The 53,793-nt window shown below is 63.6% G+C and carries 62 protein-coding genes, 1 other RNA gene and 1 pseudogene (2 of these 64 cut by a window edge); 34 read left to right on the top strand and 30 right to left on the bottom strand.

Annotated features, from left to right (window positions below):
- Window positions 1-180 carry the 5' portion of a hypothetical protein gene (locus EN824_RS19780; protein ID WP_135863256.1) on the bottom strand. Its footprint begins 147 nt before the window's first position, so 180 of the gene's 327 nt are visible here — the first part of the coding sequence; its start codon is at window positions 178-180; its stop codon lies off the left edge, out of view.
- 176 nt (window positions 181-356) lie between these two features.
- Here EN824_RS19780 and EN824_RS19785 point away from each other — a divergent pair, with 176 nt between their 5' ends.
- Both EN824_RS19785 and alr read left to right on the top strand, forming a co-directional pair.
- Window positions 357-875, top strand: a complete 519-nt coding sequence (locus EN824_RS19785; protein WP_135863254.1) for an RNA pyrophosphohydrolase — start codon at window positions 357-359, stop codon at window positions 873-875.
- A 91-nt stretch (window positions 876-966) separates the two neighbouring features.
- Window positions 967-2,106: an alanine racemase gene (alr, locus tag EN824_RS19790; RefSeq protein ID WP_135863252.1), complete on the top strand. Its 1,140-nt coding sequence runs from the start codon at window positions 967-969 to the stop codon at window positions 2,104-2,106.
- A 64-nt stretch (window positions 2,107-2,170) separates the two neighbouring features.
- On the opposite strand, the gene EN824_RS35635 is transcribed toward alr, so the two are convergent.
- On the bottom strand, window positions 2,171-2,371 hold the full coding sequence (locus tag EN824_RS35635; RefSeq protein ID WP_135932619.1) for a hypothetical protein: 201 nt from the start codon (window positions 2,369-2,371) through the stop codon (window positions 2,171-2,173).
- A 10-nt stretch (window positions 2,372-2,381) separates the two neighbouring features.
- On the opposite strand from EN824_RS35635, the gene rnk reads away from it, so the two are divergent.
- The 3 genes from rnk to EN824_RS19810 all read left to right on the top strand — a co-directional run bounded on the left by rnk (window position 2,382) and on the right by EN824_RS19810 (window position 4,732).
- Window positions 2,382-2,801, top strand: coding sequence for a nucleoside diphosphate kinase regulator (gene rnk / locus EN824_RS19800; protein ID WP_135863249.1), 420 nt, complete (start codon window positions 2,382-2,384; stop codon window positions 2,799-2,801).
- A 14-nt stretch (window positions 2,802-2,815) separates the two neighbouring features.
- A complete protein-coding gene (locus tag EN824_RS19805) occupies window positions 2,816-3,361 on the top strand; it encodes a GreA/GreB family elongation factor (RefSeq protein WP_135932620.1) in 546 nt (181 codons plus the stop codon).
- A gap of 114 nt (window positions 3,362-3,475) precedes the next feature.
- Window positions 3,476-4,732 carry a D-amino acid dehydrogenase gene (locus tag EN824_RS19810; RefSeq protein WP_135932652.1) on the top strand — a complete coding sequence of 419 codons (1,257 nt, stop codon included), beginning with the start codon at window positions 3,476-3,478 and terminating at the stop codon, window positions 4,730-4,732.
- 142 nt (window positions 4,733-4,874) lie between these two features.
- On the opposite strand, the gene EN824_RS19815 is transcribed toward EN824_RS19810, so the two are convergent.
- The 3 genes from EN824_RS19815 to EN824_RS19825 all read right to left on the bottom strand — a co-directional run bounded on the left by EN824_RS19815 (window position 4,875) and on the right by EN824_RS19825 (window position 8,501).
- Window positions 4,875-7,028, bottom strand: a complete 2,154-nt coding sequence (locus EN824_RS19815; RefSeq protein WP_135932621.1) for a phosphatidylserine/phosphatidylglycerophosphate/cardiolipin synthase family protein — start codon at window positions 7,026-7,028, stop codon at window positions 4,875-4,877.
- Complete coding sequence (locus tag EN824_RS19820) at window positions 7,025-7,468, bottom strand: hypothetical protein (protein WP_135929562.1); 444 nt, start codon at window positions 7,466-7,468, stop codon at window positions 7,025-7,027. Before EN824_RS19820 ends, EN824_RS19815 begins: the two co-directional genes overlap by 4 nt.
- Before the next feature lie 151 nt (window positions 7,469-7,619).
- Complete coding sequence (locus tag EN824_RS19825) at window positions 7,620-8,501, bottom strand: LysR family transcriptional regulator (RefSeq protein WP_127872154.1); 882 nt, start codon at window positions 8,499-8,501, stop codon at window positions 7,620-7,622.
- Window positions 8,502-8,706: 205 nt separating this feature from the next.
- Here EN824_RS19825 and EN824_RS19830 point away from each other — a divergent pair, with 205 nt between their 5' ends.
- Both EN824_RS19830 and EN824_RS19835 read left to right on the top strand, forming a co-directional pair.
- Complete coding sequence (locus EN824_RS19830) at window positions 8,707-10,203, top strand: CoA-acylating methylmalonate-semialdehyde dehydrogenase (protein ID WP_135929561.1); 1,497 nt, start codon at window positions 8,707-8,709, stop codon at window positions 10,201-10,203.
- A 413-nt stretch (window positions 10,204-10,616) separates the two neighbouring features.
- Window positions 10,617-10,919, top strand: coding sequence for a hypothetical protein (locus tag EN824_RS19835; RefSeq protein WP_135932622.1), 303 nt, complete (start codon window positions 10,617-10,619; stop codon window positions 10,917-10,919).
- A gap of 38 nt (window positions 10,920-10,957) precedes the next feature.
- Here the strand turns inward: EN824_RS19835 and EN824_RS19840 are convergent, their stop codons facing one another.
- Window positions 10,958-11,758 (bottom strand): SDR family oxidoreductase, encoded by an 801-nt coding sequence (locus EN824_RS19840; RefSeq protein ID WP_127872152.1) that lies wholly within the window; start codon window positions 11,756-11,758, stop codon window positions 10,958-10,960.
- On the bottom strand, window positions 11,755-12,084 hold the full coding sequence (locus EN824_RS19845; protein WP_127276538.1) for a nuclear transport factor 2 family protein: 330 nt from the start codon (window positions 12,082-12,084) through the stop codon (window positions 11,755-11,757). Before EN824_RS19845 ends, EN824_RS19840 begins: the two co-directional genes overlap by 4 nt.
- Before the next feature lie 79 nt (window positions 12,085-12,163).
- Here EN824_RS19845 and EN824_RS19850 point away from each other — a divergent pair, with 79 nt between their 5' ends.
- On the top strand, window positions 12,164-12,541 hold the full coding sequence (locus EN824_RS19850) for a winged helix-turn-helix transcriptional regulator (RefSeq protein ID WP_127276536.1): 378 nt from the start codon (window positions 12,164-12,166) through the stop codon (window positions 12,539-12,541).
- Window positions 12,542-12,547: 6 nt separating this feature from the next.
- Here EN824_RS19850 and EN824_RS19855 read toward each other — a convergent pair whose 3' ends face one another.
- Window positions 12,548-13,240, bottom strand: coding sequence for a GntR family transcriptional regulator (locus EN824_RS19855; RefSeq protein ID WP_167531415.1), 693 nt, complete (start codon window positions 13,238-13,240; stop codon window positions 12,548-12,550).
- A 69-nt stretch (window positions 13,241-13,309) separates the two neighbouring features.
- Between EN824_RS19855 and EN824_RS19860 the strand changes: the two genes are divergently transcribed.
- The 13 genes from EN824_RS19860 to EN824_RS19925 all read left to right on the top strand — a co-directional run bounded on the left by EN824_RS19860 (window position 13,310) and on the right by EN824_RS19925 (window position 28,250).
- A complete protein-coding gene (locus tag EN824_RS19860) occupies window positions 13,310-14,203 on the top strand; it encodes a dihydrodipicolinate synthase family protein (protein WP_127276532.1) in 894 nt (297 codons plus the stop codon).
- Between the two features lie 182 nt (window positions 14,204-14,385).
- Complete coding sequence (locus tag EN824_RS19870; protein ID WP_189522201.1) at window positions 14,386-15,636, top strand: FAD-dependent oxidoreductase; 1,251 nt, start codon at window positions 14,386-14,388, stop codon at window positions 15,634-15,636.
- A 31-nt stretch (window positions 15,637-15,667) separates the two neighbouring features.
- Complete coding sequence (locus tag EN824_RS19875; RefSeq protein WP_127872150.1) at window positions 15,668-16,669, top strand: 4-hydroxyproline epimerase; 1,002 nt, start codon at window positions 15,668-15,670, stop codon at window positions 16,667-16,669.
- Window positions 16,670-17,005: 336 nt separating this feature from the next.
- Entirely contained in the window at window positions 17,006-17,908 is a 903-nt protein-coding gene (locus tag EN824_RS19880) for a branched-chain amino acid ABC transporter permease LivH (protein ID WP_127276526.1), read from the top strand.
- 4 nt (window positions 17,909-17,912) lie between these two features.
- Complete coding sequence (gene livM / locus EN824_RS19885) at window positions 17,913-19,508, top strand: high-affinity branched-chain amino acid ABC transporter permease LivM (RefSeq protein WP_127276524.1); 1,596 nt, start codon at window positions 17,913-17,915, stop codon at window positions 19,506-19,508.
- Complete coding sequence (locus tag EN824_RS19890) at window positions 19,508-20,986, top strand: ATP-binding cassette domain-containing protein (protein ID WP_127276522.1); 1,479 nt, start codon at window positions 19,508-19,510, stop codon at window positions 20,984-20,986. The genes livM and EN824_RS19890 overlap by 1 nt, the downstream gene beginning before the upstream one ends.
- Complete coding sequence (locus tag EN824_RS19895) at window positions 20,986-21,714, top strand: ABC transporter ATP-binding protein (protein ID WP_127276520.1); 729 nt, start codon at window positions 20,986-20,988, stop codon at window positions 21,712-21,714. The genes EN824_RS19890 and EN824_RS19895 overlap by 1 nt, the downstream gene beginning before the upstream one ends.
- 16 nt (window positions 21,715-21,730) lie before the next feature.
- Entirely contained in the window at window positions 21,731-22,078 is a 348-nt protein-coding gene (locus EN824_RS19900; RefSeq protein ID WP_127276518.1) for a DUF6867 family protein, read from the top strand.
- Window positions 22,079-22,215: 137 nt separating this feature from the next.
- The gene (locus EN824_RS19905; RefSeq protein WP_127276516.1) at window positions 22,216-23,334 is read left to right on the top strand and encodes a branched-chain amino acid ABC transporter substrate-binding protein; all 1,119 of its coding nucleotides are present in this window, start codon (window positions 22,216-22,218) and stop codon (window positions 23,332-23,334) included.
- A gap of 290 nt (window positions 23,335-23,624) precedes the next feature.
- Complete coding sequence (gene pyc / locus EN824_RS19910; RefSeq protein WP_127276514.1) at window positions 23,625-27,083, top strand: pyruvate carboxylase; 3,459 nt, start codon at window positions 23,625-23,627, stop codon at window positions 27,081-27,083.
- Between the two features lie 161 nt (window positions 27,084-27,244).
- The gene (locus tag EN824_RS19915) at window positions 27,245-27,505 is read left to right on the top strand and encodes a DUF2312 domain-containing protein (protein WP_027053014.1); all 261 of its coding nucleotides are present in this window, start codon (window positions 27,245-27,247) and stop codon (window positions 27,503-27,505) included.
- Between the two features lie 48 nt (window positions 27,506-27,553).
- Complete coding sequence (locus EN824_RS19920) at window positions 27,554-27,994, top strand: hypothetical protein (protein WP_127872149.1); 441 nt, start codon at window positions 27,554-27,556, stop codon at window positions 27,992-27,994.
- A 10-nt stretch (window positions 27,995-28,004) separates the two neighbouring features.
- A complete protein-coding gene (locus tag EN824_RS19925) occupies window positions 28,005-28,250 on the top strand; it encodes a hypothetical protein (RefSeq protein WP_335930840.1) in 246 nt (81 codons plus the stop codon).
- 129 nt (window positions 28,251-28,379) lie between these two features.
- On the opposite strand, the gene msrB is transcribed toward EN824_RS19925, so the two are convergent.
- From msrB to EN824_RS19950, 4 genes are all read right to left on the bottom strand, one after another.
- Window positions 28,380-28,784 carry a peptide-methionine (R)-S-oxide reductase MsrB gene (gene msrB / locus EN824_RS19930; protein ID WP_027141754.1) on the bottom strand — a complete coding sequence of 135 codons (405 nt, stop codon included), beginning with the start codon at window positions 28,782-28,784 and terminating at the stop codon, window positions 28,380-28,382.
- A 335-nt stretch (window positions 28,785-29,119) separates the two neighbouring features.
- On the bottom strand, window positions 29,120-30,310 hold the full coding sequence (locus EN824_RS19940) for a VWA domain-containing protein (RefSeq protein ID WP_127278132.1): 1,191 nt from the start codon (window positions 30,308-30,310) through the stop codon (window positions 29,120-29,122).
- Between the two features lie 2 nt (window positions 30,311-30,312).
- Complete coding sequence (locus EN824_RS19945) at window positions 30,313-30,759, bottom strand: GNAT family N-acetyltransferase (protein ID WP_127278131.1); 447 nt, start codon at window positions 30,757-30,759, stop codon at window positions 30,313-30,315.
- A 92-nt stretch (window positions 30,760-30,851) separates the two neighbouring features.
- Window positions 30,852-31,691: a MoxR family ATPase gene (locus tag EN824_RS19950; protein WP_127278130.1), complete on the bottom strand. Its 840-nt coding sequence runs from the start codon at window positions 31,689-31,691 to the stop codon at window positions 30,852-30,854.
- Window positions 31,692-31,835: 144 nt separating this feature from the next.
- On the opposite strand from EN824_RS19950, the gene ssrS reads away from it, so the two are divergent.
- The 6 genes and pseudogenes from ssrS to EN824_RS19980 all read left to right on the top strand — a co-directional run bounded on the left by ssrS (window position 31,836) and on the right by EN824_RS19980 (window position 34,960).
- Window positions 31,836-31,991: non-coding RNA, 6S RNA (gene ssrS, locus EN824_RS19955), on the top strand.
- A gap of 96 nt (window positions 31,992-32,087) precedes the next feature.
- The gene (locus EN824_RS19960) at window positions 32,088-32,675 is read left to right on the top strand and encodes a 5-formyltetrahydrofolate cyclo-ligase (RefSeq protein ID WP_127278129.1); all 588 of its coding nucleotides are present in this window, start codon (window positions 32,088-32,090) and stop codon (window positions 32,673-32,675) included.
- Window positions 32,676-32,745: 70 nt separating this feature from the next.
- Window positions 32,746-33,570 (top strand): YmdB family metallophosphoesterase, encoded by an 825-nt coding sequence (locus EN824_RS19965; RefSeq protein ID WP_127278128.1) that lies wholly within the window; start codon window positions 32,746-32,748, stop codon window positions 33,568-33,570.
- Between the two features lie 78 nt (window positions 33,571-33,648).
- The gene (locus tag EN824_RS19970) at window positions 33,649-34,416 is read left to right on the top strand and encodes a TerC family protein (RefSeq protein ID WP_127278127.1); all 768 of its coding nucleotides are present in this window, start codon (window positions 33,649-33,651) and stop codon (window positions 34,414-34,416) included.
- Window positions 34,417-34,449: 33 nt separating this feature from the next.
- Window positions 34,450-34,692 (top strand): annotated as a pseudogene (locus EN824_RS19975) (BrnT family toxin); the annotation flags it as partial.
- Window positions 34,673-34,960, top strand: a complete 288-nt coding sequence (locus EN824_RS19980; RefSeq protein ID WP_127278125.1) for a BrnA antitoxin family protein — start codon at window positions 34,673-34,675, stop codon at window positions 34,958-34,960. The pseudogene EN824_RS19975 and the gene EN824_RS19980, both read left to right, overlap by 20 nt.
- Window positions 34,961-34,965: 5 nt before the next feature.
- Here EN824_RS19980 and EN824_RS19985 read toward each other — a convergent pair whose 3' ends face one another.
- The 4 genes from EN824_RS19985 to EN824_RS20000 are packed head-to-tail and all read right to left on the bottom strand — an operon-like array spanning window position 34,966 to window position 36,773.
- Window positions 34,966-35,433 carry an SRPBCC family protein gene (locus tag EN824_RS19985; protein ID WP_127278124.1) on the bottom strand — a complete coding sequence of 156 codons (468 nt, stop codon included), beginning with the start codon at window positions 35,431-35,433 and terminating at the stop codon, window positions 34,966-34,968.
- A gap of 22 nt (window positions 35,434-35,455) precedes the next feature.
- Complete coding sequence (locus EN824_RS19990; RefSeq protein ID WP_127278123.1) at window positions 35,456-35,818, bottom strand: hypothetical protein; 363 nt, start codon at window positions 35,816-35,818, stop codon at window positions 35,456-35,458.
- A 50-nt stretch (window positions 35,819-35,868) separates the two neighbouring features.
- Window positions 35,869-36,261 (bottom strand): VOC family protein, encoded by a 393-nt coding sequence (locus EN824_RS19995; RefSeq protein ID WP_127278122.1) that lies wholly within the window; start codon window positions 36,259-36,261, stop codon window positions 35,869-35,871.
- 29 nt (window positions 36,262-36,290) lie between these two features.
- A complete protein-coding gene (locus EN824_RS20000; protein WP_127278121.1) occupies window positions 36,291-36,773 on the bottom strand; it encodes an SRPBCC domain-containing protein in 483 nt (160 codons plus the stop codon).
- Window positions 36,774-36,824: 51 nt separating this feature from the next.
- Here EN824_RS20000 and EN824_RS20005 point away from each other — a divergent pair, with 51 nt between their 5' ends.
- The 3 genes from EN824_RS20005 to EN824_RS20015 all read left to right on the top strand — a co-directional run bounded on the left by EN824_RS20005 (window position 36,825) and on the right by EN824_RS20015 (window position 38,412).
- Window positions 36,825-37,148, top strand: coding sequence for a helix-turn-helix domain-containing protein (locus EN824_RS20005; RefSeq protein ID WP_127278120.1), 324 nt, complete (start codon window positions 36,825-36,827; stop codon window positions 37,146-37,148).
- A 200-nt stretch (window positions 37,149-37,348) separates the two neighbouring features.
- A complete protein-coding gene (locus EN824_RS20010) occupies window positions 37,349-38,098 on the top strand; it encodes a YebC/PmpR family DNA-binding transcriptional regulator (RefSeq protein ID WP_127278119.1) in 750 nt (249 codons plus the stop codon).
- Between the two features lie 17 nt (window positions 38,099-38,115).
- Window positions 38,116-38,412 (top strand): SelT/SelW/SelH family protein, encoded by a 297-nt coding sequence (locus EN824_RS20015; protein WP_032934919.1) that lies wholly within the window; start codon window positions 38,116-38,118, stop codon window positions 38,410-38,412.
- Between the two features lie 24 nt (window positions 38,413-38,436).
- On the opposite strand, the gene EN824_RS35305 is transcribed toward EN824_RS20015, so the two are convergent.
- The 3 genes from EN824_RS35305 to EN824_RS20025 all read right to left on the bottom strand — a co-directional run bounded on the left by EN824_RS35305 (window position 38,437) and on the right by EN824_RS20025 (window position 39,969).
- Window positions 38,437-38,598, bottom strand: a complete 162-nt coding sequence (locus EN824_RS35305) for a hypothetical protein (RefSeq protein ID WP_167531406.1) — start codon at window positions 38,596-38,598, stop codon at window positions 38,437-38,439.
- A gap of 62 nt (window positions 38,599-38,660) precedes the next feature.
- A complete protein-coding gene (locus EN824_RS20020; RefSeq protein ID WP_189343584.1) occupies window positions 38,661-39,140 on the bottom strand; it encodes a DUF1772 domain-containing protein in 480 nt (159 codons plus the stop codon).
- A 1-nt stretch (window position 39,141) separates the two neighbouring features.
- Entirely contained in the window at window positions 39,142-39,969 is an 828-nt protein-coding gene (locus tag EN824_RS20025) for an NAD(P)H-binding protein (protein ID WP_127278118.1), read from the bottom strand.
- A gap of 118 nt (window positions 39,970-40,087) precedes the next feature.
- Between EN824_RS20025 and EN824_RS20030 the strand changes: the two genes are divergently transcribed.
- On the top strand, window positions 40,088-40,717 hold the full coding sequence (locus tag EN824_RS20030; RefSeq protein ID WP_127278117.1) for a TetR/AcrR family transcriptional regulator: 630 nt from the start codon (window positions 40,088-40,090) through the stop codon (window positions 40,715-40,717).
- Between the two features lie 225 nt (window positions 40,718-40,942).
- On the opposite strand, the gene rpmE is transcribed toward EN824_RS20030, so the two are convergent.
- On the bottom strand, window positions 40,943-41,164 hold the full coding sequence (rpmE, locus tag EN824_RS20035; protein ID WP_096451251.1) for a 50S ribosomal protein L31: 222 nt from the start codon (window positions 41,162-41,164) through the stop codon (window positions 40,943-40,945).
- Between the two features lie 207 nt (window positions 41,165-41,371).
- Between rpmE and EN824_RS20040 the strand changes: the two genes are divergently transcribed.
- Window positions 41,372-43,171, top strand: coding sequence for an ABC transporter transmembrane domain-containing protein (locus EN824_RS20040; protein ID WP_127872146.1), 1,800 nt, complete (start codon window positions 41,372-41,374; stop codon window positions 43,169-43,171).
- 34 nt (window positions 43,172-43,205) lie between these two features.
- Here the strand turns inward: EN824_RS20040 and EN824_RS20045 are convergent, their stop codons facing one another.
- A complete protein-coding gene (locus EN824_RS20045) occupies window positions 43,206-44,693 on the bottom strand; it encodes a carboxypeptidase M32 (protein WP_127277956.1) in 1,488 nt (495 codons plus the stop codon).
- A gap of 141 nt (window positions 44,694-44,834) precedes the next feature.
- On the opposite strand from EN824_RS20045, the gene EN824_RS20050 reads away from it, so the two are divergent.
- The gene (locus EN824_RS20050) at window positions 44,835-45,188 is read left to right on the top strand and encodes a DUF1304 domain-containing protein (RefSeq protein WP_127277955.1); all 354 of its coding nucleotides are present in this window, start codon (window positions 44,835-44,837) and stop codon (window positions 45,186-45,188) included.
- Window positions 45,189-45,280: 92 nt separating this feature from the next.
- Here the strand turns inward: EN824_RS20050 and EN824_RS20055 are convergent, their stop codons facing one another.
- The 7 genes from EN824_RS20055 to EN824_RS20085 all read right to left on the bottom strand — a co-directional run bounded on the left by EN824_RS20055 (window position 45,281) and on the right by EN824_RS20085 (window position 51,368).
- Complete coding sequence (locus EN824_RS20055; protein WP_127277954.1) at window positions 45,281-45,706, bottom strand: hypothetical protein; 426 nt, start codon at window positions 45,704-45,706, stop codon at window positions 45,281-45,283.
- A gap of 249 nt (window positions 45,707-45,955) precedes the next feature.
- The gene (locus tag EN824_RS20060) at window positions 45,956-46,987 is read right to left on the bottom strand and encodes a peptidoglycan -binding protein (RefSeq protein ID WP_127277953.1); all 1,032 of its coding nucleotides are present in this window, start codon (window positions 46,985-46,987) and stop codon (window positions 45,956-45,958) included.
- Window position 46,988: 1 nt separating this feature from the next.
- Window positions 46,989-48,014 carry a MotA/TolQ/ExbB proton channel family protein gene (locus EN824_RS20065; protein WP_127277952.1) on the bottom strand — a complete coding sequence of 342 codons (1,026 nt, stop codon included), beginning with the start codon at window positions 48,012-48,014 and terminating at the stop codon, window positions 46,989-46,991.
- A gap of 120 nt (window positions 48,015-48,134) precedes the next feature.
- On the bottom strand, window positions 48,135-48,821 hold the full coding sequence (locus EN824_RS20070; protein ID WP_127277951.1) for a hemolysin III family protein: 687 nt from the start codon (window positions 48,819-48,821) through the stop codon (window positions 48,135-48,137).
- A gap of 83 nt (window positions 48,822-48,904) precedes the next feature.
- On the bottom strand, window positions 48,905-49,705 hold the full coding sequence (locus tag EN824_RS20075; RefSeq protein WP_127277950.1) for an inositol monophosphatase family protein: 801 nt from the start codon (window positions 49,703-49,705) through the stop codon (window positions 48,905-48,907).
- A gap of 86 nt (window positions 49,706-49,791) precedes the next feature.
- Window positions 49,792-50,358, bottom strand: coding sequence for an elongation factor P (efp, locus tag EN824_RS20080; RefSeq protein ID WP_027141779.1), 567 nt, complete (start codon window positions 50,356-50,358; stop codon window positions 49,792-49,794).
- A 140-nt stretch (window positions 50,359-50,498) separates the two neighbouring features.
- The gene (locus EN824_RS20085; protein WP_135932623.1) at window positions 50,499-51,368 is read right to left on the bottom strand and encodes a LysR family transcriptional regulator; all 870 of its coding nucleotides are present in this window, start codon (window positions 51,366-51,368) and stop codon (window positions 50,499-50,501) included.
- Window positions 51,369-51,476: 108 nt separating this feature from the next.
- Between EN824_RS20085 and EN824_RS20090 the strand changes: the two genes are divergently transcribed.
- Window positions 51,477-52,493: an NAD(P)-dependent alcohol dehydrogenase gene (locus tag EN824_RS20090; protein WP_127277948.1), complete on the top strand. Its 1,017-nt coding sequence runs from the start codon at window positions 51,477-51,479 to the stop codon at window positions 52,491-52,493.
- Between the two features lie 13 nt (window positions 52,494-52,506).
- Here the strand turns inward: EN824_RS20090 and EN824_RS20095 are convergent, their stop codons facing one another.
- Both EN824_RS20095 and EN824_RS20100 read right to left on the bottom strand, forming a co-directional pair.
- Window positions 52,507-53,547 (bottom strand): tetratricopeptide repeat protein, encoded by a 1,041-nt coding sequence (locus tag EN824_RS20095; RefSeq protein ID WP_127277947.1) that lies wholly within the window; start codon window positions 53,545-53,547, stop codon window positions 52,507-52,509.
- A 1-nt stretch (window position 53,548) separates the two neighbouring features.
- Window positions 53,549-53,793: the 3' end of a thiamine phosphate synthase gene (locus EN824_RS20100; protein ID WP_127872139.1), read on the bottom strand. Its footprint extends 403 nt past the window's final position; only the last 245 of its 648 coding nucleotides appear in the window; its start codon lies off the right edge, out of view; it ends in the stop codon at window positions 53,549-53,551.

Raw genomic sequence — 53,793 nt, forward strand, 5'->3', positions numbered from 1 at the left:
GCGGCTCCAAAGCGGAGCTAGCACGCGGCCAGCCTCCTCTTCGCCTAGCCGTTCGAAGAGGTCTTCGGCCAATTCCATATCTCGCCCGTCGGGAAAGATGGCGGCGAACTCCTCCTCGGTTGCCTGGAATATGCTGAAGGTAGCGTTCAGAGCGCCGTCGATGATTTGGATATTTTTCATAAGATGTATTTTCGCATTCGACCGCAACAGCGGCAACTGGCCGGGTGACAGCCAACTCGAACGCGGCGCAGTTTCCGCGCTTCCGGTGTAAGCCCAGTTTGGGTACGCTCCGTTCTCGATCCGCCCAGTCGCACCGCGTCGTCGGAGCGATTCTCAAAACAGCTGGAAACTGACTAATGTCTAAAAAGACGATCGACCGCGAAACGCTGCCCTATCGGCCCTGTGTCGGGCTGATGATCCTCAATGGCGATGGCCTGGTCTGGGTCGGGCATCGCATTGCCGAACCCGACAGCGAATTCGCCGGCACGACGCAGCTCTGGCAGATGCCGCAGGGCGGCATCGACGAGGGCGAGGAGCCGCTGCGGGCGGCAGAGCGGGAGCTCTATGAGGAGACCGGCATGCGCAGCGTCTCGCTGCTGGCCGAGGCGCCGGACTGGATCAACTACGACCTGCCGGATCATCTCGTCGGCATTGCCTTCAAGGGCAGGTATCGCGGCCAGACCCAGAAATGGTTCGCGTTCCGCTTCCACGGCGATACCAGCGAAATCCAGATCAACCCGCCGCCGGGCGGCCACACCGCCGAATTCGACAAATGGTCGTGGCGGCCGATGCAGGATCTTCCCGACCTGATCGTGCCGTTCAAGCGCAAGGTCTATGAAGACGTGGTGGCGGCGTTCCGGCACCTGGTGCCGTAGCTGGACGAGTTGCGACCGGGTTCGAAGGACCTTGGTTGCCGTGCCGGCGCGTCGGTCCTATTGATGTTAATCCGCTACAAGGAGGGTCGCCATGAACGACGCCCCCGCAAGGTCGCTGCCCCATGACGTCGCCGCCGTAAGCCAAGCGGCTGCCGGGGCGATTTTGACCATCGATCTCGATGCGATCCGCGAAAACTACCGACGGCTGAAGGCAAGGCTGGGCGGCGTGCGCTGCGCCGGCGTGGTCAAAGCCAACGGCTACGGTCTTGGCGCGAGCCAAGTGGCATCGGCGCTGATGAAGGAAGGCTGCGGCATCTTCTTCGTCGCGCTGCTGGCCGAAGGCATCGCGCTGCGCAAGGCGATCGGGGCCGGACCTGAGATCTACGTGCTGAACGGATTGCCGCCAGGCTCCGAGCCGGAGGCGGTCGCGTCCGATCTGTGCGCGGTCGTCAACAGTGGCGCGCAGTTGGAAGCCTGGCGCGCGGCGGCGCATCGCGTTGGCCGAAAACTTCCAGCCGCCATCCAGGTCGACAGCGGCATGTCGCGGCTTGGCATGGCGCCGGCCGAAGTCGAGGCGATGGCCGGTGATGCCGCCGCGTTCGACGGCATCGCCGTCAGATATGTGATGAGCCATCTGGCATGCGCGGACGAGCCGCGCCATCCCGCCAATGAACAGCAGCGGCTGGCCTTCGAGCGGTTGCGCGCCAGGCTACCCGAGGCACCCGCTTCGCTCGCCAACTCCTCCGGCATCTTTCTGGGGCCGTCCTACCATTATGATCTCGCCCGCCCTGGCGCCGCGCTCTACGGCATCAATCCGACACCTGCCGAACCCAATCCGATGCAGCCCGTGGTGCGGCTGCAGGCCAAGGTGGCGCAGACGCGCAGCGTCGAACAGGGCACCGGCATCGGCTATGGCCACACCTATCACGCGGAAGCGCCGCTCAGCCTGGCGACGATCTCGTTCGGCTATGCGGATGGCTGGCTGCGCCGGTCCGCGTCGGCCGCCTGGTTCGAGGGGGTGCGCCTGCCCTTCCTCGGACGGGTGTCGATGGATTCGATCATTCTCGACATTTCCGCCCTGCCGCAAGGCAAGCTTCGCGAAGGGGATCTCGTCGAACTGCTCGGCCCTTCGCAAACCGTCGACGACGCCGCCGGCCATGCCGGCACCATCGGCTACGAAATCCTGGCCAGTCTCGGCACGCGCTTCCACCGGCGCTATGTCGGCGGTTGAGCGGTTTGGCCACGCTTGACAAGCGGACGCCTGTCGGCAAGGTTCGGCGCATGAGCAACCTCGCTTATAACAGAACCTTGTTCAGGGTCTGCCCGATCGCGGGATCGTAGCCCCGGCGCGGCCGCCTTTCGGCGTTCGTCCGTACCGGGGCATCCATACATCCACCCATCGCCATCAAGCCGCACCGCTCTCCGCGGCTGCCGGCTTTCATCAGGCCGCCGTCAACGCGGCGGCAAGCGCGCATCCGTTCGATGCGCCGATCCATGAGGTTTGCCATGCAACATGCAACGGGACTGCATCCATCCGTCCAAATTCTAATCAGCGACACCGACCATGACAGGTTGACCGGCCTGGCCCGGACCGTGCTCGACCGCGCGCCCGAGACGGCCGATGAGCTGCTCGCGGAATTGGACCGGGCGGTGATTACGGAAGCGGCGGCAATTCCGGCCGGCGTGGTGCGAATGGGGTCGACAGTCACGGTTCGCGGTGAAGGCGGTGATATCAGGCGCATCACGCTGGTCTATCCAGGCGACGCCGACATTGCCGAAAACCGGATCTCGGTGCTGACGCCGATGGGAACGGCGCTTGTCGGCGTCAGCACCGGACAGGTGGTGTTCTGGAGCGGCCGTGGCGGCCGCAAACTGTCGGCAACCGTGGAGGCGGTCGATACGCCCGCCGGCGGCGGCGAGCACTGATCGTGGAGGCGATAATGAAAAACGGAAGCTGCCGCCTGACGACGAAGGATTTCGCCGTCCTGGAAGTAATGCTCGAGCGCCGGCGGGCATTCGCGGATCCGATGGTCGCGATGATCGAAGAGAAGCTTTCCAATGCCGGCGTCGTGCCCATCGAGTCGGTCGAACCCGATATCGTGACGCTGAACAGCCGGGTGGTGTTTTGCGTCGATGCCGGTGCGGCCGAGACGCGCACCCTGGTGCAGAACGACGTGCGCGGACCGGTCGGCTCCAGCCTCTCGGTGGCAACCAGGCGCGGCCTGTGCATGCTTGGCATGGCGCAAGGCCAGACGGCATCGCTCGAACACCCCGACGGCAGGCGCGAATCGATCCGGATCAAGGCGATACTCTATCAGCCGGAAGCCGCGCGGCGGGCAGTCCGGGAAAGAGCTTCCGCTGGCGGATCGCGGCCACTCGGGCTGACCCTCGTCTACAGCGCCGACACCTCTATCCGGCCCCTTGGCGAGACGGCAGGAATGCGGCAGACAGGGAAAGACGACGATCCCGGTCCGTCGGCGGCGTGAAGAGCCACGGCGCATGGTTGCGAAGATCGGAATCGATTTTCGCCGGCGATCGTGCGCAAATCGCAGATGTGGCCGTGTCCTTCGGCACGAAGGACACGGCGTAAGGAGTGAATGATGAAGATCATGGTGCTGGGCAGTGGCGTCATCGGGGTGACCACGGCCTATTATCTCGCCGAGGCCGGCCATGAGGTGACGGTGATCGACCGCCAGAAAGGCCCGGCGCTGGAGACCAGCTTTGCCAATGCCGGCGAGATTTCGCCCGGCTATGCCTCGCCCTGGGCCGGCCCCGGCATTCCGCTCAAGGCGATCAAGTGGCTCCTGATGAAGCACGGCCCGCTGGTGGTGCGGCCGGCCTTCGACCCGCATATGTGGACATGGCTGGTCAAGATGCTGCGCAACTGCACCGCCGAGCGCTACGCCATCAACAAAGCGCGCATGGTGCCGCTGGCGGAATACAGCCGCGACACGCTGAAGGCGCTGCGCGAAGCGACCGGCATTGCCTATGACGAGCGGACCCAGGGCACGCTGCAGCTGTTTCGCACGCAAAAGCAACTCGACGGCACTGGAGGCGATGTCGAGGTGCTGAAGAAATATGGCGTGCCGTACGAAATCCTCGACAAGGATGGCTGCATCGCGGCGGAGCCGGGGCTGGCCGGCGTGCGCGAGAAGTTCGTCGGGGGGCTGAGACTGCCGCATGACGAGACCGGCGACTGCAAGATGTTCACCGACAGGCTGACCGAGCTCTGCGTGGCGCGCGGCGTCAAGTTCGAGTACGACGTGACCATCTGGCGCGTCATCCGCAGCCGCAATCGTGTCGCCAATCTGAGCACCAGTGCTGGCTGGAAGGCGGCAGACGCCTATGTCATGGCGCTGGGCAGCTATTCGGCGGGTTTCATGCGCCGGATGAAGCGGTCGATCCCGGTCTATCCGGTCAAAGGCTACTCGATCACGGTGCCGATCAAGGACGCCGCCGCCGCACCGGTGTCGACCGTAATGGACGAGACCTACAAGGTCGCGATCACCCGGCTTGGTGACCGCATCCGCGTCGGCGGCACGGCCGAGATTTCCGGCTTCGATCTCAGGCTGCACGAATCGCGGCGCCGCACCCTGGAACACTCGGTCGGCGATCTCTTTCCGGGCGCCGGCGCCATGCGCGAGGCGACGTTCTGGTGCGGGCTGCGGCCGATGACGCCGGATGGACCACCGCTGATCGGCCGCACCGAACTGTCCAACCTCTATCTCAATACCGGCCATGGAACGCTGGGCTGGACCATGGCCTGCGGCTCGGCCAAGGTGCTGGCCGACATCATCTCGAACCGGGTACCCGACATCGACGTGCGTGCCCTGGCGCAGGAGCGTTATCTTAAATAGCCCGCGCGCGTCTCGCCGGCGCGCTCTGTTCCTTGCTTTGATGCATGTCGTTGCCCCAAAACCGGGGCCACTTTTGGGCGACATCTCTTGGGTGGATGCAATTCCGGGCGGAAAACCGCTTCGCACTTTTCCTGGAATTGCATCAGAACGCCTGCCTGACCCAGGCCTCGTCGAACAGCAGCCGGTAGGCCCACGGGATCGTCAGTTTGGTGGAAACCGGGTTCGAGTGGGCGAGATAGTCGTCATAGACCGGCTTCATCCTGGCGTAGAAGGCGGGGTCGAGCACCATCATGCCGTTCTCGGAATCGTGGAAGAAGCTGCGGTTGTTGAGGTTGACCGAGGAGATGGCGACCAGCCTTTCATCGATCAGCATGATCTTGGAATGCAGCACCACGTCAGGTGCCTTGAATTCGCGGATGTCGATGCGGTCGCCATATTTCTCGACGAACAGCTTGTTGAGCGCGGTGAGGAACCTGCCGCCGATATCGCCCTTGAGGTCGATGCGGCCGACAATGTCGATCTTGACGCCGCGGGCGAGCGCCCGATCGAAGGCCCGGGCGAGGCTCGGCGTCAGATTGAGGTAAGGGTTGACGATCTGGATATGGTGCTGGGCGGCGTCGACCAGCTCGACGAAATAGGCCTCCAGCGCGTGGTCATCCTCATAGGGCACCGAAATGAAATGCCGGACATTGCCAGATGGCAGGCCATCTCCGTGGACCGGGACGGAGAAGGGACGCACCAGGTTTGTGTCGGCGTCGCGCAGCCATATTGTCGACAGATGCGCGGCGAGCGTCTCGACCGTCGCCGTGTCGGCGAACTCGATGTCGAAGTCGCTCCAGTTCGAATAGTAGTTCAGCGAAAGGCCATCGGTCTTGCCGTATTGCTCGAGGTCCGGATAGCGGGACAGATCGATCGGCCGGTGGAACAGGAAGCCATCATGGATGTTGCGGCCGCCGATGATGACGCGCGAACGCGCGGGGTCCTGCGCCAGCGTCGCCAGCATCTTGATATGATGGGTCTTGTGCAGCTGTGAAATCTGCTCGTCGATCGGCGCGCCATGATCCGCCCGCCAGCGATATTCCTGCAGCTCGACATTGGGGAACTCGGCCGCCAGGCGCTGCAGCATGGCGTCGTCCTTATCACGTTCAAGCACGTCGGTGACCATGATGCGCACCTTGGCGCCAAGCGCTGCATGATGGCGGATCAGCCGTTCGATGATGCGCCCGGAAAAGTCGGCCTTGAATTCGAGCGAGGACAGATAGATCAGCTTCAGCCTTGGCACCTTCGAGAAATCGAGCGGCAATTCCGGATCGCCCTTGTCTATTGCCGCATCGGACAGCGGCGCGCCCATCAGTGCCTCGACCTTGGCGTTGAAGCCGTCGCGCGATTTGCGCAGCAGCCTGGGCTGGCCGATCGGCATGGCGCAGGTCTGCGACAGCCACCGGCCGGCATAGAAGGCGCGCTCGAGGGCGTCGAGGCCGGCGCCGTCGGGGACCGGGCAGCGCTGGTAGCGGCTATCCAAACTGGCGAGCGCCGGATCGGGGGTCTCTTCGCGCTGGATGGTGAGCGGCGCGCCGGTGGGCGCGAGGCTGGAGCGGATCCTTGCCGTGCACCGGTTCAGGTCATCGGCCGGAAACAGGCTGACCGTGTCGTTCTCGCCCGACAGGCGAAGGCGGAATGCCGCGCCGGCGGCAATGGTGCGTGAGGCTCCGGCGGCGCGGATCGCCAATGCGCCGTCGCAACTGCCGTCGATATCGGCTGGCTGCTGGCCGGCCTGGCGCACGACGATCTCGGTGCTGCGTGCCTGCAAGCCGGAAAAATCGAAGGTCTTGGAAGCCGAGGCCCGCGCCGCCGCATCGATGTAGAGCGTCTGCCGCGACACCCGCCAGCGGCCGTCGAAATGGCCGTCGCCGCCGCCCCCACTGGCCGGCGGCAGATGTGCGTTGGCGACCGGTCCGGCCAGTTGCCGTAGTGTCGAATATGTTGCCTGGAAATCGCGGTTCTGGACATCGCGGCGGTTGCGCCCGAACGGGCCGGTGCCGTTGGCTCGGTCCATGGCGCCGAGCTGGTTGTTGGCAAGCAGCGCCAGGAACCGTCTTTCGTAGTCGCTGTCGATGGCATTGCCGAAGAACCACGCCGCCGCGACCTGTGGCCCGGGCGTGCCGGCCGACAGCGAGGGCCGCGCGCAAGCTTCCTGTCCCGCCAGGAAGTCGCAGGCATTGCTACCCGCACCGGCACAACCGGCAAGGGCAGCCAGCCCGAACAGGGCGAGGATGACGATCGTGCGGCTATTCACCCGTTGGCTCCGGCCTTCATGGCGCTCAACTGCGCCGGGTCGCGCGGCGGCATGAAACCTTGCGGAAAAACCTTGCAGACGGGTATGGCGAAGGTGGCGATCAGCAGTTCGGCCTCGCTGCGCGTCTTGCGCGGTGCCGTCTTGTCGTCGCGGATTGCCCGCGCCGAGGCGACAAGGGCGCCGTCGCAGTCGCAATGGTCGCGGCGGGCGATGTAGCAGGCGTCATGGGTTCGGCAAACGGCGTCGAGGCGGTCGACCGGCCGGGCCGACAGATCGCCGGTGCGGGTGCCGGGACCGCAGTAATTGCCGATGACGAAAGGCGAGGGGCGCGCCATGGCGTAGCGGATCGGCTTGGGCAATTCGGCTTCCGGTACCTTTGTCCATGGATTGGCGCATGCGGAGACAAGAAGCAGCGGCAGGATGGCAAGAACGGCTCGCATGTCTATCCGCGCCAGCTTTCTGAAAGATGTCCCCACCCGGCGCCCGCCTTGCGTGGCCGAGGGCCGCACGCCTGATGCCACACTGGCTGGTTTTGTGGCAAGGAAAAGGCGGCGTGTGGGGACCGGCCGTGTTTGTGCCGTGACGGCGCTTCTACAGGAAGAGGCCCCGCTCACGCTCAACCGCCTTGGTGATGAAGCTGGCGACGATCTGGACGCGGCGCAGCGGCCTCACCGATTCATGGTAGACCAGCCAGTAGGCGCGGCGGATGGGCGCGACCACGTCGACGGCCACCAGCTCCGGCATCGAGCGGGCGACGAAGGTGTGCAGGATGCCGATGCCGGCGCCCGAGCGCACGGCTTCGGCCTGGCCGAGCGCCGAGGAGATGGCGAAGCTGGTGCGCCAGTCCGCGCTGAATTCGGCCGCGTAGTCGAGCGAAGGGCTGACGATGAGGTCCGGCACATAGCCGATGAGGGTGTGCCGGCCGAGTTCGGCGGCGGTTCTGGGCAGTCCATTGGCTTCGGCGTAGGCGCGCGACGCGAACAGGCCGAGCGAATAGTCGACCAGCTTTCCGGCAACCAGCCGCCCTTCGGTCGGCCGCTCGACGGTAATCGCGATATCGGCCTCGCGCCGCGACAGCGAAAAGGAGCGCGGCACCGGCACGAGCTGGATGGTGAGTTCGCGGTGCAGGGCGGTGAGTTCGCCCAGCCGCTTGGCCAGGAAGGCGACGCCGAAGCCGTCGGGTGCACCGATGCGCACGGTTCCGGACACGTCGTCGCCTTCGCCCGATATGGTCGAGCGGGCGGCGATCATGTCGCCTTCCATGCGCTCGGCGATGTCGAGGAAGCGCTCGCCTGCCGGCGTCAGCTCGCTGCCGGTGGTCAGGCGGCGGAAGAGTTTTGTCCTCAGTGCTTCCTCCAGGGCCGCGATGCGGCGCGAGACGGTGGCATGGTTGAGCTCCAGCCGCCGCGCGGCGCCAAGGATCTGGCCGGCGCGCGCCACGGCGAGGAAGATGCGGACGTCATCCCAGTTCAAGGGCGTGGTCCGACAGGACGGAGGGGGGCGCGAGGGAGCTCAACTTAACGATTCCAGCGAGAGTGAGCATACCTATCATTTGCGGCAATTGATGCACAGACCTCGCTTGTTGTCTATTTTCCGCACAACGGTTGCGTTCTCCCTCGCGTTGCCATTCGCCGGCCAAAGGCGGACAATGCGCCATCACCAACAAGGGAGAGAAATCATGATCGACTACGGTCATTTCATTGGCGGCAAGCGTGTCGCCGGCACCAGCGGCCGCAAGCAGGACGTCATGCAGCCGATGGACGGCTCGGTGCGCGGCACCGTGGCGCTGGCCTCGCAGGCGGAACTGCGGGCCGCAGTCGAGGATGCCAAGGCCGCGCAGCCCAAATGGGCGGCCACCAATCCGCAGCGCCGGGTGCGCGTGCTGATGAAATTCCTCGAACTGGTCGCCCGCGACTATGACGAACTGGCCGACATCCTGGCGCGAGAACACGGCAAGACCATCGCCGACGCCAAGGGCGACATCCAGCGCGGCCTCGAAGTGGTCGAGGTCTGCATCGGCGCGCCGCATATGATGAAGGGCGAGTTCACCGACGGCGCCGGCCCCGGCATCGACGTCTATTCGATGCGCCAGCCGCTCGGCGTGGTCGCAGGCATCACGCCGTTCAATTTCCCCGCCATGATCCCGCTTTGGAAAATCGCGCCGGCGATCGCTTGCGGCAATGCCTTCATCCTGAAGCCTTCGGAGCGTGATCCGGGCGTGCCGATGCGCATTGCCGAACTGTTCATCGAGGCCGGGCTGCCTGCCGGCATCCTCAACGTCGTCAATGGCGACAAGGATGTCGTCGACGCCATCCTCGACGATCCCGACATCAAGGCCATCGGCTTTGTCGGCTCGACCCCGATCGCCCACTACATCTATTCGCGCGGCACGGCGGCGGGCAAGCGCGTGCAGTGCTTCGGCGGCGCCAAGAACCACATGATCATCATGCCCGATGCCGACATGGACCAGACCGTCGACGCGCTGATCGGCGCCGGCTACGGTTCGGCCGGCGAGCGCTGCATGGCAATCTCGGTCGCCGTGCCAGTCGGCAACGACACCGCCAACCGGCTGATGGAAAAGCTGATCCCTCGCGTCGAGAGCCTGAAGGTCGGTCCGTCGACGGATTCGGCCGCCGATTTCGGCCCGCTGGTCACCGCCCAGGCGCTGGAGCGCGTCAAGGGTTATGTCGACACCGGCGTCAAGGAAGGCGCCAAGCTGGTGGTCGACGGCCGCGGCTTCAAGATGCAGGGTTACGAGGACGGCTACTATATGGGCGGCTGCCTGTTCGACAACGTGACCGCGGATATGCGCATCTACAAGGAAGAAATCTTCGGACCGGTGCTCTCGGTTGTGCGTGCGCCGCGCTATGAGGATGCGATCAAGCTCGCCAACGACCACGAGATGGGCAATGGCGTCGCCATCTTCACCCGCGACGGCGATGCCGCCCGCGACTTCGCCAGCCGTGTCCAGGTCGGCATGGTCGGCGTCAACGTGCCGATCCCGGTGCCGATCGCCTACTACACGTTCGGCGGCTGGAAGGCGTCTTCCTTCGGCGACCTCAACCAGCACGGCCCGGACGCCTTCCGCTTCTACACCAAGACCAAGACGGTGACCTCGCGCTGGCCGTCCGGCATCAAGGACGGTGCCGAGTTCGTCATCCCGACGATGAACTAAGCCGGACGGTTTCTTGGCTGCGCGTCCTCGCCTTCGGCTGCGGGCGCGCGGGCCGGCATCAAGGACGGAACCGAGTTCGTCATCCCGACGATGAGCTGACCGGACGCTCCCCTAAACCGAAGTTGAGAAAGCGCGGTGCAAATCGCGCTTCTTTTTCATGGGCGTCGGGAATGTGGGGGCTTTCGTCCGCTTAAGCCTTGCGCCGTCCAGCTGCGCCGCCGCGAGCGCAACGTCAGGTACATTATGCCAATGCCTCGCGCCCCGCGAGCATCTCCACATTCTAATAATTCCATCGCCGTGTGATGGAACCAACAGACCACCATCCGCCTTAGGCTTTATTCCTGCCACGCGTGCAGGCAATCAAACAGCGCCGGTGGCAGCCGGGGTTCTCGTCTGGCGCAAGGAGGTGTCAGATGACACGATTTCTTATGGCGACACTTTTGGCGGCGGCCGCGATGACCGGTGGAATCGCGCCAGCGAACGCGGCGGCGCAATGCGCGGCGCGCGCGGACATCATCAAGGCGCTCGGCAACAAATTCCACGAAACCGAGGCCGGGCGCGGCCTGATCAATCCGAACGTCGTCCTCGAGATCTTCATCTCGGATAAGGGTAGCTGGACCGTGCTGGCCTCGGACACCAAAGGCCAGAGTTGTGTTCTGTCGGTCGGCGAAGGCTGGGACAGCCCGACCATCACCGCGGCGATGCCGGGCGCTTGACGGCGCGAGGCTGCAGCGGGACCTCCCAGCGGCGGCCTTCAGACCGTCGGAATTGTGCCGCCATCGATGACGTACTCGGCGCCGTGGATTGCGGATGCGCGATCCGAAACGAGGAAGGCCACCAGTTCCGCGATCTCTTGCGGCCATGCCGGCCGGCCGATCGGGATGCCGCCCATCGCGTCCATGATACCTTGGCGGGCGGTCTCCTCATCCGAGCCCGAATGGGCCGCCAGCCGCTTCACCATTGCCTCCGAGGCGGTGGTGTGGATCCAGCCCGGCGCCACTATGTTCACGCGAATGCCTTGTGGCCCGAGTTCCTTGGACAGCGCCTTGCTGTAATTTGAAAGGGCCGCCTTCGCCGCCGCATAGGCGATGGTGGATTCGTGGAGCGGCAACCGGCGCTGGATCGACGAGATGTGTACGATCGCCCCGGAGCCCTGCTCGATCATGCGCGGGACAAGCAGGCGGTCGAGCCGCACCGCCGCAAGCAGATTAAGATTGAGTTCATCCTGCCAGATCCGGTCGGACAGCGCCGCGAAACCGCCGCCTGGGCTTTTCGACCCGCCAACGCTGTGAATGACGATGTCGATGCCGCCAAGACGGTCGATGATGGCGGCGGCCACGTTTGCCGCACCGTCGAGAGTGGCGACGTCAGCTTGCACGAAGAGTTCCGCCGGTGATCCGGCGTCGGGCGAACGGGCTGTCGTCGCGACCGTTGCACCTGCTGCGGCAAGCCGGTGAACGATAGCTTCGCCGGCGCCTTTGGTGCCGCCGGTGACCAGCACGCGCCTGCCCCGGAACTCCTGGTCATCGATCGCGAATGTCTGCCGGATGGTCATAGGCCAATCTCCAGTTTCGCGATCCGGTCGCCGCCCAGCGTGAAATTGTAGTGGAGCGTTATCGGGCTGCCGGGGAAGTCACCGGAGACGATACCGGCGATCCGCCATGCGTTGGCTGTGACACCGGCCTCCTTCACCTCGACTGTCGCGTGATATTTGTCGGTCGTACTTTGCATCCACCTGCGGATCGCTTCGGTTCCGCGATGGGTCTCGCCTTCGTCCTTGACGATGGCGTCCAGCGTGAAAGGCGCGAGCATCGCGCCGATGTCGTGGCGGTTGTTGGCGGCGAAATAATCCGCCAGCGGCGGAGGAAGGGTCACGGTCACGGTTTGTCTCCAATTGGATGCCGCCGTCTGTGGGAGGGGGCGGCTGTTGTCGGCCGCTAAGATGAGGTATGCTGGAGAAATGACAAGAACCGACGAAAAAGTAAGGTACTTACCCGAAAGTGAGGCTGAGACGCTGACGCCGCTCTCCGCAGCGAGCGGTGTGGAAAACGTGCTACGCATCCTCGAGGGCCGTTGGAAGCTGGTGATCCTGTTCCATCTGTTCGGCGGCAAAGTGCTGCGCTTTTCAGACCTCGAGCGGGCGATACCGGCTATTTCGCAGAAAATGCTGATCCAGCAGCTCCGGCAGATGGGCGCCGACGGGATTGTCCGCCGTATCGTTCACCATCAAGTACCGCCAAAGGTCGAGTATTGCCTGACCGATTGGGGTCAGGCCCTGTGCCCGGCTCTCGATGCCCTGTTGAAATGGGCGGCGCAAAAGGGCTCCGCCGACGCCTGACCGAGCCTATCGTGTCGCAGCCACCTCGGCATGGCCGCGCAGCAGCGCCATCAGCTTCTTGGCGTCCTTGGCGGCGCCCTCCTCGTCGCCGTCGAGGATCGAGCGGATCAACGCGACATGGTGCTCAGCGGATTCCGCCAGCCCGGTGTCCGCCTTGTAGCGGAACCAGAAGCGGCGGCTGTGGGTCTGCAACGGGGCGGCCAGCCGGGCGGCGAACGGATTGTCGGCGGCCAGCGCCAGCGCTTCGTCGAGCGCCTTGTCGGCCTGGATGAAGGCAAGCACATTGCCCGAGATCACCGCCTTCTGCATGGCAAGCGCGGCCTCGTGAAACAGGTCGGCGGCTTCGCGGGTGACGAAGCGTGCGGCCGATCGTGCCAGCACCACCTCGACGCCGCGCCTTGCGTCGAGCACGCGCAGCCAGTCGCCGGGATGCAGCGGTGCGATCGCGATGCCGGCACGCGGCCTGACATCGAGCAGTCCCTCCCAGGCCAGCCGCTGGATCGCCTCGCGCACCGGCGTGCGGCCGAGCGCCAGCCGCTCGATCAGGGAGCCCTCGGTGACAAAACTCGCCGGCGCCAGTTCGAGCGTCACGATCATGTGTTCGAGGACGCGATAAGCCCTGGTCGCCGCGGGCTCGGACACGGTGCTTGCTTCCATGGATATCAAAGGCGGTCTCCTGATATATCTAAAATATATCATAACAGATTCCGCATTGACAGCGGCTTTCCTAACAGATATACGGCTGATATATCAGATGGAGAGATAGTCATGTGGACCGGAGTTTTCCCCGCCGTCACGACCAAATTCACCGCCGACGACCGGCTCGATCATGCCGAGATGGAGCGTTGCTTCAGCCTGCAGATGGAGGCCGGCTGCGACGGCATCATCGTCTGCGGCTCGCTTGGCGAGGGGCCGATGCTGTCGCCTGACGAGAAGATCGAGGTGCTGAAGACCGCGCAGAAGGTCGCTGGCAAGAAGCCGGTGCTGCTGACGGTCAACGAGGCCGGCACCCGCGAGGCCGCCAGCATCGCCAGGCGCGCCGCCAAGGAAGGCGCCAACGGCCTGATGGTGGTGCCGAGCCCGATCTATCATACCAACGCGGAAGAGACCGTGGCGGCGCTGCGCGCCGTGGCCGAGGCCGGCGACCTACCGGTCATGATCTATTCCAATCGGCTCGCCTACCGCGTCGATGTCACCGTCGACCAGATGGAGGAGCTTGCGTCGGACAAGCGTTTCGTCGCCATCAAGGAATCCTCCGACGACATCCGCCGCTCGACCGAGATCATCAACCGCCTGGGCAGCCGCTACGACCTGTTCACCGGCGTCGACAATCTCGCCTTCGAGGCGCTGTCGGTGGGCGCCATCGGCTGGGTGGCTGGCCTGGTCACCGCCTTCCCGCGCGAGACCGTCGCCATCTACCAGCTGATGAAGCAGGGACGCCGCGAAGAGGCGCTCGCCATCTACCGCTGGTTCCGGCCGCTGCTCGACCTCGATGTCTCGACCTATCTGGTGCAGAACATCAAGCTTGCCGAAGTGTTCGCCATCAACACCAATGACCGCGTGCGCATGCCGCGCATGCCGCTGTCGGGCGAACGCCGCAAAGCGGTCGAGAAGATCGTCAAGGATGCGCTCGCGGTGCGGCCGACGCTGCCGCAGTTCTGAATTGGCGATGGCCCAGGCCCCCTCATCCGGCCGCTTCGCGGCCACCTTCTCCCCAAGGGGAGAAGAGTTCGCCAGCGTTGGCGTCAGCCTCTTCTCCCCAGCGGGGAGAAGGTGGCCCGAAGGGCCGGATGAGGGGGCTGGCACGGAGAAGCGAGAGAGGGCGTTTTGCACTGTGCGCCGCCATGAGTAACAATGCCGTAATCGACATCGCCATCATCGGTGGCGGCATCATCGGCATCTGCGCGGCGGCCTTCCTTGCCGAGGCGGGACTGGATGTCACGGTCTTCGACCGCACCGGTATCTGCGAGGAGACGAGTTCCGGCAACGCCGCCGCCTTCGCCTTTTCCGACGTGCTGCCGCTGGCGCACAAGGGCATGATCCGGCAGCTGCCGAAATGGCTCGCCGATCCGCTCGGCCCGCTCAGCATTCCGCCCGTCTACCTGCCGAAGCTGCTACCCTGGCTGGTTCGCTTCTGGCGCGCCGGCGCGCCAGGGAAATACGAGGCGAGCCTGGCGGCGCAGTCCGGCATGATGAAGCTTGCTGAGGCCGAGTGGATGGATCTGCTCGATCGTTCCGGCACGCGGCCGATGCTGCGTGAGGACGGTTCGCTCGAGCTCTATGAAAGCGAAGCCGAGTTTCGCGCCTCGATGTCGGGCTGGGCGGCGCGCGAGCGCTTCGGCATCGGCTTCCGGCACGTCGAGGGCAAGGACCTGGCGGACTTGCAGCCGGGGCTGTCACCGCGTTTCGTCAGGGGCACCTTCGTGCCGGGATGGAAGACGGTCGCCGATCCAAAACTGCTCGGCAAGGCCGTGTGGGCCTACGCGCAGTCCAAGGGTGCCCGTTTCGAGATGGCCCGCATCGACCGGGTCGCCGCCGGTCAAGACGGCGCGACACTGACGCTGGCAGACGGCTCGAACAGGCAGGCCAGGCACCTCGTCATTGCCGCGGGCGCCTGGTCGCACCTGCTGGCGCGGCAGCTCGGCGACCGCATTCCGCTGGAAACCGAACGCGGCTACAACACGACATTGCCGAGAGCCGCGTTCGACGTGAGGCGGCAACTGATCTTCTCCGGCCACGGCTTCGTCATCACCCCGCTCGACACGGGCCTGCGCGTCGGCGGTGCCGTCGAGCTTGGCGGCATCGAACGGCCGCCCAATTTCAACAGGGCGAAAGCGCTCTTGCGGAAGGCGCAGGCATTCCTGCCGGGGCTCGATCCCACGGGCGGACGCGAATGGATGGGGTTCCGGCCCTCGCTGCCGGATTCGGTCCCCGTCATAGGCAAGGCAGCGCGAAGCCGGTCGGTCATCTATGCCTTCGGCCACGGCCATCTCGGCCTGACCCAGGCTGCGGCAACCGGGCGGTTGATCAGGGAATTCGTTCTGGGGCAGACTTCGTCCGTCGATCTGGTCCCCTTCAGCCCACAACGATTTTGATTTTTTCGGGTTTTGATTTTCGAGGAGCGACATGGCCAAGAAATCCTTCTTCTGCATCGACGGTCACACCTGCGGCAACCCGGTGCGGCTGGTCGCCGGCGGCGGCCCGCTGCTGCAGGGCTCGACAATGATGGAACGGCGCGCGCATTTCCTCGCCGAATACGACTGGATCCGCACCGGCCTGATGTTCGAGCCACGCGGCCATGACGTGATGTCGGGCTCGATCCTCTATCCGCCGACGCGCGAGGACTGCGACATCGCCATCCTGTTCATCGAGACTTCAGGCTGCCTGCCCATGTGCGGCCACGGCACCATCGGCACGGTGACGATGGCCATCGAGCACGGGCTGATCGTGCCGAAGACGCCTGGCGTGCTCAGGCTCGACACGCCGGCCGGCCTCGTCATCGCCGAATACAAACAGGTCGGCGAGTATGTCGAGGAGGTGCGCATCACCAACGTGCCGTCGTTCCTCCATGCCGAAGGGCTGACGGTCGAATGTCCAGGCCTCGGCGAGATTACGGTGGATGTCGCCTATGGCGGCAATTTCTACGCCATCGTCGAGCCGCAGGCGAATTATCGCGACATGGCGGATTATTCGGCCGGCGACCTCATCGCCTGGAGCCCGGTGGTGCGGCAACGGCTCAACGAGAAATATACCTTCGTGCATCCGGAAAACCCAGGGATCAACCGGCTGTCGCACATGCTGTGGACCGGCAAGCCGACGGTCGAGGGCGCGGATGCGCGCAATGCCGTCTTCTACGGCGACAAGGCGATTGATCGCTCGCCCTGCGGCACCGGCACCTCGGCGCGCATGGCGCAGCTCCATGCCAAAGGCAAGCTCAAGGCCGGAGACGCTTTCGTCCATGAATCGATCATCGGGTCGCTGTTCAAGGGCAAGGTCGAAAAGGAGGTCAACTTGGCCGGGAAGCAGGCAATCATCCCCTCGATTGGCGGTTGGGCGAGGATGACCGGACTGAACACCATCTTCATCGACGACCGCGATCCGTTCGCGCATGGTTTTGTGGTCAAGTAGGGAGAATCCTGACCCTACGGAAAGGAGTGTGACGAAAAAACGAACCGTGTCAGGAACGCAACGATTCTTCTCATCACCTAACTTTGACGGTGATTTCTTCGAAACGGAGCGCATGATGAGGCGCAATCGTCAAAGACATTGCGTTATGCCAATGATAGGGTCCGCGATAGTCCAGGGGCTGGGTGGAAAAAACGGGCGATCGGGAAGGCGTGGTTGGAAACACGCGGAGCGATCAAAAAAAATCACGTTGCAATCCGGCCTCGAAACTTTACGACTAGGGGAAATACGAAAAGGAATGCGTCTGCATGGGCGACATTCCAGGGGAGCCATGTACACATGCAGTACTTCGTCCAGCAGCTTATCAATGGGCTGACGCTGGGATCGATCTATGGGCTGATCGCGATCGGCTACACGATGGTCTACGGCATCATCGGCATGATCAATTTCGCCCATGGCGACATCTTCATGGTGGGCGCTTTCACGGCGCTGATCGTCTTCCTCATCCTCGGCGCGCTGTTTTATTCGGTGCCCGTGGTCATCGCGCTGCTGGTCATGATGATCGTGGCGATGCTGCTCACCAGCCTCTACAACTGGACGATCGAGAAAGTGGCCTACCGGCCGCTGCGCGGTTCGTTCCGGTTGGCGCCGCTGATCACCGCCATCGGCATGTCGATCGCGCTGTCGAACTTCGTCCAGGTGACGCAAGGGCCGCGCAACAAGCCGATCCCGCCGATGGTCAGCCAAGTCTACAACATCAACGGCGTCAGTGTGTCGCTGAAGCAGATCATCATCGTCATCGTCACAGCTTTGCTGCTGGCGGTGTTCTGGTACCTGGTCAACAAGACCTCGCTTGGCCGGGCGCAACGCGCCTGCGAGCAGGACCGCAAGATGGCGGCACTGCTGGGCATCGACGTCGACCGCACCATCTCGATCACCTTCATCATGGGTGCGGCCCTTGCCGCCGTCGCCGGCACGCTTTTCCTGATGTACTACGGCGTCATCGCCTTCTCCGACGGCTTCGTGCCGGGTGTGAAGGCCTTCACGGCTGCGGTGCTTGGCGGCATCGGCTCGCTTCCGGGGGCCGTGCTCGGCGGACTGCTGATCGGCTTCATCGAGAGCATGTGGTCGGCCTATTTCTCGATCGACTACAAGGATGTCGCCGCCTTCTCGATCCTGGCGATCGTCCTGATCTTCCTGCCTTCCGGCATATTGGGCCGGCCAGAAGTCGAAAAGGTCTGAGACCATGGCCGTAACCGTATCTCCAGAGCGCGACACCGTCGCCAGTCCCGTGCAGCGCGCCCTGCGCGAGGCCTTCTATGCCGGCGCCATCGCGCTTGGCCTGTTCGTGCTGTTCATCGGCCTCAAGACCGACCAGAACATGTCCAACGAACTGGTCGTGGTGCAGCGCTGGGGCCTGCTTGCCGCGGTGGTGATCGCCACCGCCGTCGGACGCTTCCTTTACGTTGCCTACGGCCAGCCCTTCATGGCCAACCAGAAGGTCGCCAACGTGACCACCGGCCTCATGCCGGCAAGCGTGGCATCCCGCTTCTTTACCCTGCCGGCCTTCATCGGAGCGGCGGTCGCCATGGTGCTGCTGTTCGTGTTCAACAGCTCTCTCGCCGGATGGGTTGGGGCAGAGCCGGCCGGCTATCTGCAATTCCTGCGTGCCCTGTCGGTCATCTATGTGCTGGCCTGCGTGATCTATTACTTCCGCGCCTTCATCCATGCCAACTTCACCAAATTGGGCATCTCGGCCCTGGTGCTGTACCCGATCCTCGTGGTCGCCGTGCTGTCGCTCAACGCCTGGTCGATCACCGGAGGGCTGCAGGGTTCGTTGAAATGGGTCGATAATTTCGGCATCCAGATCCTGATCTATGTGATGCTGGCCTGGGGACTGAACATCGTCGTCGGCCTCGCCGGTCTGCTCGATCTCGGCTACGTCGCTTTTTATGCGCTTGGCGCCTATGCCTATGCGCTTCTGGCCACGCATTTCGGCCTGTCGTTCTGGATATTGTTGCCCGCCGCGGGCGCCATGGCAGCGCTCTGGGGGGTGCTGCTCGGCTTTCCCGTGCTGCGCCTGCGCGGCGACTATCTGGCGATCGTGACGCTCGCCTTCGGCGAGATCATCCGCCTCGTGCTGATCAACTGGCGCGAGGTCACCAATGGGTCGGCCGGCATCTCCGGCATTCCCAAGGTCAGCTTCTTCGGCCTGATGACCTTCAACGTGTCGGACCCGAACTACATCGCCAAGGTGCTGAACATCGCCACGTCCAGCGCCTACTACAAGATCTTCCTCTACTACCTGATCCTTGGGCTCTGCCTGTTAACCGCCTTCGTCACCATCCGGCTGCGGCGCCTGCCGGTCGGCCGCGCCTGGGAAGCCTTGCGTGAGGACGAGATCGCCTGCCGCTCGCTGGGCATCAACACCACCACGACCAAGCTCACCGCCTTTGCCACCGGCGCCATGTTCGGCGGTTTTGCCGGCTCCTTCTTCGCCGCCCGGCAAGGTTTTGTCAGCCCGGAATCCTTCGTCTTCCTGGAATCGGCCATTATCCTGGCCATCGTCGTCCTTGGCGGCATGGGCTCGCTGGTCGGCATCGCCGTCGCCGCGATGGTGATGATCGGCGGCACCGAGGCGCTGCGCGAACTCGATTTCCTCAAGCAGGTCTTCGGGCCCGATTTCACACCGGAACTCTATCGCATGCTTCTGTTCGGCATGGCCATGGTCATCGTCATGCTATGGAAGCCGCGCGGCTTTGTCGGCAGTCGTGAACCAACCGCCTTCCTTAAGGAGCGAAGGGCTGTCTCAGGCTCCTTCACCAAGGAGGGCCACGGCTGATGAATGCGACCACGCAAATGAACGACGCCATCCTGCAGGTCGAGCATCTGTCGATGAAGTTCGGCGGTCTGGTCGCCATCGGCGACCTGTCCTTCACCGCCAGGCGCGGCGAAATCACCGCGCTGATCGGTCCCAACGGCGCCGGCAAGACCACGGTGTTCAATTGCATCACCGGCTTCTACAAACCGTCGGAAGGCATGATCACGCTCAACCGGGCCGACGGTTCCAGCTACCTGCTGGAACGGCTGCCCAACCACGAGATCCCGGCGCGAGCCAAGGTGGCGCGCACCTTCCAGAACATCCGCCTGTTCTCGGGCATGACGCTGCTGGAGAACCTGCTTGTCGCCCAGCACAACAAGCTGATGAAGGCTTCGGGCTATACGATCCTGGGCCTGTTCGGCTTCAGCGGTTACCGCAAGGCCTCGGCCGAATCGGTAGAGCTTGCCAAGCACTGGCTGGAGAAGGCCGATCTCGTCGATCGTGCCGACGATCCGGCAGGCGACTTGCCCTATGGCGCGCAGCGGCGGCTCGAAATCGCGCGCGCCATGTGCACCGGTCCTGAGCTGCTGTGCCTCGACGAACCGGCGGCCGGCCTCAACCCGAAGGAATCGGCGGCTCTCAACGAACTGCTGATGGGAATCAAGCATACGACCGGCACCTCGATCCTCTTGATCGAGCACGACATGTCCGTGGTCATGCAGATTTCCGACCACGTCGTGGTGCTGGAATATGGCCGCAAGATCTCCGACGGCAATCCGCAGTCGGTGCGCACCGATCCGCGCGTCATCGCCGCCTATCTCGGCGTCGATGACGAGGAGGTCGAGACCGTGCTCACCGAAGTCGGCGACGAGGACGTCATCGAACAGCTCGATATCGGCCCCGACTCCACGCATGGCCCGGGGACATCGGCGTCGTATCTGGCCGGGCCGGTGAGCGACACCGTCGGCCATAGCGAAGGCGAACGGGTGACCGTGTCGAAAGGCGCCTCGAAGGCAGCGCAGGTCGACGCCCGCGCCGCCACCGTGGCAAGCAGGCCTGTCGCGCCGACCCCGACGCCGGCCAAATCCGCCGCGAAGAAGGCGGCGCCAAGGAAAACGGCCGCAAAGGCGCCTGCCACGAAGGCCGAAGGTGTTTCGAACCGCCTCGCTGCCCCCCGTGGCGGCAAGGCCGACAATCTGACCCGCATCAAGGGCATCGGTACGGTCAACGAGAAGAAGCTCAACGAACACGGCATCTTCCACTTCGACCAGATCGGCGCCTGGAAGAAGGCCGACGTCGAGGCGGTCGAGGCCTATCTCGACTTTGACGGGCGCATCGCGCGCGAGGAGTGGGTCAAGCAGGCGAAGCTGCTCGGTCAGGGCAAGGATACGGAATTCTCGCGCCGCGTCGATGCGGGCAAGGTGGCGACGAGTCATGCTTCCGGCAAGGCCGCGAGCACAGGCAAGCCCGTTCAGGGCAAGCGTGGAGGGGGCAAGTGATGGCCACGACAACGCTGCTCGATATCAAGGGCGTGGAGACCTACTACGGCAACATCCGGGCGCTGAACGGCGTCAATGTCACCGTCAAGCAAGGGGAGATCGTGGCGCTGATCGGCGCCAACGGCGCCGGCAAGTCGACGCTGATGATGACCATCTTCGGGGCCCCACGCGCCCGCACCGGCACCATCACCTTCGCCGGGACCGATATCACCCAGCTGCCGACGCACGAAATCGCACGAATGCGCATTGCCCAGTCACCCGAGGGCCGGCGCATCTTCCCGCGCATGACGGTGATGGAAAACCTGCAGATGGGCGCCAGCCTCGACAACCTCAAATATTACGGCGAGGACGTCGAGAAGGTGTTCACGCTGTTCCCCAGACTGAAGGAGCGGATCGCCCAGCGTGGCGGCACCTTGTCGGGCGGCGAACAGCAGATGCTGTCGATCGGACGCGCATTGATGGCGCGGCCGAAACTGCTGCTGCTCGACGAGCCGTCGCTGGGCCTGGCGCCGCTGATCGTCAAGCAGATCTTCGATGCCATCCGCGAATTGAACCGCACCCAGGGGCTGACCGTGTTCCTGGTCGAGCAGAACGCGTTCGGCGCGCTCAAGCTCGCCACGCGCGGCTATGTCATGGTCAACGGCAATGTGACGATGAGCGGCACCGGCAAGGAGCTGCTCGCCAATCCGGAAGTGCGCGCCGCCTATCTCGAAGGCGGACATCACTGAGTTCAGGAGACTTCCCATGCAAGGCATTCTCTACGAGGAACCGTCGATCTGGCAGTTCTTCTTCGTCACCTGCCTGCTCGGCGGATGGGCGGCATGGATGACCGGCAAGGCCAGCGCCCAGACATGGCGCAGCTTCATCCAGCTGTTTGCCTATCTGCTCGGGCTCGGCATCGGCATCCGCTTCATCCATCACGCGCTGTTCGACGGTACGATGTTCTCGCTGCATTACTATATCGTCGACACAGTCGTGCTGATGATACTGGGCTTTGTCGGCTATCAATACACACGAACCCACCAGATGGTCACACAGTATAATTGGCTCTACGAAAGAGCTTCAATCTTGAGCTGGAAACCGAAAGGTTGACGGTCATCATTAACGCCGCGTCAGGGATGAATCGGCGTGACAAGTGCCTGAAAATCGGCAAACTATGCTTTCTGCGATAAGGGTGGGCATCGCATGAAAGCTTCATCCACGCCCACTCCGTTAATGGGAGCGTTTAAATGAAAAAGTCACTTTTGTCCGCCGTGGCCCTGACCGCGCTCGTCGCGTTCGGCGGCAACGCGTGGGCTGATGTAATGTTCGCCGTCGCCGGACCGATCACCGGTCCGAACGCGGCCTTCGGCGCGCAGCTGCAGAAGGGCGCGGAAGCGGCGGTCGCCGAGATCAATGCCAAGGGCGGAATCAACGGCGAGCAGATCAAGCTCGAAATCGGCGACGACGTCTCCGACCCGAAGCAGGGCATCTCGGTCGCCAACAAGTTCGTCGGCGACGGCGTCAAGTTTGTGATCGGCCACTTCAACTCCGGCGTGTCGATCCCGGCCTCCGAAGTCTACGCCGAAAACAACATCGTCGAAATCACGCCGGCCGCAACCAACCCGAAGTTCACCGAGCGCGGCCTGTGGAATGTGTTCCGTACCTGCGGACGCGACGACCAGCAGGGCAGCATCGCCGGCGGCTACATCGCCGCGAACTTCAAGGATGCCAAAGTCGCCGTGATCCATGACAAGACCCCTTATGGCCAGGGCCTCGCGGACGAAACCAAGAAGGCGATGAACGCCGCGGGCATCAAGGAAGTGATGTATGAAGGCGTCAATGTCGGCGACAAGGACTTCTCGGCGCTGATCGCCAAGATGAAGGAAGCCGGCGTCACCCTGATCTACTGGGGAGGCCTGCACACCGAAGCCGGCCTGATCATCCGTCAATCCGCGGACCAGGGCCTCAAGGCACCGATGATGTCGGGCGACGGCATCGTGACGGACGAACTCGCCGCGATCGCGGGCGACGCCGTCGCCGGCACGCTCAACACGTTCGGCCCCGACCCGCGCCTGATCCCGGCCAACAAGGAGCTCGTCGAGAAGTTCCGCGCGCAGGGTTTCGAGCCGGAAGCCTACACGCTCTACGCCTACGCCGCCGTGCAGGTGGTCGCCGAGGCAGCTGCCGCCGCCAAGACGAACGATCCGCAGGCCGTCGCCAAGGCGATGCATGAAAACGGCCCGTTCCCGACCGTCCTGGGCGATCTCGCCTATGACGCCAAGGGCGATCCGAAGCTGCCGGGCTACATCATGTACGAATGGAAGAAGAAGGACGACGGCAAGTATTCCTGGTTCCCGAAGTCGTAATTCATTCGGATCCGAAACCAAACGATGCCCGGCGCCTCGCGCCGGGCATTTTCTTTGATGCCCGCTGGCGCCGTGACACCCCTGCCAGCGTTCCTTAGCCAGCCGGGAAGATCGCATCCAGGATCGAAATTGTCGCCATTGTTCCGCCCATACGGACGAATGCATGCGAGTGTTGGCCGAATAATTGATTTAAATCGGTTTAAACCAACGTCGATTTTGTTTGCACTGCAGCATTTTCACGCTAATCATTGCCCCGATTTCCCGCCCCTTCCGCTGCTGGAGCCCAGTCCTTGGCCATCACGAAGATCCTCGTCGCTAACCGGTCAGAAATCGCCATCCGCGTCTTTCGCGCGGCCAATGAGCTGGGCCTCAAAACCGTGGCGATCTGGGCCGAGGAAGACAAATACTCACTGCATCGCTTCAAGGCCGACGAAAGCTACCAGGTCGGGCGCGGTCCGCATCTCAAAAAGGACATGGGGCCGATCGAGAGCTACCTGTCGATCGAGGAGGTGATCCGCGTCGCCAGGCTTTCGGGCGCCGACGCCATCCACCCCGGCTACGGGCTCCTGTCGGAAAGCCCCGAATTCGCCGAAGCTTGCGCGCAAGCAGGCATCACCTTCATCGGACCGAAGCCCGACACGATGCGGCGCCTGGGCAACAAGGTCGCCGCGCGCAATCTCGCCATCGAGGTCGGCGTGCCCGTGGTGCCGGCCACCGAGCCGTTGCCTGACGATATGGAGGCGGTCAAGGAACTTGCCAAGACGGTCGGTTATCCGGTCATGCTCAAGGCCTCGTGGGGCGGCGGCGGGCGCGGCATGCGCGCCATCCGTTCCGAGGCCGACCTCGCCCGCGAGGTCATGGAAGGCAAGCGCGAGGCGAAAGCCGCCTTCGGCAAGGACGAGGTCTATCTCGAAAAGCTGATCGAGCGCGCCCGCCATGTCGAAGTGCAGGTGCTTGGCGACACGCACGGCAATGCGGTGCATTTGTTCGAGCGCGACTGCTCGATCCAGCGCCGCAACCAGAAGGTCGTCGAGCGCGCGCCAGCGCCCTATCTCAGCGAGGACCTGCGCCAGGAACTTTGCGGCTACGCGCTGAAGATCGCGCGCGAGACCAGCTATATCGGCGCCGGCACCGTCGAATTCCTGCAGGATGCCGATACCGGCAAGTTCTATTTCATCGAGGTCAATCCGCGCATCCAGGTCGAGCACACCGTCACCGAAATGGTGACCGGCATCGACATCGTGAAAGCGCAGATACACATCCTCGACGGCTTCGCCATCGGCACGCCGGAATCGGGCGTGCCGGCGCAGCGGGACATCCGGCTGAACGGCCATGCCTTGCAGTGCCGCATCACCACGGAAGATCCCGAACACAATTTCATCCCGGACTATGGCCGCATCACCGCCTATCGCGGCGCCACCGGCTTCGGCATCCGTCTGGATGGCGGCACGGCCTATTCCGGCGCGGTCATCACCCGCTTCTACGATCCGCTGCTGGAGAAGGTCACGGCCTGGGCGCCGACACCGGCCGAGACGATCGCCCGCATGAACCGCGCCTTGCGCGAATTCCGCATCCGCGGCGTCGCCACCAACCTCACCTTCCTCGAAGCGATCATCAATCACCCGAGCTTCGCCGACAATTCCTATACGACGAAATTCATCGATACGACGCCGGAGCTGTTCCAGCAGGTCAAGCGCCAGGACCGCGCCACCAAGCTGCTCAACTATCTGGCCGACGTCAGCGTCAACGGCCATCCCGAGACACGCGGCCGGCCGACGCCGAAGGCAGACGCGGCGCCGCCCGTGGTGCCCTATCTCAACGGCAATGTGCCGAGCGGCAGCAAGCAGAAACTCGACGTGCTCGGGCCGGAGAAATTCGCCGCCTGGATGCGCGAGCAGAAGGAAGTGCTGGTCACCGACACGACGATGCGCGACGGCCACCAGTCGCTGCTCGCCACCCGCGTGCGCACGCATGACATCGCCGGCATCGCCGGCACCTACGCGCGGGCGCTGCCGCAACTTCTTTCATTGGAATGCTGGGGCGGCGCCACTTTCGACGTCGCCATGCGCTTCCTCACCGAGGATCCATGGGAACGGTTGTCGCTGGTGCGGGAAGCCGCCCCCAACCTGTTGCTGCAGATGCTGCTGCGCGGCGCCAACGGCGTCGGCTACACCAATTACCCCGACAATGTCGTGCAGCATTTCGTCAAGCAGGCAGCGGCGGGCGGCATCGACCTGTTCCGCGTCTTCGACTGCCTGAACTGGGTCGAGAACATGCGTGTCGCCATGGACGCCGTGGGCGCCGAGGGCAAGCTGATCGAAGCGGCGATGTGCTATACCGGCGACATTCTCGATCCGGCGCGGGCCAAGTACGACCTGAAATATTATGTCGGGCTGGCCAGCGAATTGCAGGCCGCCGGCGCCCATATCATCGCGGTCAAGGACATGGCCGGCCTGTTGAAGCCGAGTGCCGCCCGCGTGCTGTTCAAGGCGCTGCGCGAGGCGACCGACCTGCCGATCCATTTCCACACCCACGACACATCGGGCCTGTCGGCGGCAACCGTGCTGGCGGCGGTGGAAAGCGGTGTCGACGCCATCGACGCGGCGATGGATGCCTTTTCCGGCAACACTTCGCAGCCATGTCTGGGTTCGATCGTCGAAGCGCTGAAGGGCACCGAACGCGATCCGGGCCTCGACCCGCAATGGATCCGGAAAATCTCGTTCTACTGGGAAGCGGTGCGCAACCAGTACGCCGCCTTCGAGAGTGACCTGAAAGGTCCAGCTTCCGAGGTCTACCTGCACGAAATGCCGGGCGGGCAGTTCACCAACCTCAAGGAACAGGCGCGTTCGCTCGGGCTGGAGACACGCTGGCACGAAGTGGCGCAGACCTATCATGACGTCAACCTGATGTTCGGCGACATCGTCAAGGTGACGCCGTCCTCGAAGGTCGTCGGCGACATGGCGCTGATGATGGTGAGCCAGGATCTGACCGTTGCCGATGTCGAGAATCCGGCCCGCGACATCGCCTTCCCGGACTCGGTCGTCTCGATGCTGCGCGGCGACCTCGGCCAGTCCCCGGGCGGCTGGCCGCAGGTGCTGCAGAAGAAGGCACTGAAGGGCGACAAGCCGATCACGGCGCGGCCCGGTTCGTTGCTCAAGCCGGCCGACCTCAAGAAGAGCCGCAAGGAGATCGAGGACAAGCTCGAGCGCAAGCTGTCGGAGTATGAGTTCGCCTCGTGGCTGATGTATCCGAAGGTGTTTTCCGACTTCGTCGCCGCCCAGGAAACCTACGGCCCGGTCAGCGTTCTGCCGACGCCGACCTATTTCTACGGCATGAAATCGGAAGACGAGATCTTCGTCGACATCGAAAAGGGCAAGACCTTGGTCGTGCGCTGCCAGGCGTTCGGCGATGTCGACGACAAGGGCATGGTCACCGTGTTCTTCGAGCTCAACGGTCAGCCGCGGCGTGTGAAGGTGCCCGACCGCGCGCATGGCGCTTCCGCCGCCAAGGCGCGCCGCAAGGCCGAGCCCGGCAATGAGGCGCATGTCGGAGCGCCGATGCCGGGTGTGGTTTCGGCGCTCGCGGTTGCCGCCGGCCAGGCGGTCAAGGCCGGCGACGTGCTGCTCTCCATCGAAGCGATGAAGATGGAGACGGCATTGCATGCCGAGCGCGACGGCACGGTCGCCGAGGTTTTGGTCAAGGCCGGCGACCAGATCGATGCCAAAGATCTGCTGATAGCCTTCAGCTGATCTGCGCCCTGGCCGCGTGGCTGTCCGCATCATGGCGGCAGCCTCGGTTCCTTCATCGATAACAGCTTGACCCGCCGCCCGTGGTCGGGCATCGAACCGGCTCAAATTTGCCGCCGCTGCTTTCCGAGTCGCGGGGCAGGACCGTTCCTTTGGAGAAAAAAATGGCCGACGATATCACCGAGACCAGCCAGACTGTTGCCGCCGGCCAGCTGCGTGCCTTGATCGAGCGCATCGAGCGGCTCGAGGAAGAAAAGAAGACGATCGCCGACGACATCAAGGAAGTTTTCGCCGAGGCCAAGGGCACCGGCTTCGACACCAAGGCAATCCGCACCATCATCCGGCTGCGCAAGAAGGACCAGGCCGAACGCCAGGAAGAGGACGCCATCCTCGATCTCTACATGGCCGCGCTCGGCATGGAGTAAGGCTCACGGCCGGCGCCCGATGCGGTTGCCGGAGATACGGTTCGAACCATGAGCGAATTCGACTTCGGCGGCCGTCGCGCCTCGGAATTCCGCCATCGCGGCTTCTGGTCGCTGTTTGCCGAACGGCATCCGGAAGAAAGAGCCCGGCTGGCGCGGCGTGGGCCCTGGTTCTGGCAGCGCGGGCTGCCGGATTTCGCTTTGGTGCTTTCGATGTATGTCGCGCCGGCGCAGAACCATGTCGGCGTCTTCTTCGGCCGCAACGAGAAGTTCGGCGCCACGGACTCATGGTCGCGGCTGAAACCGTTTCAACCGGCGATCGAGGCCATGCTGAAGCTCAAACCCGAACAGAGCTGTGAGGGGCTCGGCATCAACTCGATGTGGCGGGTGAACTGCTACTCCGAGGACAATTGGCCGGCCATGACCGACTGGCTGGTGAGGGAGTGCTCACGCTTCGAGGAAGCCGTGACCGACGTTCTGGGGCAGAGATAGGTCGCCGGTGATGACGGACTTTTTCCGTACGCGCTGGAGAGGCGAAGCGCCGCTCGACCGCCTGTTCTGGCGCGACACGCTGCTTGTCGGCACCTTGATCAGCGTCGCCTCGTCGGCGCTGGCGCTTGCCCTGCTCGGGCTGAAGCTGCCGCTCTGGCTGGTGCTGATGGTGCATTTCCTGCCTGTGCCCTACAACGTCTTCCTGACCATTGCGGTCTGGCGCACGGCCGAGGCCGGCGGCTTCAAGGCCAACTGATGATGCTTGGCTCGGCGCTTTGGTTGATTGCGACGGCAGTCGCCTGAGCAGCGACACACTTTCCTGGAATTGCTCCATACGAAAAAGGGCGGCAGGAGCCGCCCTTCGCGAGAGATGTTGACGCCTTGCTCAGGCCGCCGGCTCGAATTTCAGCGCCACGCCGTTGATGCAGTAGCGCAGGCCGGTCGGCGGTGGGCCGTCCTCGAAGACATGGCCGAGATGGCTGCCGCAACGAGAGCAGTGGCACTCGGTCCGGACCATGCCGTAGCTGCGGTCAACGGTGTTCTCGACCGAGCCCGGAACGGGATCGTTGAAGCTCGGCCAGCCGGTGCCGCTTTCGAACTTCAGCGTGGATTGGAACAGCGGCTGGTCGCAGCCGACGCAGGAAAAAGTGCCGGCACGCTTCTCATAGAGCAGGGCGCAGCTTCCCGGCCGCTCGGTGCCGTGGTTGCGCATGACCGCGTATTGCTCCGGCGTCAGCCGGGCGCGCCATTCGGCATCGGTGCGGGTGACGGGGTAGGTGTGGGTGTCCATTTGATCTCCTCAGCCTTGTCAGCTCGTTCTTGGTTGCAACCGGATATTCGCCCCAACATAGGCATTTGTTACAGACCTGCCCAGTGCCTGGCATTGTAAGGTCGAATCGCTTGCTAGCTTTCGGCGTCTGTGCTGCCCCTCACCTGCCTGCCGGCATCCTCTCCCCGTACAGTGACGGGGAGAGGGGTGCTCCCGTCGCCGGTTTCGCCAATCGCCGGCATTGCAAGATGGGCATCGAGGCCACGGCCAGCTTCCTTCTCCCCGTCACTATACGGGGAGAAGTGCCCGGCAGGGCGATAAGGGGCAGCGCCAACCTTGTCCTGTATCTCCGACAACTAATGCTTTCTGGAAAGCTGCTTCGTCGCGGCTTCCAGCCCGGCCAGTGTCAGCGGGAACATGCGGCCGCCGAAGATGTCGCGAATCATGGCGATGGAATGCGTAAAGCCCCAATTCCTTTCACTCTCCGGATTCAGCCACACCGCGTTCGGCCATTGCTGCAGGAGCCGGCCGAGCCAAACGCTGCCCGCCTCGGGATTCCAGTGTTCCACCGAGCCGCCGGGGTGGGCGATCTCGTAAGGGCTCATCGAGGCATCGCCGACGACGATGACTTTATAGTCGGGGCCATATTTGTGGATGAGGTCAAACGTCGGAATCACCTCGGCATGGCGGCGGCGATTGTCCTTCCACACGCCTTCGTAGAGGCAGTTGTGGAAATAGAAATATTCGAGCTGGCGGAATTCGGCGCGAGCCGCCGAAAACAGCTCCTCGACGCTCTTGATGTGATCGTCCATCGAGCCGCCGACATCGAAGAACATCAGGAGCTTCACCGCATTGCGACGCTCGGGCCGTGTCTGGACGTCGAGATAGCCGTGCTCGGCGGTGGCGTGGATGGTGCCGGGCAGGTCGAACTCTTCCTCGGCGCCTTCGCGCACCCAGCGGCGCAGACGCTTCAGCGCGATCTTGATGTTGCGGGTGCCGAGTTCGACGGCATCGTCGAAATTCCTGAATTCGCGCTTGTCCCAGACTTTTACCGCGCGCCGGTTGCGGCTTTCAGCTTGCCCGATGCGCACGCCTTCGGGGTTGTAGCCATAGGCGCCGAAGGGCGAGGTGCCGCCCGCGCCGATCCATTTCGAGCCGCCCTGGTGGCGGCCCTTCTGTTCCTTGAGCCGCTGCTTCAGCGTCTCCATCAGCCTGTCGAAGCCGCCAAGCGCCTCGACCAGTCTTTTCTCCTCCTCGGTCAGGTGCTTATCGGCGAGCCGGCGCAGCCATTCCTCGGGAATGTCGGCGAAGTCGACGGCATCCGGGCCGCCGAGCGCCTCGATCCCCTTGAAGACATGCGCGAACACCTGGTCGAAGCGGTCGATATGGCGCTCGTCCTTCACCAAAGCGGCGCGGGCGAGATAGTAAAAACCCTCGACGTCATAATCGACAAGCCCGGCTTCCAGCCCTTCGAGCAGAGAGAGGTATTCCCTGAGCGAAACGGGAACGCGCGCTGCCTTCAGTTCAAGGAAGAAGGGGATGAACATGACTACAACAGATCATACTCGATAAAGCCGGTCCTACGCGCGACGTGGTCGTAGAGCTTGCGCGCGGTGGCGTTGGTCTCGTGCGTCATCCAGTAGACGTTTTTCACCCCGATCTTGCCGGCCTCCTGCTTCACGGCTTCGATGAGGGCCGCACCGATGCCCTTGCCGCGCACATCCGGGTCGGCGAACAGGTCCTGCAGGTAGCAATTGTTTTTCTCCGACCAGCCGGAGCGGTGATAGAGGTAGTGGGTGAGGCCGACGGCCTTGCCGTCGAGGGTCGCGATAAAACCCTTCGGCTCGAATTCGCCTGTCGTGAACAGCCGCTTCCAGGTAATCGCGTAGACCTCTTCCGGCAGCTTGGTTTCATAGAAGGTCAGATAGTCGGTCCACAAGCGGCGCCAGTCGGCGTGGTCGGATTGCGCGAGCGGGCGGACAACAATCTCAGACATTACATCTCCTCCGAAGGGTTCTGGCCGATGCTGACGTGCTCTGCGGCCGGCGGCAACGGTCCACATCAGGGGAAAGTGCTATTGCTGCCTTGCTATTGCTGCCGCCTGGCCATGAAGGCCAGCCGCTCGAACAGATGCACATCCTGTTCGTTCTTCAGCAGGGCACCGTGCAGCTTGGGCAGCGCGTTCTTGGCGTCGGCGCGCAAATCCTCGGGCGCGATGTCATCGGCGACCAGCAGGCGGATCCAGTCCAATGCCTCGGAGGTTGACGGCTTCTTCTTCAAGCCCGGCACGTCGCGAATTTCGTAGAACTGGGTGAGGGCGGCGCGCACCAGGTTCTGCTTGATGCCGGGATAATGGACATCGACGATCCGGTGCAGCGTATCGACGTCGGGAAAGCGGATATAATGGAAGAAGCAGCGGCGCAGGAAGGCGTCCGGCAGTTCCTTCTCGTTGTTGGAGGTGATGATGACGATCGGGCGGACGGCGGCGCGGATGGTCTCGCCGGTCTCGTAGACGAAGAACTCCATCCGATCGAGTTCCTGCAGGAGATCGTTGGGGAATTCGATGTCGGCCTTGTCGATCTCGTCGATGAGGAGCACGACCTTCTTGCCAGCCGCGAACGCCTCCCAGAGCTTGCCGCGCTTGATGTAGTTCTTGATGTCGTTGAACCTGACATCGCCGAGCTGGCTGTCGCGCAGCCGCGACACGGCGTCGTACTCGTAGAGACCTTGCTGCGCCCGTGTCGTCGATTTGACATGCCATTCGATGAGGTCGAGGCCGAGTGCCGCCGCCACCTGGCGGGCTAGTTCGGTCTTGCCGGTGCCGGGCTCGCCCTTGACCAGCAGCGGCCGTTCCAGCGCTATCGCCGCGTTGACCGCCACCATCAGATCCTTGTCGGCGACATAGGCCGCCGTGCCTTCGAAACGCATTTTTGCTCCTTGGTTCATTCCGGGAACCGTAAGGAGGCCCTCCGGTCCGCGCAAGGGCGGGCCTGCAAAGGCGATGATGCCGACCGGTGTGGAAAGAGCACCGTCTCTCTGGCGCTTGTGTCACCATCGGCCTATATTGATCGAGGCGGTCTGCGCTTCCCGGCAGGAGACACTTTTCCCCGGGGCCTTAACGATCCTTAGGGAGCTGTCCCTGGGAAGACCCGTGGGTTTTCTCACACGGCGCCCACCTACTTTGTAGGCACCCGGGATCGACCTCTCCACCGGTTGTGTGGACCGTCACTTGTCGCAAGGCGTCCACCCATCCTGGCGGATGATGCGGTGGAAAACGTCGCGCTTGAGACGTCACACAGCTCTGACCTTTTCTACCTTGGCCGCATGACCTCTCCCAAAGACCTGAAAAAGCAGCTACGCCTCGAGGCACTCGCTCGCCGCGACGCGCTCGACGAATTCTGGCGGGTCGAGGCCGCGCTCGAAATGGCGGAGACGGCGCGCGACCATCTGGAGATCGGGCCTGGCCAGATCGTCTCCGGTTTCTGGCCGATGCGCTCGGAGGTCGATGTCAGGCCGCTGATGTTCGCCTTGCGTGAGCGGGGCGCACGGCTCTGCCTGCCTGCCATTCTCGACAAGACCACCATCGTCTTTCGCGAACTGGTGCGTGGCGCGCCGATGGTCGACATGGGTTTTGGCACGGTCGGACCGCACGCGGAGGCCGAGGTTCTCGACCCCTCGGTCATGCTGGTGCCGCTCGCCGCCTTCGACGCACGCGGCCACCGCATCGGTTATGGCGCCGGCTATTACGATCGCGCGATCGCGAAGCTCGTCGACAAGGGGCATACGCCCCGGCTGATCGGCATAGCCTTCGACTGCCAGGAAGTGGCGCAGGTTCCGGACGAGAACCATGACGTGATCATCCCGGAAATACTCACCGAGAGCGGGTTGCGCCGCTTCACGCCAAAATTGTAGATAATGGAGGCATGATCTTTTCGCGGATGTCATGCGGCATTTGCTTCGCTGACTTTCGGTGCAGGATCATATGAGACTTCTCTTCCTCGGTGACATGGTTGGAAAAACGGGACGCACGGCGGTGTGGGAACAGCTGCCTGGCCTGATCTCGGACTTCAAACTCGACTTCGTCATCGTCAATGGCGAGAATGCCGCCGGCGGCTTCGGCATCACCGAAGAGATCTTTCGGGAGACCATCGCTGCAGGCGCCGATGTCGTCACCACCGGCAACCATGTCTGGGATCAGCGCGATGCGCTGGCCTTCGCGCCGCGCGAGCAGCGGTTCCTGCGGCCCTCCAATTTTCCCAAGGGTACGCCCGGGCGCGGCTCCGGCGTCTACATCGCCAAAAACGGCGCGCGCGTGCTGGTCGCCAACATCATGGGCCGAGTATTCATGCATCCCGAGCTCGACGATCCGTTCCAGGCCGGCGAGCGTGAGCTTGCAGCCTGTCCGCTCGGCGAGCAGGCCGATGCGGTGATCATCGACTTTCATGCGGAAGCGACCTCGGAAAAGATGTGCTTCGCGCATTTCGTCGACGGCCGCGCCAGCCTGGTCGTCGGCACCCATACGCACCAGCCCACCGCCGATCACCAGATCCTCAATGGCGGCACCGGCTATCTGTCGGATGCCGGCATGTGCGGCGATTATGATTCCTCGCTCGGCATGGACAAGGAGGAACCACTCAACCGGTTCCTGTCGAAAGTACCGAAAGGGCGTTTCGAGGCAGCGACCGGCCCGGCGACCTTGTGTGGGGTCGGTGTCAATATTTCCGATCGTACCGGACTGACCGAGAAGATCGCGCCGTTTCGTCGCGGGCCGAGACTGGAAGAAACGGCTCCGTCGTTCTGGTCGTGACATTGATATAGGCGCGCGCAGTACCTAACTGCCGACGACATCTGCTTCAGATCGTTAAAAGAGGGGACAACGACCTCCATGCAGCTTATCGAATTTCTTGCGCCGCATTTTCAATTCGTTTCCGATCCAACCGCATGGGTCGCCTTGCTGACGCTGGTGGTGCTCGAGATCGTGCTCGGCATCGACAATCTGATCTTCATCTCCATCCTGACCAACAAGCTGCCCGTGGACCAGAGGGCTCGTGCGCGCCGGCTCGGCATCTCGGCGGCACTGATCATGCGCCTGCTGCTGCTCGCCACCATTTCGGTCATCGTCCAACTGACGACGCCGGTCTTCACCGCGTTCGGCCACGGTTTCTCCTGGCGCGACCTGATCCTGATCGCCGGCGGCCTGTTCCTGGTGTGGAAGGCGACCAAGGAGATCCACCACACGGTCGATCCCGACGACCACAAGGACACGATGATGGGAGAGACGCTCAAGATCTCGCTTGCCGGCGCGATCTTCCAGATTCTGCTGCTCGACCTCGTCTTTTCGATCGATTCCATCATCACCGCCGTCGGCATGACCGACGAGATCGCCATCATGTACATCGCGGTGATCGTGGCCGTCAGCGTGATGATGCTGGCGGCGGGTCCGCTGGCCAACTTCATCGCCAAGAACCCCAGCATCGTCATGCTGGCCCTGGGCTTCCTGTTGATGATCGGCATGACGCTGATCGCGGACGGCATGGGCTATCATGTTCCCAAGGGCTACATCTACGCGGCGATGGGTTTTTCGGCGCTGGTCGAGGGGCTCAACATGCTGGCGCGGCGGCGCAAGAAAGCGAAATCCGGCGACGGGCATTAGAGCGCGGACGCCACAGTCTGACGCAACCTTGCCAAACATGGGGTTGCATTCGATCTCGCCCAGAAGGTGTTCGATGACCCGCTTCATCTTATCGTGCCTGACCGCTTCGAAGACGGTGAGCAACGATGGCATGCGATCGGGATGGTCAAAACCGTAGTGGTTCTGCTGGTTGTCCATACCTACCCGGATCGCGAAGCTGAAGAGCGGGTTCGGATTGTCAGGGCTCGGAAAGCGACGCCGCATGAAAGGAGGCGCTATGAGCAGGAAGGACCTTAGCCACGACCAGCGAGACCAGCTTGCAAAGCTGGCCGATTTGCCTGACAGCGAGATTGATACTTCCGATATTCCAGAGGCTCCGGCCGAGAACTGGATACATGCCCGTCGTGGGCATCTTTACCGCCCAATTAAGCAGCCGGTGACCATTCGGCTCGATGCCGACGTGCTCTCCTGGTTCAAGGAACATGTCGGAGGTGGGGGCTATCAAACCGAGATCAATCGCGTGCTCCGCCACCATGTGATCGAACAGGAAAAACGGCGATCCTGAGTCGTTTAACCTGCCGGTACCCCCCTCGGGTGACGATCACCGATGAGGCTCAGGGTCAGGCCCTGCTCCAGCCAGGCCTTGGCGCCGGCGAGCACCAGCGTGAAGCCGCCGGTTGAGCCGACCGCTTCTTTCACCTGCTCGTCGCCATTGCCGGTAAAGCCAAAATTCCCGACTTCGAGGAATGTCGCCTCGCCAGGCATTTCAGTGAAGGTCCAGACCACAGTGGTCGGCGGGTCGCTCCACGTCATGACGATCTTCTTGTCCCGGACGATCTCGCTGACGTCGACGGTCGTCGAGACGCCATACATGCGCCACTCCCACTGAACAGGCTTGCCACCGTCAAGCCGGCCGCTGCCATGGGTGAACCAGAAGCGGGTCGTGATCGCCGGATCGACGATGGCCTCGAAAACATCAGCGACCGGCCGCCGGATCAGCATGGCGGCTTCGGCTGTCGGTGTTTCACGGATTTCCATGGCGATCTCCTTTCGAATACGCTCACCAGGCGTCGGGTTCGCGCACCATATGAATGATGTTGGCCGGATTGGTGATCCAGCCACCACGGAAACCCTCGCCCAATGGCTCGATGGCATCGCAACGCACAACGCCTGCCTTGGCCAGATGATCCGCGGCGCCCGGAAAATCCTGCGTGAAAAGCTCCAGCCAAATCTCGGCCTGGCTCATCATCGGCACTTCGTCGATCCACAGCCGGTTAGGCCCAAGTTCGAAGCCGATCGCCGGCGGCTTGGCGGTGAACGGCTTGAGGCCAACGACGTCGCGGTAGAAGGCGATCGTCGCTTCGTACTGGTGCGACGGCACCTTCATGGCGATGTTGATGCCGCCGGTGATCTTCGCGGTCATGGTTCCCGTCCTTGTTGGGGTGCTGGTTGGCTGGTTCAACTGGCGTTCCGTCATGGCAGGTTGATCTGCCAGGAGACGCCGAACCTGTCGTTCAGCCATGCGAAGCGGCGGCTAAAGCCATAGTTGTCCGGCGGCATCAGGAAGCCGCCTCCCTTCGCCAAGGTTTCGACGATGCGCTCCAGCTCCTGTTCGGAGGAACAGTCGACATAGAGCGAGAACGACGGCGTGAAGGTGAAAGCGTGGTGAACAGGGCTGTTATAGACCGTCACCTCCAGGCCGCAGATGGAAACGCGCGCGAGTTTGAGCATACCTTCCGCGCCGTCTTCACCGGAACCGTAACGTGTGACGTCGAGGATGCTACTGTCGGGAATGGCCTCGCAATAAAGGGTCATTGCCTCTTCGGCCTTGCCCTCGAACATCAGGAATGGCCTTACTTTCGTCATTGCGGGTTCTCCCCTTTTCCTATCGTCGTTCAAACATTGGCCTCGCTGGCGGGTTCGCCCCTCATCTCGCTGCGGTAATAACCGTCGCGCAGATTGATGCCGTATTCGACATAGGCCTTCATGCAGGCCAGCATCTGCGACCAGCCCTCGCAATTCAGGTAGGACTTCTTCAGGCCGACCGCGCCTTCCTGCCAGCCGCTCTCGGCGATGGTGACGAAGGTGCCGCCATCGTCGAGCGGCTCGAAATTCATCTCGATGCGGGTCTTGTAGGCGGGCTTGCCGTCGGTGTCGGTGGCATCCCAGCGCAGCACGATGCGGCTGTCCTTGACCACTTCGTCGACCTCGACCGGCACCTTGCCCCACCAGACGACACCCGAACCGGCAACCAATGGCGCGCTGGCGCCGCCGATGGTGGTGAAATAGCCGCTGAGCTTCTTCGGATTGACGACCGCGTCAAAGACTTCGGCGACCGGTTTGCCGATGCGCCCTGAAACACTGAATCCAAGAGACATATCCACAGCTCCTTGCTTGATCGCGACAACGATATGTTATAGAAACATAACATGTCAAGCCGATCGCAAGACGACAATGTTTTCAAGGCGCTGGCGCATCCGCGCCGGCGCGAAATACTGGATCAGTTGAAAGACGAGCCAAAGACCACCGGCATGCTGTGCGATGCCTTTCCCGCCATCGACCGCTGCACCGTCATGCTGCATCTCAAGGTGCTGGAGGAGGCGGATCTGATCGTTGCGCGTCGTGACGGACGCGAGCGCTGGAACCATCTGAATTCCCTGCCGATCAAGCAGATCCACGACCGCTGGATCAGCCAGTATGCCGGCCACGCGCTCAGCATCATCGACCGGCTGAGGTCCGATCTGGAAGCATAGACAAGGCCGGGATCGCCGTGGCGCGGCGCGGCTGGACGAATTGAGCCGATTTATCTATAAGCCGGCCATTCCGACAAGGAGCGCCGCGCGTCCACCCGGACGCATCAGGGTCGTTCTGAAATTTTGAATTCGAGCCTTTTGCAAAGGCGAGGTGACGCATCTCGCGGCAAGGGGCTCTAGCCGAACACGACAGGGGTGCCATGGCTGGCCATTCACAGTTCAAGAACATCATGCACCGCAAGGGCCGTCAGGACGCGGTGCGGTCGAAAATGTTTTCCAAGCTGGCGCGCGAAATCACCGTTGCCGCCAAGAGCGGGACGCCCGATCCATCGATGAACCCGCGCCTGCGCCTGGCGATCCAGAACGCCAAGGCCGTGTCGATGCCGAAGGACAACATCCAGCGCGCCATCAACAAGGCCTCGATGGGTGATGCAGAGAATTACGAAGCCGTGCGCTACGAAGGGTATGGTCCAGGTGGCGTCGCCGTGATCGTCGAGGCACTGACCGACAACCGCAACCGGTCGGCGTCCAACGTCCGCGCCGCCTTCACCAAGGCCGGCGGCGCGCTCGGCGAAACCGGATCGGTGTCGTTCATGTGGGACCGCGCCGGCGAAATCTACTATCCGGCCTCGGCCGGCAGTGCCGACAAGATCATGGACGCGGCCATCGAAGCCGGCGCCGACGATGTCGAGTCGGACGAGGAAGGCCACACGATCTATTGCGCCTTCGAGACTCTCGGCGAGGTGTCCAAGGCACTTGAAGCCTCGCTCGGCGAGGCCGAATCGGTCAAGGCGATCTGGAGGCCGCAGAACAATGTCCCCGTCGACGAAGAGCGGGCGCAGTCGCTGATGAAACTGGTTGCGACGCTCGAGGACGATGACGACGTGCAAAGCGTGTACGCCAACTTCGAAGTCGATGACGAGACCTTGGCCAAGCTCAGCGCGGCGTGAGTGAAGCCCGATCCGACATGAGCAAAGCTCGGTTGCCCGCCATCCGCATCACCTACTGCACGCAATGCCAATGGCTGTTGCGTGCCGGCTGGATGGCGCAGGAGCTGCTCTCCACCTTCGGCACCGATCTCGGCGAGGTGACGCTGGTGCCGGGCACAGGCGGCATCTTCACCATCTCCTGCAACGATGTGCTGGTCTGGGACCGCAAGCGCGACGGCGGTTTTCCGGACGCGGCTAAACTCAAGCAGTTGGTCCGCGATGTGATCGATCCGGATCGTGATCTCGGCCACGCCGACCGTAAGGCGAAGAGCTGAGATTTTGCTGCGAAAGCAGGACCATCATTTTCCGGGCCGGCGTCCGAAAACAGCACCGATGCCGGCACCGATCGCGATGCCCACGCCGACGCCGAGGGCCGAATCATCCATCGCCGCGCCAAGGGCAGCACCGAGGCCAACGCCGATCGCGATGCCGATGGCCATGGTCGAATAGGGGTCGTTCACGGCTCTTCTCCCGATAATGCTTGCGGCCGCCGCAACGCCCGATGCGGCGGCCCGCAAACATGTCAACGCGAGGCGAACCAGAAGGATGCCATCGCCACGATGGCGGTGACGGTGCGGACGTGGTTCCACATCACCCAGTCCCTGAGAAAGTCGGACCAGACCGCGGCACCATTGCTGCTGGCTGGATCGACTGCGGCCAGTGCATCGTTGAGCGGCACGTTGAAGACCATGGTCACGATCGGGTTGCCGACAAGATAGATAAGCGCGCCGGCGAGTAGCCAGAACGAACCCGGCTGGCTCCAGCCGATGATCGCGCCGGCGACGAGCACCAGGCAGATCAGCCCTGTGCCGAAAAGGGCGGTCATGAACATCGGCGTGATGACGGTGACGTTGATCGAATTCATGGCGGCGATGCCGCCCGCCGCCGGCAGACGGGCAAATGCCGGCATGACGAAATTGGAGAAGGCGAAGAACACGCCGCCGACGACGCCTGCGCCCAGGGCCGCGATGAAGGTGAGGCTGGGGAGAAGTTTGGCGATCATGTCAGTTGCTCCAGATGCCGGTTGCGGCGGTTTCGGTTGCGTAGGCGGAAAAGTCCCTGGGCTGGCGGCCGAGCACGCGCTGGACGCCGTCGGCGAGGGCCTCGTTGCGGCCGTCGAGAACTTGCGTGAACAGCTCGTTGAGCAGCCAGGCGAACTCAGGCGGCAGGTCATGCGCGGCGACCGCCGTGGTGAATTCGTCATGCGAGATACTGACAAAGCGGATATCGCGCCCGGCGGCCCTTGCGATCTCTGCGACCGCGTCGGCGAAACTCAGCAGCCGCGGTCCGGTTAGTTCATAGAGCAGGCCGACATGGTCGGGCTCGGTCAGCGTGACGAAGGCCACTTCGGCGATGTCGTCGGCATCGACAAAAGGTTCGCCGACAGGCCCGACCGGCAGCGCCACCTCGCCCGCCAGCAGCGGCTCGATGAGAAAACCTTCGGAGAAGTTCTGCGAGAACCAGGCGCAGCGCAGGATCGTCCACTCCGCGCCCGAGGCCTTCAGCATCTCCTCGGCGCGCTGGGCCTCGTGCTCGCCGCGCCCCGAGAGCAGCACCAGCCGGGTGACGCCACTGGCCACCGCAAGCCGGGAGAAGACGCCAACGGTTTCGGCGGCACCCGGCACGGCGAGGTCTGGATAGTAGCTGATGTAGACGGCGTCGACGCCATCGAGTGCGGGTCCCCAGGTGGCGGGAACTTCCCAGTCGAAGCGCGGCGCGCCGGAGCGCGAGCCGATGCGTACCGGCACGCCATGCGCGGTCAGCCGCGCCGCGAGACGGCTGCCGGTCTTGCCGGTGCCGCCGAGGATCAGGATTGGTTTGGTATCAGTCATGTCATTTTCTCCGCGTCAAAACATGAGTAATCCTCACATTTGCAAAACGTGATAAACCCTCGTATTTTGTAAGTCAAGTCATTCCCCGATTTGCCGAGCGGGTTTGTTGGAGACAGTCATGGACGGCACAGCGGCCAACGATCAGATTGCCTCGCCACGCCGGGCGCCGAGCCAGCAGCGCAGCCGCGAGCGGGTCGAGCGCATGCTGGCCGCCGCCTCGGCGCTGATCGCGGAGCAAGGCAGCGATGCCATGCGCATGGGCGAGGTGGCGGAACGGGCAGAGGTGTCGATCGGGTCGCTCTACCAATTCTTTCCGGACAAGCGGGCGATCGTCTGGGCGCTGGCCGAACGCTACACCGTGGAAAGCCAGGCCTGCATTTCGGCGGCGTTGAAAGACGTCAACGACGCCGAAGGGCTTGGCCGGGCGTTCTCGGAGCTGGTCGACATTTATTACGGGTTGTTCCTGGCCGAGCCGGTGATGCGCGACATCTGGTCGGGCACGCAAGCAGACAAGGCGCTGCGCCAGCTCGAGCTCGCCGACAGTCGGGCCAATGCCGAATTCCTGGTCGCGGTGCTGAAGCGGCTACGCCCCGGCGCCGACCCCGTCTCCCTGGAGACCACGGCGTTTCTCGTCTGGCAGATGGGCGAGGCGGTCATGCGCTTGGCGATCTCGGTCGAGCGGCAAGAAGGCGACAGGCTGGTCGCCGCCTACAAGCGCATGGCGCTGCGGGAGCTGCTGGCCGAGTAGAGAAGCCTTGAACTTCCCATAGTTTCAACATCTGGTGAAGCCGCCAAGGACGGAGCCCCTCTCCCCCGTCACTATACGGGGAGAGGATGCCGGCAGGCAGGTGAGGGCAGCGCGGGCCTGTGATATTTAAGAACAGCTTTATGACGGGGGGAGGGGAAGATGGTTCTGGTCAACAAAAAACCCGCCTCGAAGGCGGGTTCTTGATCTGCGAAAGCCCGATGCGGCTTAGAGGCCGAAACCCTCAAAACGCTTCTTGAACTTCGACAGGCGGCCGCCGCGGTCGAGCAGGGTCTGCTGGCCGCCGGTCCAGGCCGGGTGGGTGGTCGGGTCGATATCGAGGTTCATCGTATCGCCTTCCTTGCCCCAGGTCGAACGGGTCATGTATTCGGTGCCGTCGGTCATGACGACCTTGATGGTGTGGTAGTCGGGATGGATTGCGCTCTTCATGGCTCGGTTCCTGGCTTGCCGGCGCGGCTGACGGGCATAAGCCTGCGTCGATGCGCCTCTTTTTAAAACTCGAAGCCGCAGCTATTGAGGAGCCACGGCTTCTAAAACGATCGGCGTGCCTATACATCAGCCGGAATTGAATCACAAGGCCGCGGCAAGCGCATATTCAAGGCGCATGAAGCTGAGGCGGCTAGAGGAAACAGCGAGATGGCGCAATCAAGCAGCGCAGACGAGCGCCGACGCTCGCTCAAGCCGCTCAGGCGCCTGTTTCCCTACATCACTGGATATCGCACGCTGGTGGTCGGCGCCCTCATCTCGCTGGTCATCGCAGCGGCAACGACGCTGGCGCTGCCGCTGGCGGTGCGGCGCATGATCGACCATGGTTTCTCGTCGTCCAGCACCAGTTTCATCGCCGAATACTTCGCCGCCCTGGTGGCGATGGCCGCCGTGCTGGCGGCGGCATCGGCCGGCCGCTACTATTTCGTCATCACGCTCGGAGAGCGCGTCGTCGCCGACATCAGACGCGATGTCTTTGCCCATGTGACGACGCTGTCGCCTGCCTTCTTCGACACCGCCCAGTCCGGCGAGATCGTGTCGCGGCTTGCCGCCGATACCACACAAGTCAAATCGGCGGTCGGCGCCACGGCCTCGGTCGCGCTGCGCAACGTCATCCTTGGCCTCGGCGCATTGGCGATGATGGTTGTCACCAGCCCGAAACTGTCCGGCTTGGTCATTGCCGCGATACCGGTCATCGTGCTGCCGCTGGTCGCCTTTGGCCGCTCGGTGCGTCGCAAGTCGAGGCAGGCGCAGGACACGCTTGCCGACGCTACAGCCTATGCCAGCGAACAGATCGGCGCGGTGCGCACGCTGCAGGCGTTCACCAATGAGACACTGGTCACTGGACGGTTTTCGGGTGCGGTGGAAGCGGCCTTCGAGGCGGCGCGGGCCTCTATCTTCGCACGTTCCTTCCTCACCTTCTTCGCTATCTTTACCATTTTCTCCTCGGTCGTTGCGGTGCTGTGGTTCGGCTCGCGCGACGTGCTTGACGGCAATCTGTCGCCCGGCACACTCGGGCAGTTCCTGCTTTATTCGGTGTTCGCCGCCGGCGCGCTCGGCGCGCTGTCGGAAGTCTGGGGCGAACTCGCGCAAGCAGCCGGCGCCGCCGAACGGCTGACCGAGATATTGGCCGAGACACCGGCGATCCAGGCGCCTGCCGATCCGAAGCCGTTGCCTGCGGCCGCCAAAGGCGCGATCATCTTCGATGATGTCTCGTTCTCCTATCCGGCAAGACCCGACCGCGCCGCCGTCCATGGCTTGAGTTTTTCGGTCAAACCCGGCGAGACGGTGGCCATCGTCGGTCCTTCAGGGGCCGGCAAGAGCACCGTCTTTTCGCTGATCCTGCGCTTCTACGATCCCGAAACCGGCAAGATCCTGATCGACGGCGTCGACGTGCGCGAAGCTGATCCGGTTTCGGTGCGCGAGCGCATCGCCATCGTGCCGCAGGATGTCACCATTTTCGCGGCGAGCGCGCGCGACAATATCGGCTTTGGCCGTCCAGGTGCCAGCGAGGCCGAGATCGAGACCGCGGCTAAGGATGCGCTTGCCGACGAATTCATTCTCAAGCTCGAACATGGCTATGACAGCCCGGTCGGCGAACGTGGCGTGACGCTGTCGGGCGGCCAGCGCCAACGGGTCGCCATCGCCCGCGCCATCCTGCGCGATGCGCCGATCCTGCTGCTCGACGAGGCGACCTCCGCCCTCGACGCCGAAAGCGAGACGCTGGTGCAGACGGCGCTCGAGCGGCTGATGCAGGGGCGCACCACCATCGTCATCGCCCACCGGCTGGCGACGGTGCTGAAGGCCGACAGGATCCTGGTCATGGATGGCGGCCGCATCGTCGAGGAAGGCACGCATCAGAGCCTGGTCGCCAAGGGCGGCATCTATGCGCGGCTGGCCAAGCTGCAATTCGAGACCGGCGCCAGCGCCTTCAGGGGCGCGGCTGAATAGCGGGCGCGTTTCGGCCGGCGACTACAGCGTCGCCTCACGCAGTTCCGTATCGTTTGCGCAAATGCTCCGTGAAATACATGGCGTTGAGTTTTTCGCCGGTGGCGCGTTCGAGCAGGTCCGGCGTCGACCATCGCGACCCCTGCGACCAGATTTTCTCGCGACGCCAGCCGTTGATGGCCGCGAAATTCCCTTTCGCCAGGTCGTCGTCGGCTGAAGGATGTTCGCGCACCAGCGCGGCCCATTGCTGCGCCGCCATCATCGCGCCCAACGTGTAGGAGGGGAAATAGCCGAAGGCGGCACCCGGCCAGTGCACGTCCTGCATCGGCCCATCGGCCGGATTGTCGATGGTGGAGAGGCCGAGATAGTCGCGCATCTTGGCATCCCAGGCTTCGGGCAGATCAGCCACCTCCAGGCGGCCGGAGACAAGCTCCTGCTCCAGTTCGTAACGCAGGATGACATGCAGCGGATAGGTCACTTCGTCTGCGTCGACACGGATCAGGCCACGCTCGACACGATGCACATGTGGCAGGATATCGTCGAGCGACCAGGCTTCGCCGAGATGCTTTTCCACCACCGGCAGCGCCCAGCGCCAGAAGGCGGGATTGCGGCCGATCTGCTTTTCGACGAACAGGCTCTGGCTTTCATGCACGGCCATGCCGCGGGCCTTGCCGAGCGGCCAGTGCGACCATGCCTTGGGCAGGTTCTGTTCATAGAGCGCATGCCCGGTCTCGTGCAGCACGCCCATCAGCGCCGACAGGAAATCCGATGTCTTGTAGCGGGTGGTGATGCGCACGTCGCTGGGCACGCCGCCGCAGAACGGATGGTGCGACACCGACAGCGAGCCGTGGGTCAGGTCGAAGCCGACCGCGGCCATCATGGCAAGGCCGAGTTCGCGCTGCCGGTCGATCGCATAGGTGCCCGAAAGCGGCTTCAGCGGATGCTTGCGCAGCCGCGCTTCCTGGATCGCCAGCGCCTCAGGCACGAAGCCTTTGAGGAAGGCCTTCAGGTCGGCGAAGACAGGAGTGATGTCAGCCGTGCGGTTGCCAGGGTCGAATTGCTCCATCAGCGCGTCATAGGGGGCAAGGCCTAGCACGTCGGAGCGCAGGGCCGCCTCTTCGCGCACCAGCGCCACCACGCCCTCGAGCGCCGGCTGGAAGCCAGCCCAGTCGTTCTTGGCGCGTAGGTCGCGCCATAGCTGCTCGCAACGCATGCGCGCCGTCGTCTGGCGTTCGACGAACTCGACCGGCAGGCAGGTCAGGTTGGTGTACTGCCGCCGCAGCTCGGCGAGAGCCGCCCGCTGCTCATCGTCCAATGCCTCGCCTTCAGCGGCGGCGATCCAGTCCGATATTTCCGGTGCGGTCGCCCTGGTGTGATACATGCCGGCAAGGGCCGCCATCGCCTCGGCGCGCTTCTCGCCGCCACCGACGGCCATGTGGGTCGCTTCATCGGCGCCGAGGATGGCCAGCGCATGTTCAAGCGCTTCGAGCTTGTGGCCGAGGTCGTCGAGTTTGTGAAAGGACATGGCGGCTTCCGTGATTGAGGACGGCGCGAAAAGACACCAACGCAAAAGCATTGGCAACCCTCGGATACCATCCGGCGGATGCAGCTTGCGCAGGCGAGGTCGAGCATGAAATGCTGCCGGCGACGCATGAAGGGGAGCGGAATGATCGGCAACATCCTGGTCGGGCTGGTGGCATTGATCCATGCCTACATCGTCTATCTCGAGATGGTGCTTTGGGACACGCCGCGCGGGCACAAGACATTCCGCCTGACGCCGGAATTCGCCAGCGCCTCCAAAGTGCTCGCCGCCAATCAGGGCCTCTACAACGGCTTCCTCGCCGCCGGCCTGATCTGGGGGCTTTACCTCGGCTCCGCCGGTTTCCAGGTCAAGGTCTTCTTCCTGGCTTGCGTGGCCGTTGCCGGTCTCTATGGCGCGGCGACGGTCGGCCGCAAGATCCTGTTCATCCAGACCGTTCCGGCGGTGGTCGCCCTGATCGCGGTCTGGCTCGGTTGGTAGATGGGCTGGCGAGGAAAAAGGACGCCCGCGGGATTGGGGTCCCGAAGACGCCAGTTGGTCCCTTCCTCTGGGACGCTTCCAGGCAGATGGCCTCAGCCGTTCGGATAGTTTCCGCCGTCGGAGCCGTCGCCCATCAGGAAACCGGTGCCGGTATCGACCCTCAGTCGCTGGTCGACATTGTCGAGCCGGCGCAGCAGGTCATGGTATTGCGCGGCCGGTATCCTGCCGTGATCCGACGCGGCTATCTTCTCGGCGGCCTGACCGATGCGGGCCGTTCGCATTTCCAGGCGCTCCGCGACGGCCGGGGTGATGTTTTTGGCCTGCCTTGCGTCGGCGATGCCCTGGTGGACACCTTGAACCTGCTGAACGAGCGCCTCGACACGCGGGCCCGTCATGTCGGTCGGGTCGGTCGCGTCGAGAGCGCCCTTGTGATGGCCAGCGGCATAGGCGCCGGCAAGCGGGGCGGCGATCAGAATTGCGGCAAGGATTGCAGTCTTGAGAGATGCTGAAGAGCGCATGACGGCGCCTCCTTTTGCTGGGAAGGGAGCGGTCTTGCCGCTCCGCGTTCCGAACGTGGGCCGTCCGGTTCCGTCGCGTCGCGATGGGAGAGGCATCGCCGGCGGTTCCCGGCCCTGTGCGGCAAGCTAGGAGTGCTTTGGCGCGAAGTGTAATTAAAAAAAGATAATCTTTTCAGGCCTTGCCGGCCGATCACTGCGCCCTAGAGTTGAGCTGGCGAACAATTTCGCGTGAGTTCGCGTGATGATGGATCAACGTTCGGTGAGCTTCAGTTCAATGCGGCGGTTCTTGTTGCGCGCTTCGTCGGTGTCCGCGGGATCGAGCGGCTGGAACTCGCCGAAGCCGGCGGCGACCAGCCGGTTGGCTGGCACGCCGTTCTCGATCAGGAACTTGACCACCGAGGTCGAGCGTGCCGTCGACAGTTCCCAATTGTCGCGGTAACGGCCATTGCCGGACAGCGGCTTGTTGTCGGTGTGGCCGTCGACGCGCAGCACCCAGTTGATCTCCGGCGGGATCTCCTTCTGCAATTCGATGATGGCGTCGGCGAGTTTCTTCATCTCGACCTTGCCGGCATCGTTGATCACTTCGGAGCCGGTCGGGAACAGCACTTCCGACTGGAACACGAAGCGGTCGCCGACGATGCGGATGTTCTCGCGATCGGCGAGGATTTCGCGCAGGCGCCCGAAGAAATCGGAGCGGTAGCGGTTCAATTCCTGCACGCGCTGCGCCAGCGCCACGTTCAGGCGACGGCCGAGATCGGCGATCTTGGTGTTGGAATCGCGGTCGCGCGTTTCGGAGACGTTGAGGGCATCCTCGAGCGCGCCGATCTGCTTGCGCAAGGCCGCGATCTGCTGGTTGAGGATCTCGACCTGGCTCAGCGCCTGCTGGCTGATCTGGCGCTGGCTGTCCAGTTCGCCGCCCAGCTCGGCGGCACGCTGGTTGGCGGCGTCGCCGGCGCCGGCACCTTGTGCCAGCAACTGTTCGAGCCGGCTCTTTTCCGCCTGAGCCGCCGACAGCGACGCCTGCAGATTGGCGAGCGAATCCTCCTTGTCCTGCGCCGTCGAGCGCTCCAGCGCCAGAAGCTGGGTCAGTTCGTTGATCTGCGAATTGAGGCGCGACAGCGCCGTGTCCTTGCCGGAGATTTCGCGGCCGAGCAGGAACTGCGCCAGCACGAAGACGGTGAGCAGGAACATGATGGCGAGCAACAGGGTCGACAGCGCGTCGACGAAGCCAGGCCAATAATCGATGCGGCGATCGGTACGCCGGCCCCTGGCAAGCGCCATGCTAGTGCACCCCGGGCTTCTTCAGCGCGTCGGCGATCTTTTCCAGCGTGTTGCGCATCGCCTTCTGCTCGTCGGACTGGGCCTCGACCCAATCGCGCATGATCTGCTGCTCGGAACGCATGTTCTTGACCAGGCCGGAAATGCCGTCGGCGAGATTGGCCATGGCGGTGGCGACGCGCGGGTTGGAGCCGCCGCCATTCTCCTGCATGCTGCGCAGCCGCTCCGACAACAGGCGGATTTCGTCGGAGGGTTCGGTCCTGGCCGCGTCGGAGACGACGATGTCGGACGACAGGTCGGTGACCGAGGACAGCCAGTTTTCGAGTTCGGTGTAGAAGCGCGTCTGGGCGCGGCCGGCCTGCAGGTCGAGGAAGCCGAGCACGAGCGAGCCGGAGAGGCCGAACAGCGAGGACGAGAAGGCGGTGCCCATGCCGGCCAGCGGCGCCGACAGGCCCTGCTTCAGCGAATCGAGCACCGCCGCGGCATCGCCGGTGCCGGGATCGAGAGACTCGATGGTCTCGCGGATCGAGCCGATCGTATTCAACAGGCCCCAGAAAGTGCCGAGCAGGCCGAGAAACACCAGCAGGCCGACCAGGTAGCGCGAGGTGTCGCGGCTTTCGTCAAGGCGCGTGGCGATGGAATCCAGCATTGTGCGCATCGATGAGGTCGAAAAGGCCATCGACGACGAGCGGCCGATCATCGCCTTCATCGGCGCCAGCAGCACCGGTTCCGTCGTCTCCGAGCCGGCGCGGAAGGAGTTGACCCAGCGCACCTCGCGAAACAGCCGGCCGACCTGCGTGAAGGCCAGCAGGATACCGACGACGAGCACGCCGACGATGAGGCCATTGAGGCCGGGATTGGTGACGAAAGCGGTGGTGACCTGGCGGGTCAAGATGGCGGCGATGAAGGCGACGATGGCCAGGAAGATGACCATGGTGAGCAGGAAGACCTGCGGACTCGACAATTTGTGTGGATCGTAGACCAGTACGTCGGAGCGCCTGCCCATGCCGAAGGATCTGAGAAAAGCCATCCGTGCCCCGTTTCCGATGCCGCTGCCGCCGATCACGTAGGTGGCGACTCTAAACGGAATTGTGACCAAATTGAATGGTGCTTGGCAATATTGCCACAGGTAGCCTTAGGAGCCGGCGCCTCAAAGGCGGTTGATGACCAGGCAGTCGACCATGGCCGCCAGGTGCAGACCGGCGCCGGTGACGACGAAGCCGTGCCACAGGGCGTTGTGGAAGCGCAGCGCCTTCCAGGCGAAGAAAATCACGCCGCAGGAATAGACGACGCCGCCGGCGACGATGAGCATGATCGACGTGGTCGGCAGCGTCTCGACGAGCGGTTTGACAAGGATGACGCCGCTCCAGCCGATGGCAAGGTAGAAGACGATCGCCAGCCTGTCGAAGCGGCCGGGGAAAAACACCTTGATGGCAATGCCCGTTGCCGCCGCGGCCCAGACCAGAACGATCATCCAGCGCGCCAGCGGCGAGTTTCCCAACTGGGCGAGAAAGGGTGTGTAGGTGGCGGCGATCAACAGATAGATCGCGGCATGATCGAAACGCCGCAAGATCCACTTCGCGGGCGAGGTCACCGGCCACAGATTGTAGGTCAACGATACCGACAGAACAGTGAGCAGCGAGACGACATAGAAGACGGCGGCGATGTATTCGCCGGGCCCGACCCGGAAGGCGGCGAGCGCCAGCAGCGCCGAGCCGGCCGTGATCGCCAGCACGATGCCCACCGCATGGACGATCCCGTCGGCGATCATCTCGGCGCGCGAATAATGCCAGCGTCCGATGAACGGAATCTCGATCTGTGACGGCGTGTTGATCATCTATCGTCCTAGCGTCACCCTTTATCTGGGCAACCGCCGGACAGTATTTCAAGCTTTGTTTGCGGTTTTGCGACTGCGGCCGTTCAGCGCGGCGGGAGCGGCTTTTTCACCGTCTTCAGCAATGCGCGCTGGATGATCTCATTGCCGGCGACGACCGTGCCGGTGTCGAGCATATCCTGTCCGCCATCGATGTCGGAGGCGAAGCCGCCCGCTTCGCGGATCAAGAGCAGGCCGGCGGCGATGTCCCAGGCCGACAGGCCCACTTCCCAGAACCCGTCCATGCGCCCGGCGGCGACATAGGCCAGATCGAGCGAGGCGGAGCCCATGCGGCGGACGCCGGAGACCTCGGCCATGACGTTGCGCAGCTCGACCAGGAAATTGCCGTGGTGGCCGCGGCCGAGATGCGGCACGCCGCAGCCGATCACCGTGTCGACAAGCTTCGTGCGGCCGGCGACGCGCAGGCGGCGATCATTCATGAAGGCGCCGCCGCCGCGCTCGGTGGTGTAGAGCTCGTCCATGGCAGGATTGTAGATGACGCCGGCAACGATCTGGCCCTGGCGCTCGAGCGCGATGGAGACTGCGAAAAGCGGAATGCCGTGGAGGAAATTGGTGGTGCCGTCGAGCGGATCGACGATCCAGCGGTGCTGGCTGTCATCGCCGGCGACCGCGCCGCGTTCTTCCATCAGAAAGCCGTAGCCAGGGCGTGCCTTCGACAATTCGGCAAAGACGATGTCCTCGGCCTTGCGGTCGGCCTGGCTGACATAGTCGCCGGGCCCCTTCATCGAGACCTGCAGGTTCTGGACCTCGCCGAAGTCGCGCGACAGCGAGCGGCCGGCCTTCATTGCGGCCTGGACCATGACGTTGAGGAGGGCTGAGCGTGCCATAGTGCTTCTTCCTGGTGCGGCGCTTTAAACTCTGTCTCGATGCATGCCGGTGACCCAAATCCGGGGCCACTTCTGGGCGGCACGCATCAGTCGGCGCGGCGCACGTAAGTGATTTCGTTGGTGTCGACGATGATGCGTTCGCCGGCGCCGATGAAGGGCGGCACCAGCACGCGAATGCCGTTTTCCAGCACCGCCGGCTTGTAGGAGGACGCTGCGGTCTGGCCCTTCACCACGGGATCCGCCTCGGTGATGGTCAGCGTCACATAGTCGGGCAGCGAAATGCCGATCGGCCGTTCCTCGTAGAGCTGAACCGTCACCATCATGCCGTCCTGCAGGAACGCGGCGCGGTCGCCGACGAAATCCTTGTTCAGTTCGAGCTGCTCGTAGCTTTGGGTGTCCATGAACACCAGCGCGTCTTCCTGCTCGTAGAGAAAGGAAAAATCCTTCAGGTCGAGCCGGATCTGCTCGACCGTCTCGGCCGAACGGAAGCGCTCGTTGAGCTTGGTGCCGTTGATGAGGTTCTTCAGTTCGACCTGGTTGTATGCGCCGCCCTTGCCGGGCTTGACGGTGTTGGTCCTGACCGCCACCCAGAGGCCGCCATCGTGTTCGATGACATAGCCGGGACGGATTTCGTTGCCATTGATCTTGGCCATGATGATGGGATCCGGGATGCTGCCAACGGCCAGGCCGTTGGTATGGGATGTTCGCCGTGACAAGCGATTTAAGGCTCCAAGACCACAAATCGCCCGGAGAGGCAAGGGAGGGCGGATCGGCTCCGGCCGGCAAGCCGGCGTCAGGTCTCGACCTCCAGGACATCGCCGACGGTCTTTTCAATGGCCTGCGCGGCCTTTGCCAGGCGGTTGAGGTGCGGAGAGCGCAGGGCCACCACCTGCAATGAAAGATCGAGATCTCCGGTATCGACAAGCGCGAGGTCGTCGGGAAGTCCGCGCGCGGCAAGCCGCGACGGCATGAGGCCGAGGCCGTGTCCCCGACGTACCCATTCCATCTGCATCGCCGGGTCCTGAATTTCCGCCGCTATAACGAGCCGATGCCGTTCGCCGCCCAGAATGGCCAGGAGCCTCTGACGCGCGTCGCAAGGCTCGGGACTAAGCACCCAGGGCCTGGAAGCCCAGGCGGCGTCCGTGAGACGGGGTTTGGTGGTGCCAGCCGGCGCTATGATGGCGAGGCGTTCCGTGCCAAGCGCGTCCGGGCCTTCATGATCGGCGGATCGCAGAACGATCGCCATGTCGAGTTGGCCGCGTTCGAACTGCTCGATCAGCTCCGCGCTCCAGCCGGTCTTGAGCCGCAAGGATATTTTTGGAAACGCCCCAGCCGCGCTGGCTATAGCGCCCGCAACGCCCGCGTCGGACAGGCCATGTGCCAGGCCGACACGCAGCACGCCTTGCGGCTCGGTGTCGGCGGCGAAGGCTTTCAGAGCCTCGACCGAAGCCAGTATGTCTTTCGCGCGCTCCAAGACCTCCAGTCCCGCCGTGGTCAGGCGCGGCGGCTTCTGCCGGCGATCGAGAAGCGTCGTCCCGAGCATATCCTCCAGTCGCTGCATCTGACGCGTGACGGCAGGCTGCGTCAGAGGCAGGCGGCGGGCCACGCTCTGGATCGAGCCCTCCTCGGCGAACAGGACGAGCGTGCGTAATTCCTCCAGCATTTCCAACAGTGCTCCAAATGCATAATTATCCTGATTATTATGAATTTGAAATCATGACCAAGGCAAGCGATTTTCCTTTCCAGGTCCTCCAGACGGAAAGGAAAGACAATGAAGGCCATCGAATTGCAGCACCCGGGCGGCATCGACAACCTCAGACTGGTCGAGCGGCCAATGCCGGAACCCGGGCGCCAGGAGATGATCATCAGGGTCAGGGCAACCGCGCTCAACTACCGCGACGTGGAAATCGCCCGTGGCATTTACCACACTGCCTTTGCGCTGCCGTTGGTGCCGCTTTCGGATGGCGTCGGCGAAGTGGTTGCGGTTGGCGCCGAAGTGACCCGCTTCAAGGTCGGCGATCGTGTCTGCGCCACATTCTGGCAGCGTTGGGTCGGCGGCAGTTTCGCCATGGCTGAGCCCTCCTATCAACGGGGCGGCCCGATCGACGGGTTGCTCAGCGAGTTCGCCAGGCTGGATGAACAGGCGGCCGTCCTTGCGCCGGAGCACCTGAGCGATGTCGAAGCCGCGACGCTGCCTTGCGCCGCCGTGACGGCCTGGCATGCGCTGTTCACCGAAGGCCGGTTGAAGCCCGGCGAGACGGTGTTGAGCCTGGGCACAGGCAGCGTCTCGCTGTTTGCAGTGCAGTTTGCGGCTGCCGCCGGGGCACACGTCATCGTCACGTCGAGCAGCGACGACAAGCTCACACGCGCAAAGGCGCTTGGCGCCCATGACGGCATCAACTATCGCAGCGACCCGGATTGGGCGTCGGCCGTGCTGGCGCTCACCGGTGGGCGTGGCGCCGATCACATCATCGAAGTCGGCGGCCCGCAAAGCTTCGCCCAGTCGCTGAGGGCTTCGGCGCGCGGTGCCCAGATCAATGTGATCGGCTATCTCGGTGGCAGCGAGGGTGCAATCAATCCGCTCGACATCTTTCGCCGCCAGGTCCGGGCACGCGGAATTCCGGTCGGTTCACGCGAATCCTTCGAGGCGATGAACCGGGCCCTCGCCGTCAACCGGTTGAGGCCGGTGATCGACAAGGTCTTGCCGTGGCGGGAGGCAGCCGGCGCCTTCCGCCATCTCGAACGCGGCTCGCCCTTCGGCAAAGTCGTCCTGGATCACATGCAATGAGCGCGCGCTGTCCTCAGGGCAGGCGGTTCGCCTTCTGCAGGGCCTGCTTGGTCTGGTCGTCGCTCAGCCCTTGCAGGAAATCGTCCATCTCCTGATCGATGAGGCCGGCGCGGCGGGCAACGATATACCAGGCGCCGGCGAGCACCAGGTCCGGATCGGTGCCGATGCCTTGCATATAGAGTTTTGCCAGGCGGTTCTGGGCCGCGACATTGCCGCCTTCGGCGGCCTGTTTCGTCCAGCCGAAAGCCGATTTCAGGTCGCGCGCGCCGCCGCGGCCCTCGATCATCCAGGCGGCGAGATCGATCTGCGCGGTGTCGTAGTTCTGACGGGCGGCCTGCGCCAGCAGCCGCCGTGCCTGTGCATCGTCGCGCGGCTTGCCGCCGACGCCGTTGGCATAGATCTGCGACATGGCGTATTGCGCGTCGGCGAGACCGGTCGCGGCAGCGCGCTCATAGTAGGAAACCGCCTTGGCCAGGCCGGCGTCGCCGGGATCCTGCTGGACCAGCATCTGCGCGAAATTGAATTGCGCCAGCTGGTTGCCGGCTTCGGCGGCGGCCTGCATTAGGGCATAGGCTCCCTTCGCGTCCTTCTTGACGTAACGGCCGTCGAGCAGCATCAGCGCATATTGGAACTGCGATTCCGGCACGCCCTGCTCGGCGGCAAGCGCGTACCATTTGGCGGCCTCGGCGGAGTTCAACGGCACACCCAACCCACGCGACAGGATCTCGGCCACCAGCGTCTGCGCCGCCGGGTCGCCGTTCTGGGCACGGACCAGGGCCAGATTATAGGCGGTCTTGTAAAGCCCGCGCTGGAACGCGCCATAGGCGGCGTCCGCCGGCTTGGCGCCGAAGCGGTCGGGATTGACGCTGTCGACCGAGGGCAGCGGTGCGGGCTCCGCCGTGGTGGCTGGCTGCGGCAGCTGGTTTTCGATCGGCTTGTCGGTGTGCATGCCGGTTTCAGGCTTGCGCTGCGGCAAGGGTATGGTTTCGGCGGCGGCGGCCTGGATCATCACCGCCGCAAGCAGGGCCTGAAGGGAAAGCCTTGCCAGGGACACGTCAATCCTCGAAGCGCGGCGCTGTGTCGTCGAGCAGGGCATTGGCCCGGGCGATCGCCACCTTCGGATCGACGCCGTCGGCGAACACGGCGCTCGACAGCGCGACGAATTCGGCGCCGGTGGCGGCCACCGTTTCGACGGAGGCAAGATCGGAACCGGCCTCGACGATGCAAGGAATCTGGATCATCTGCGCCCACCATTGCCCCAATGACAGGTTGCGCGGATGCGGCTCAGGCTTGTTGTCGT

Source organism: Mesorhizobium sp. M8A.F.Ca.ET.181.01.1.1 (assembly GCF_004792025.1).
In the GTDB taxonomy this organism is placed as follows: Bacteria; Pseudomonadota; Alphaproteobacteria; order Rhizobiales; family Rhizobiaceae; genus Mesorhizobium.

Excerpts from the sequence above, each read along its gene's own strand:
- EN824_RS19890 (WP_127276522.1), top strand. The coding sequence starts at position 19,508 with ATGAATGCGACCACGCAAATGAACGACGCCATCCTGCAGGTCGAGCAT.
- EN824_RS20090 (WP_127277948.1), top strand. The coding sequence starts at position 51,477 with ATGAAGGCCATCGAATTGCAGCACCCGGGCGGCATCGACAACCTCAGA.
- EN824_RS20060 (WP_127277953.1), bottom strand. The coding sequence starts at position 46,987 with ATGGCGCTTGCCAGGGGCCGGCGTACCGATCGCCGCATCGATTATTGG.
- alr (WP_135863252.1), top strand. The coding sequence starts at position 967 with ATGAACGACGCCCCCGCAAGGTCGCTGCCCCATGACGTCGCCGCCGTA.
- EN824_RS19925 (WP_335930840.1), top strand. The coding sequence starts at position 28,005 with ATGACGGACTTTTTCCGTACGCGCTGGAGAGGCGAAGCGCCGCTCGAC.
- EN824_RS20065 (WP_127277952.1), bottom strand. The coding sequence starts at position 48,014 with ATGGCTTTTCTCAGATCCTTCGGCATGGGCAGGCGCTCCGACGTACTG.
- EN824_RS19990 (WP_127278123.1), bottom strand. The coding sequence starts at position 35,818 with ATGACCGCGAAGATCACCGGCGGCATCAACATCGCCATGAAGGTGCCG.
- EN824_RS19995 (WP_127278122.1), bottom strand. The coding sequence starts at position 36,261 with ATGACGAAAGTAAGGCCATTCCTGATGTTCGAGGGCAAGGCCGAAGAG.
- EN824_RS19940 (WP_127278132.1), bottom strand. The coding sequence starts at position 30,310 with ATGTTCATCCCCTTCTTCCTTGAACTGAAGGCAGCGCGCGTTCCCGTT.
- EN824_RS19820 (WP_135929562.1), bottom strand. The coding sequence starts at position 7,468 with ATGCGAGCCGTTCTTGCCATCCTGCCGCTGCTTCTTGTCTCCGCATGC.
- EN824_RS20025 (WP_127278118.1), bottom strand. The coding sequence starts at position 39,969 with ATGACTGATACCAAACCAATCCTGATCCTCGGCGGCACCGGCAAGACC.
- EN824_RS19860 (WP_127276532.1), top strand. The coding sequence starts at position 13,310 with ATGTGGACCGGAGTTTTCCCCGCCGTCACGACCAAATTCACCGCCGAC.
- EN824_RS20010 (WP_127278119.1), top strand. The coding sequence starts at position 37,349 with ATGGCTGGCCATTCACAGTTCAAGAACATCATGCACCGCAAGGGCCGT.
- EN824_RS19985 (WP_127278124.1), bottom strand. The coding sequence starts at position 35,433 with ATGGAAATCCGTGAAACACCGACAGCCGAAGCCGCCATGCTGATCCGG.
- EN824_RS19915 (WP_027053014.1), top strand. The coding sequence starts at position 27,245 with ATGGCCGACGATATCACCGAGACCAGCCAGACTGTTGCCGCCGGCCAG.
- EN824_RS20055 (WP_127277954.1), bottom strand. The coding sequence starts at position 45,706 with ATGCGCTCTTCAGCATCTCTCAAGACTGCAATCCTTGCCGCAATTCTG.
- EN824_RS19945 (WP_127278131.1), bottom strand. The coding sequence starts at position 30,759 with ATGTCTGAGATTGTTGTCCGCCCGCTCGCGCAATCCGACCACGCCGAC.
- EN824_RS19835 (WP_135932622.1), top strand. The coding sequence starts at position 10,617 with ATGACACGATTTCTTATGGCGACACTTTTGGCGGCGGCCGCGATGACC.
- EN824_RS19810 (WP_135932652.1), top strand. The coding sequence starts at position 3,476 with ATGAAGATCATGGTGCTGGGCAGTGGCGTCATCGGGGTGACCACGGCC.
- EN824_RS19980 (WP_127278125.1), top strand. The coding sequence starts at position 34,673 with ATGAGCAGGAAGGACCTTAGCCACGACCAGCGAGACCAGCTTGCAAAG.
- EN824_RS19875 (WP_127872150.1), top strand. The coding sequence starts at position 15,668 with ATGGCCAAGAAATCCTTCTTCTGCATCGACGGTCACACCTGCGGCAAC.
- EN824_RS20070 (WP_127277951.1), bottom strand. The coding sequence starts at position 48,821 with ATGATCAACACGCCGTCACAGATCGAGATTCCGTTCATCGGACGCTGG.
- EN824_RS19960 (WP_127278129.1), top strand. The coding sequence starts at position 32,088 with ATGACCTCTCCCAAAGACCTGAAAAAGCAGCTACGCCTCGAGGCACTC.
- EN824_RS19830 (WP_135929561.1), top strand. The coding sequence starts at position 8,707 with ATGATCGACTACGGTCATTTCATTGGCGGCAAGCGTGTCGCCGGCACC.
- EN824_RS20005 (WP_127278120.1), top strand. The coding sequence starts at position 36,825 with ATGTCAAGCCGATCGCAAGACGACAATGTTTTCAAGGCGCTGGCGCAT.
- EN824_RS19965 (WP_127278128.1), top strand. The coding sequence starts at position 32,746 with ATGAGACTTCTCTTCCTCGGTGACATGGTTGGAAAAACGGGACGCACG.
- EN824_RS19850 (WP_127276536.1), top strand. The coding sequence starts at position 12,164 with ATGACAAGAACCGACGAAAAAGTAAGGTACTTACCCGAAAGTGAGGCT.
- EN824_RS19920 (WP_127872149.1), top strand. The coding sequence starts at position 27,554 with ATGAGCGAATTCGACTTCGGCGGCCGTCGCGCCTCGGAATTCCGCCAT.
- EN824_RS20000 (WP_127278121.1), bottom strand. The coding sequence starts at position 36,773 with ATGTCTCTTGGATTCAGTGTTTCAGGGCGCATCGGCAAACCGGTCGCC.
- rnk (WP_135863249.1), top strand. The coding sequence starts at position 2,382 with ATGCAACATGCAACGGGACTGCATCCATCCGTCCAAATTCTAATCAGC.
- rpmE (WP_096451251.1), bottom strand. The coding sequence starts at position 41,164 with ATGAAGAGCGCAATCCATCCCGACTACCACACCATCAAGGTCGTCATG.
- livM (WP_127276524.1), top strand. The coding sequence starts at position 17,913 with ATGGCCGTAACCGTATCTCCAGAGCGCGACACCGTCGCCAGTCCCGTG.
- EN824_RS20020 (WP_189343584.1), bottom strand. The coding sequence starts at position 39,140 with ATGATCGCCAAACTTCTCCCCAGCCTCACCTTCATCGCGGCCCTGGGC.
- EN824_RS19840 (WP_127872152.1), bottom strand. The coding sequence starts at position 11,758 with ATGACCATCCGGCAGACATTCGCGATCGATGACCAGGAGTTCCGGGGC.
- EN824_RS20015 (WP_032934919.1), top strand. The coding sequence starts at position 38,116 with ATGAGCAAAGCTCGGTTGCCCGCCATCCGCATCACCTACTGCACGCAA.
- EN824_RS20050 (WP_127277955.1), top strand. The coding sequence starts at position 44,835 with ATGATCGGCAACATCCTGGTCGGGCTGGTGGCATTGATCCATGCCTAC.
- EN824_RS19880 (WP_127276526.1), top strand. The coding sequence starts at position 17,006 with ATGCAGTACTTCGTCCAGCAGCTTATCAATGGGCTGACGCTGGGATCG.
- EN824_RS19805 (WP_135932620.1), top strand. The coding sequence starts at position 2,816 with ATGAAAAACGGAAGCTGCCGCCTGACGACGAAGGATTTCGCCGTCCTG.
- EN824_RS19895 (WP_127276520.1), top strand. The coding sequence starts at position 20,986 with ATGGCCACGACAACGCTGCTCGATATCAAGGGCGTGGAGACCTACTAC.
- EN824_RS20085 (WP_135932623.1), bottom strand. The coding sequence starts at position 51,368 with ATGCTGGAGGAATTACGCACGCTCGTCCTGTTCGCCGAGGAGGGCTCG.
- efp (WP_027141779.1), bottom strand. The coding sequence starts at position 50,358 with ATGGCCAAGATCAATGGCAACGAAATCCGTCCCGGCTATGTCATCGAA.
- EN824_RS19785 (WP_135863254.1), top strand. The coding sequence starts at position 357 with ATGTCTAAAAAGACGATCGACCGCGAAACGCTGCCCTATCGGCCCTGT.
- msrB (WP_027141754.1), bottom strand. The coding sequence starts at position 28,784 with ATGGACACCCACACCTACCCCGTCACCCGCACCGATGCCGAATGGCGC.
- EN824_RS20030 (WP_127278117.1), top strand. The coding sequence starts at position 40,088 with ATGGACGGCACAGCGGCCAACGATCAGATTGCCTCGCCACGCCGGGCG.
- EN824_RS19870 (WP_189522201.1), top strand. The coding sequence starts at position 14,386 with ATGAGTAACAATGCCGTAATCGACATCGCCATCATCGGTGGCGGCATC.
- EN824_RS19905 (WP_127276516.1), top strand. The coding sequence starts at position 22,216 with ATGAAAAAGTCACTTTTGTCCGCCGTGGCCCTGACCGCGCTCGTCGCG.
- EN824_RS35635 (WP_135932619.1), bottom strand. The coding sequence starts at position 2,371 with ATGGATCGGCGCATCGAACGGATGCGCGCTTGCCGCCGCGTTGACGGC.
- EN824_RS19855 (WP_167531415.1), bottom strand. The coding sequence starts at position 13,240 with ATGATATATTTTAGATATATCAGGAGACCGCCTTTGATATCCATGGAA.
- EN824_RS20075 (WP_127277950.1), bottom strand. The coding sequence starts at position 49,705 with ATGGCACGCTCAGCCCTCCTCAACGTCATGGTCCAGGCCGCAATGAAG.
- EN824_RS20040 (WP_127872146.1), top strand. The coding sequence starts at position 41,372 with ATGGCGCAATCAAGCAGCGCAGACGAGCGCCGACGCTCGCTCAAGCCG.
- EN824_RS20045 (WP_127277956.1), bottom strand. The coding sequence starts at position 44,693 with ATGTCCTTTCACAAACTCGACGACCTCGGCCACAAGCTCGAAGCGCTT.
- EN824_RS19900 (WP_127276518.1), top strand. The coding sequence starts at position 21,731 with ATGCAAGGCATTCTCTACGAGGAACCGTCGATCTGGCAGTTCTTCTTC.
- EN824_RS19950 (WP_127278130.1), bottom strand. The coding sequence starts at position 31,691 with ATGCGTTTCGAAGGCACGGCGGCCTATGTCGCCGACAAGGATCTGATG.
- EN824_RS19970 (WP_127278127.1), top strand. The coding sequence starts at position 33,649 with ATGCAGCTTATCGAATTTCTTGCGCCGCATTTTCAATTCGTTTCCGAT.